This is a genomic window from Candidatus Limimorpha avicola (assembly GCF_056978975.1).
In genome coordinates this window covers 1-57671 of record NZ_DBMCYK010000008.1, presented here as the reverse complement: position 1 = coordinate 57671, position 57671 = coordinate 1, and the positions used below count along the sequence as shown (strand labels likewise).

Below are 57671 nucleotides of genomic sequence, written 5' to 3'. Positions count from 1 at the left end.
AAGATACATTATAAAAGAAAAAGCCACCGGAAGAACAAGTTTTACAAGGTGGCTTTTAAATTGACATTCAATCAGTATAATTCGCTTCTTAATTATTGCAGGGCGCGTAAGACTACACCTGTAAAACTTATCAAGAGAAGTATTGAACGTTTTACTTCCTGTTATACTTATGAGGTGCCGGATGAGTTGTATCTGTCTGAAAAACAGTTGGAACTGTTTGATGAAGATGAAGTCAAGAATATTTGAGATTATTTGCTGTCGAAAGGCAAACGATTCATTATCGACCTTCCTAATGTTATCTCATCGGCATATTCCAAAGCGTCGCCTACAGAGATGCCTTTGGCAATTACAGTAATCTCTCCTTTGAAATCTTTCAACATCCTATATATATAGAAATTGGTGGTGTCGCCTTCGATAGTGGCAGGCAATGCAAGAATAATCTCTTTTATCTCTTCATTGTGAGTCCGTTCTATCAGTTCTTCTATTTTCAAGTCAGAAGGACTTATGCCTTCCACTGGGTTGATGATACCTCCCAAAACATGATATATTCCGTTGAATGAGTTGGTTCTTTCTATTGCCATGACATCGCGCATGTCTGCCACGACACACAAAATGCTGTTGTCACGTCTCGTGTTGGAACAGATGGAACATATCTCTTCGTCGCTGATGTTGTGGCATCTTTTACATAATACAATGTTGCTTCTCATGTCGATGATGGATTTTGCCAGCATCTCCGAAACGGAGACATCTTCGTTGAGCAGATGTATCGCTAATCGCAATGCCGTTTTTCGTCCTATGCCGGGCAATTTCGACAGTTCTTCAACAGCTTTTTCCAATAAAATCGAGGAGTATTCTGCCATTGGATAATTTTTCTGCAAAAATACGTTATTTTACAAAAGCATAGTATCTTTGCATAAAATATTTGATGATGAAAACTGATGGCTTGAAAATAATTATTTTGTCTGTTTTTTTGACGTTTTCTTGTATCAATGTTATGGGGCAGAAATATAATAATATTGATAAACAAGGACCTAGGCAGGGAAAATGGATTGAATATTTTGATAATGGAAAAGTGAGATTTGAAGGACAGTTCAAAGATGATTTTCCTATCGGTGAGTTTGTCTATTATAATGAGTCCGGTGCCGTTAAGGTGAGAAATAATTATTCTTCCGATGGCAGTGTCGCAGAGAGTGTTATGTATTCTGATTCAGGTGTTGTGGTGGCTCAAGGTAATTACAAGAATAAGAGGAAAGATGGTCTGTGGCGTTTCTTTTCTGAAAAGGACGGTTCTTTGATACTCGAGGAGAATTATTTGAACGGACTGCAAAACGGTAAGTCATTGGCTTATTCCAACGGCATGGTGATAGAAGAAGTTAACTACCGGAATGGCGTTAAACATGGTTTTTATAATAAATATTATGACAATGGCGTGCCAATGATGAAGGCATGTTATAAAAACGGATTCCTCGACGGTGCTTTTGTTTCGTATTATCCTAATGGCGTGCCGAAGTTTGAAGGAATGTACACTGAGGGAGAAAAGGTGGGCGAATGGAAGACATACGATGCAGAAGGCAATGTCGTTTCGGTAGATGTACACCATATCGAGAATTATGACGACCCTGCCTTGAAAGAAGTGGAATTGGAATAAAAACCCTGTCTCAAAGACAGACTGTCATCATATCTGTAGAATCTGTCCGTAATAAACAACTTCGTTTTTTCAGAGTGTTTCTGTGTATAAGAAAAAGAGATACATTAAAAATGCTATAACATCGTTGTTACAAGATTCTTTTCAATTCCTCTATTTTGTCTATTATTGGTAATGCAGTCTTTTCCAATCTCTGTTTTGAGATATGTCCCTGGCTGAATAAGATACACCTGAACCCGCATTCTTCCGATACTTCTGCATCATGGAGTGTGTCGCCTATCATAAGGCATTGTTTTGGTTCTATACAAAGTTCTTCGATCATCTTTTTGCCTATGGAGACTTTTTCTTTGGCAAAGTCGTCTTTTATACCGTAAATGCTGTCGAAATATTCGTTGATGCCAAAGTCTTTCACCATCTTTTTCAGGAGGCTGTCTTCCATGGCAGACAAAATGATTTGTCTGTAGCCTTTCTCTTGCAGATATGACAATGTGGGTTTAACATCCGGAAACAGATTTACTTCGTTCTGTCTCGATTTGTACAGATTGATAAATTGCATGGCAGGACCTTCAAAAGGCTCGTTCTTAAAATCAAAGCCGGATTTCTCGTAATACTTTCTCACGGGAAAATCGAAGATGTCTCGGTATTTTTCTATTGTCAACTCCGGCAAACTTCTGTCTCTCAACAGTATGTTTATGGAGTCAATACTGGTGTTGATATCGTCTAACAGAGTGCCGTTCCAATCCCAGATGATTGTCGTTATGCTGTCTTCTGACATTATTTGCAGTGTTTCGTATAATCTACCATGTTGGGACGACCGAGTTCTTCAGCCTTTTTGAAATAATAACATGCCATGTCCATGTCGTTTATTCGTCTGTACATCAAGCCTATGTTAAAATAAGGTTGATAGTAGTCCGGTTTTATCTCAATGGATTTCATGAAGTCGGCAAGAGCTTCTTCCCTCATGAAGTTGTTTTCCTTGGCACAACCTCTGTAATAATAAGCTTCATAATTGTTGGGGTCGTATTCTATTGCTTTGTCTAACGATACTATAGACTCTTCAAATTGTGAATGATAAAGATAATCTATGCCTTTGTCCAAATACAAACGCGATTTTTCGGGATTGGGACCACAACTTTGCAATGATAATAATGCTGCTACAGCGAATACTGACAAAAATTTGTAAAATTTCATATATTTAATAATTAAAAATAAATCCAATGCCATACAAAATTGCCGTTGGAGTTGTATTCCAATGCAGGTAACGGAATTTTGATGAAATTCAAGATTTTTAACGTGGTTTTTAAAAATTTATTGTTTGTTGGGATACGTGTCAGGTCGATATCCGGTGAAATATAGAATTGTCGGCATCGTTGATATTCAGGTACAGGTATTCCGTTGTGCGATGATACATTTTCAAAAGCTCCTGTCATTCCGTCGGCTCCAAGACCTATTGCAACATTGATCCAGGAGGGGAATTTGCTGTCTTTTTTGAGTATCAACGATTTAATATTGAATGACAACCATATCGTCATACCGTTGTAATCTTTTATTGAATTTTCTATTATGTTACTTCCTAGCAAATCCGGACGATATTGTGAATATTTAGTTTGATGGAACGAATATTTCATTGTGATTTTTTGTTCATGCCAAAGTAGTTGTTGTGACATGAACAATGCCGTTCCGAAGGTGTTGGCTGCCATGTCTCCCCATGAGAAGCCCCAGCCGGAGGACATTCCGTCGAATACTTCCACTATGCCGAGAAACACAAAACCCAACGAGCCGCCGCATATTATGGCAGGAGTTTCTTTCATGCCTACTGCTTTGAGCAGTTCATATCCATACAATCCGACAGTGTATGTGGAAAAAGCATGCCCGTATTTGTCCATCTGCAACCATTCCCCGTTGTCATTGTAGAAATGAAAAGGCTCTTGTTCATAGTCTGCATACCAAAGATAATATAAGCCTGTCATGGATGCTGTCAATGCTACCGCCTCCGAACCTAAAACTATTGCAATATTTCTCTTCGTTTTTTTCTCTTCGTTAGAAGGTATTTTTATCAAAGTCTCCTGTGCCTGACAACTGATTCTGCAGAAAACAGTGAGGATAATTGTTGCGTAAATTATTGATTTGAAACATTTTTTATTCATAATGTTCAATAATTGCTTTAACATTATTCAATATGTCGTCCAAAAGATTTTGACTTTTGGCTTCCGCAATGAATCTCAGATAAGGCTCGGTGTTAGAAGGTCTGATACTGAACCAGAAGTTTTCATAGTCAAGTCTGTAACCGTCGAAATCATAAAACTTAACAGGTTGTTTTTTTGCAAAGAAATAATTCTTTACATCTTCCATTGCATCTTTCTTGTTTTCGATTTTGAAGTTGATTTCTCCGGTATTGAAATAGTCTGAGATATTGCTTGTTAACTCCGACATTGTCATTCCTTTTTCTTTGAATCTCAACAATATGCGTAATACTATCAAGGCAGCCATTATTCCGGAATCGGAATAATAGAAGTCTCTGAAATAGTAATGACCGGCTAATTCGCCTCCATAGCAGCCATCCAATTCTCTGAGTTTCAAGGCTGCGTATGCTCTTCCTACTTTCCATGTCACGACTTCTGCGTTGAATCTTTTCAGGTATTCCTGTACGGCACGCGATGACCTGATGTCTTGCAGTACAATGCCTTTCTGTTTTTTTTCTTCGAGAAAATAATGTCCTAAAAGGGCAATGATAAGGTCAGGAGAGACAAAACTGCCTTTTTCGTCTATGAAAGTAATACGGTCGGCATCGCCATCGAAAAGAAGTCCGATATCGCAAGCGTGTGACACAACAGTGCCGGTCAGTTGTTTGCGATTTTCCGCTTCGAGAGGATTGGGCTCATGTCCCGGAAACCTTCCGTCAGGTTTGTCATTGATATATACAGGAGTGTCGCCAAGCAGTTGTTTTATGAATAATGATGACATGCCGTTACTGCAATCGACGGCTATTTTCAAATTTGAAATATCGACTTTGTATTGGCTGAGAAAGTTGATATATTGTTCGTAAATGTCTATCTTGTTGATGATTCCGCGTTTTTCAGCTATAGTGGTGATTTTATCTGATTCCACCAAACTCTCCAATTTGTCGAGTCCCGAATCATATCCAATTGGTGTGGCATTTAATCCGCTTATCTTCAATCCGTTATGATTGGAAGGGTTGTGCGATGCCGTAATCATTACAGAAGCATGGTATCCCATCTTGGCAGTAGTCCAATATATTAATGGTGTTGTTGACAATCCTACGAAATCGACAGAAACGCCTCTGTCATTGAGTCCTTTCGCAAGGTTGTACATGACAGTGTCAGACGACAGCCTGATGTCCTGTCCGACAAGAATATTATTGAACCCAACTATGTCAGGCAGGAAATAACCTATCCTGTAAACTGTCTCTTCGTTCAGGTCTTTGCCCCAAACTCCTCTTATGTCGTATGCTTTAAAACAATTCATTTCCAAATTTTTCTGTTGTCAAGTGCTTTTCTGTATTTTTCTGCATTTCTGTTATGTTCCGAGATGGTTTTAGCAAAGTTGTGGTATCCCGATAAATCTTCTTTGGCACAGAAATACAGATATTTATGATTTTCCGCATTAAGTACTGCGTCTATGGCTGATATTGAAGGTATGCAGATAGGACCCGGCGGCAATCCTCTGTATTTATAGGTGTTGTATGGAGATTCCACTTTTTTATGCACGTCGAGTACACGTGTTATGCTGAAATCTCCAACGGCAAAAACCAGAGTGGGGTCTGCCTGCAATGCCCAGTTTCTTTTCAATCTGTTAAGATATACTCCCGCTATGCGTGGCATCTCCTCAATTTTGAGTGTCTCTTTGTCAACTATGGAAGCCAGTATGCTCACTTCAATGGGAGTGAGGTCGAGATTTTCAGCTTTCTTCAGGCGCTCGTTGTTCCAAAAGATGTCGTATTCTGTTTTCATACGGTCGATAAACTCTGTCGCATCGGTATTCCAGTAAAATTCGTATGTATTTGGTATGAAAAGACATGCAATGTTGTTGTCGTTAAAACCTCGTGATATCAATTCTTCGTCATGTAATGCAGCCTCTATTATTGATGAAGAGTCTGCCTCAATCTGCTCGCTTATTCTTGCTGCAAATTGTTCTTTGGTCCTGATATTGTTGAAAACCACCTGTACCGGTGTCTGATGTCCGAGATTCAACATATTAATCAATTCGTGGGTAGTCATGCCGTCAGACAAGACATAATGTCCTGGTTTCACATACTGACAATAGTTTCTTTTTTTTGCATACCATTCAAAATCATTTTTATGTATAATCAGATCTTTGGAATAAAGACTGTCCTTTACTGTGGAGAAATCGGCATTTGTAGGAATATAAAGAGATATCTCTTCTTTGCCGTTGGTAAAAATGTTGGACATCATCAGTATTCTGTATAACCTGAACAATATCAGAATGGCGATTGTCAGCAAAACTATATTAAATGACATGACAATCAGACATATTTTTTTGTTTTTTATTTTTTTCGATTTTCTGTTTATTTTAAACTCAGTCATTTGTAATTTTTGTTAATATATTGATATTCTATCTCATCTATAAAACCTTCAGGAGTCTTTATCCATTCTTTTCTATGACCACATTTTTTAAAACCCAAAGTCTCGAAAAGATTAATGCTGTCGATATTGTCAATACTTGTCAGAATATACAATTGTTTAAGTATTAAGATATTAAAACAGTAATTGATAATCTTTTTCAAAGCAGAAAGTGCATAACCTTGTTTTCGATATTTTTTCTGTATCAGAATGCCTATTCCGGCTCTTGAGTTGACCGGGTCATAGTCGTAAATATCTATGCAACCAATGCTTGTTCCATCTTTGTTGTCGATCATCAGCCGCAGTTGTTTCATCGAGAACAGGTCATTGTTGTTCATTAAAAACTGTTCTATCTGAAACAAGGAATAAGGAGTGTAGGTCTCGCTTACTCTCCATATCTCGGTATTGTTTTCCCACGCATAGATGGTATCGGCGTCGTTCGGTTCAGCAGCTCTTATATTGACAAAAGGGTTGTTTTCAGACATTTTGATGTATTTTAGTTTGCAAAGATATAAAATCCGTCGAAAACAAAAGTTGCAGGACCTGTCAATACGATATCTTTGAATTTATCACCTTCACGTTTGAATTTGACATTAAGTTTGCACAGTACGGTGTTGATATCTATATCGTTGCCTCCGAACCACAAAGATGCGGCTATGGCAGCAGCTGTCGTTCCGGTGCCACATGCCAATGTTTCATTTTCCACACCACGTTCGTATGTCCTGATATTGTATTTATTGTCAATGACTTCCATGAAATCGACATTGACACCGTCAGTAGAGATGTTTTTGTCGTAACGTATTTTTGCACCTTCGTTGAAGACATCGAAGTTTTTCAGGTCGTGCACCATTGTTACATAATGCGGAGAACCGGTGTCAACAATTAGAGTGTTGTCATCTGATTTATATGAATCGACATCTTTCATGCTTATTGATGCCATAAACTCTTTTTCCGACATTTTTTTTACATTATAATGATGTATTCCGTCAACAGCCTCGAAAGTATGTGTATGGCATTGTATTCCGCAGTTGTTGGCAAAAGCGGTAATGCAACGGCCGCCGTTGCCGCAGAAACTGCCTTCTCTGCCGTCGCTGTTGTAATATGTCATTTTAAAGTCATGTTCTGATGAAGGCAATAATAATATCAGTCCATCGGCGCCGATGCCGGTGCGTCTGTCACATAACAGGCAAATCTGACTTTCTGTCATGAGAAAATGTTTTTTTAAACAGTTTACCATGATGAAATCGTTCCCTGCACCATGAAATTTGCTGAATGCAAGATATTTATAATCAATATTTTCCATTAAATAGAATTTTGCATAATGTTTATATAATTTGGCAAGAAATTTGATGTAAAGATACATCGAAATAAAACATAAAACCAATTTTTTGCAAAAAACATGATGAAAAAATTGAGGTCGTTGTATAATAAGATATACCGATGTTATGTTATATTTAAGAAACAACAATAAACTAACTAATTTTTATAACAATGAAAAGAGTAAATTTTTTAATCGGGGTTTTGGGTGCGGCAGTGATTGCATTGTCGGTTTTGGTAGCGCGAATTTATCTCAAAGAAGACAATACTGAAAAAACTGTCGTCTCCAATGTCGCTGTGTCAGGACAATCGACGGCTGAAGATATACTGACACCTCAGTTTCATAAAGTGAAATATTCGCCTGCTGCTACTGACAACAATTTCGTCAAGGCAGCGGAAAGGACCGTCAATACAGTAGTGCATATACGTACAGAGATAGTACGTAAGGGCAACAGTTATTATGATTTCTTCGGACCTCTTTTGGAACAGCTTTACGGAGGACGTATTGAGGTGCCGGACAATGTATCTGTAGGTTATGGCTCCGGTGTCGTATTGTCGCCTGACGGTTATATCGTCACAAACAACCATGTCGTCGATGGTGCTAGTAAAATAGAGGTGACATTCAACGACAAACATAAGAGAGAGGCGGTCGTTATTGGTAAAGACCCGAGCACAGATCTGGCTTTGATTAAGGTTGAGGCAGAAGGACTTGAATATCTTACCTTTGGCAATTCTGACGATGTGCATGTGGGCGAATGGGTGCTGGCTGTCGGTAATCCTTTCAATCTCACTTCTACGGTGACTGCCGGCATTGTCAGTGCTAAGGCACGTAATATCAATATTCTTGGTGACGGCAGTACGATAGAGTCGTTTATTCAGACCGATGCAGCCATAAATCCTGGAAACAGTGGTGGCGCTTTGGTGGATATTGACGGCAACCTTATTGGTATCAATGCGGCAATAGCTTCGCGTACAGGTAGTTATGAGGGATATTCTTTTGCCATACCGTCTAATATTGTACGTAAGGTGGTGGAAGATTTCTTACAGTATGGCTCGTTACAACGTGCTTATATCGGTGTTGCTGTGGCTGAGATAACACAGGAACTTGCTGAAGAAGAGAACCTTGATGTGTTGTCGGGTGTTTATGTCATGAATGTGGAAGATGGCAGCGGCGCTCAGGAGGCGGGATTGAAAAAAGGTGATGTCATATTGAGTGTCAATGATATTACTGTGGATTCTCATCCTCAACTTGTTGGCGTCATAGGTCAGTATCGTCCGGGAGATAAGGTGTCTTTGAAAGTGAAACGTGGCAAGAATACCGAGATTATCAGTGTGGTGCTTAAAAACAAATTCGGAACAGAAGAGATGACAAAGGCAAGCGAATCATTTTATAACAAGGAATTGGGTGTTACTGTACAGCCTATTCCGGATTATCTGAAGGCTGAACTCGGTGTGAATTATGGACTTAAAATTGTCGATGTTAAAGATAGCGTTTTCAAGATGAGAGGTGTGGATGAAAACTTTATCATATTGTCGGTGAATAATATGAAAGTAAGCAATGCTGAAGACCTTGACAAGGCATTGAAACTCAGTAAGAATGGCAAGACACGTGTGGAAGGCGTCAATATTGACGGAAGTTGGAGAACGACATTCGAGTTTTATAGATAATAAATTATGGTTTCTGTGGTTTTTATATCCCATGGGCAAGGCAATTGTTGAATATACGCTTTGCCCATGGCATGACACAGACATCGACATGATAACAAGAACGGCATTTGCGCTTTAAAGGTTTTTCGTAAATGTTAATTTAGATAAAACCATTTTCATAAATTTTTGTTATCAAAATAAGAAAGTGAATTATAATGAGACAATTAAAGATATCAAAGTCAATAACAAATCGTGAACAAGGAGCATTGGACAAATATCTTGCCGATATCGCCAAAGAAGAAATGGTGACACCGGATGAGGAGGTCCTCCTTGCTCAAAGGATAAGAAATGGCGATCAGGAGGCTGCCGACCGTTTGGTGCGTGCCAACTTGCGCTTCGTGGTTTCAGTGGCTAAACAATACCAGAATCAGGGACTCGGATTGTCGGATTTGATAAATGAAGGTAATGTCGGTCTTATCAAGGCTGCAAAACGTTTCGATGAGACAAAAGGTTTCAAATTCATTTCATACGCTGTGTGGTGGATAAGACAGTCTATTCTGCAGGCTATTGCCGAACAGTCACGCTTGGTGCGTCTGCCTCTGAATCAGACCGGCTGGCTTAGCAGAGTGAAAAAAGTGTCTTCTGCCTTGGAACAGAAATATCAGAGAAAACCTACTATCAGCGAGATAGCTGAAGAACTCGACATACCGGAATATAAGGTGGAGGCTATCCTGAAAATGAATTCGAAAGAATTGTCAATGGATGCCACCTTGTCTGATGATGAAGATGTTACCCTCCTCGAGACAATAGTGCCCGATGATGAGGTGGCTACTGATGAGGAACTTACCAATGAATCTGATGGTGCCGCAATTCAACGTTCCATGATGATATTGTCTGAAAAAGAAAGACAAATAGTCAATCTTTATTTCGGCATAGGTACCAATCACAGTTATACTTTGGAAGAGATTGGCTATATGTTTGACTTGACAAGGGAACGTGTGAGACAGATAAAAGAAAAAGCCATTAAAAAACTGAAGAAACGTTCTCACGGCAGTCTGTTGCAGGTTTATCTTAATCAATGACAGATGATGAAACATTGGCGGCGTGTGGCTTTGAAGGCTTGAGACGCCGCCTTTTATTATGAAGTGTCGTTACCTATCACATTTACATGTCATCTTCATCATATCTTGTAAATCATCTGTAACTTGCCGTCGATTTTCTTGTTGCCTTCTATGGATTCCAATCCGCTACCTATAATGTCAACATTGTCGTATATTGTCATTCCCAACTTGGCTAAAATCTGTAATCTCTTGAATGGTCTTATGTTATAACATAGATATATTCTTATTCCTTTGTTGTATAATGAACTGACGGAAAATGAATATAATACGTCGTTCTCATAAATGTATAACCCTCCTTTTGAACTGTTGAAAACGGCATATCTGAAATATAATTTCATGATTTCATTATAAGGCCGGAAAACTATGTCTTGATATATAAGATATGACATGTTTCGTTCGCCGTCAAAGTTTTTGAAGTGATATTCAATTAAGTTTTTGAAAGTGAAACGTTTAATGGAATATGAAATGTCAAAACGCAGCATGTTGCCATGTTCTTCGTCTGTATATCTTTGATAAACATCCGTATCGGCAGTGTTTTTGATTCTTTTTTTGTATCTGTATTGAATAAAGAAACTGCTTTTTTCGTTTATTGAGTTTTCGATTTTAATGTTTAATGTATTGCCGTAGGTCGGAGAATAAGCGGTGTTTTTCAGCCAATCACTGTTGAACATGTCGGCACTGAAACATAATTTCCATTTGGGAGTCAGGGAAACACTCCCGCCAAGATAAAAGCCTTTTTCGTTCCTTGTATTGCTTGATGAACTGAAAGCATTGTTATACAGATTGTTGTATCGTTTGTCATAATTTCTGTAAAGTAAGGTCAAAGTAATATAACTTCTCGGTTGTACAGTGACACCTGATAACAGGGCGAAATATTTGCAGTACAGTGACACTTCTCCGAACAAAGCAATTTTATTCATGATATGGTAAAAGTCTATGCCTTGATTTACAATGGTTTTTCCTCTGAAATAGAAAATGTTGTATATTCTTTCATCGGGATAAAGAGTTGCGCTCATGTCTGTCTTGTGAACTGTATATCCGATTTGTGTATCTTCATTTTTATATGACAGGTTGAAGCCGTAAAATTGTTGTTTGAAGGCTTTTCTGTCGAGAATGTCGCCTGCTGTTCTGTGCAGACCGCTTTGTTGTATGCTTGTTATTTCTTCTGCATCGCCCTTGTCGTCTGTAATGCTGATATTGCCGTCGGCACGTTTGAAAGAATAAAAAATGCTTAAATCCATGTTTTTGTATGACACTGTCGTTGCAACGCCTCTGAAATAACGTCCTTCGTTGGCAGATTTGCTAGCACGTATCTTTTTGCCTTTGCGCATGATATTGCTGTCGCTGCCGAAGAACGACATCCCTGACCCCAATGTCAGCCCCTGACCGAATGACAGTTGATAATCTCCTACGGCAAAGTCTTTTATCCATTTTGTTTCATGCAGGTATATGTGGAAAGAGAAGAAATCGAAGCCTTTGTATGCCTTGTCGCCTAGCGTTTTTCTTATACTGTCGTTTATTTTGTTAAGAAAAAAATATTCTCCTGCATCTTTCTCCAAGACGAAACCAAATTCCAATCTGTTGACAAAATTGAAATTATATCTGAGAAACAGCCTTTCGGGACTTCCTAAATATACAGAATTGGGCTTGTCGCATAACACTGAGTCCGAAACATTTTTATAACCTTCCTTTTTATTGAAACAGCGGTCTGCCTGTAGCACTAAACGATGACTGCCGCGGATGAATATGTCTTTGAATCTTGTTTTGTTTTCTGTTTCCTTTTGAAATGTAATTATCGGCTTTAATAACCGTTTTGTGTTGTCGTCTATACTGTCTATCGCAAGCAATTCTTCGTAAAACATTATGTCCCCGTAATTCTTTCTGTATTCTTTTATTTTATGTAGTTGAAAAACATTGATAATGTTGTAATTCACAAGTTGTTCCATATCTTCACTATTGATATTTATCGGATTGTCGAATAATGATTGGTAAATCTCCATAATTTCCGAATAATCTTCGTTGTCGCTGTCCGTCGATTCAGCCATTTGTTGAATATGTTGCATTAAAATGTCTATTTCGTGCTCTTCCTGTGAAAATAATATCAATGGCATGAAAACGCATATCGTTGTCAGTATTTTTTTCATGATGATTTCATTTTGGTGTTTTGGTAAGTCGATTTTTGATTATTGAAATGATTGTCAAGACCTTGACTTGATATTGAAAATTATGCTGCTTTGCAGGGAAACTCCTAATTGACAGTGCATGTTTGATGAGATGTCTATTGTAATGTTTTTGAACGAATAACCTGTTCCGAAGCATATAATCCATGGGTTGGACTGTATTCCGCATCGCAGGTACAGATTCTTGTAAGCCTTGTATTCGATGCCGAACCTCAACTTGAAATTGGCTTCAAAATCTTCTTCTATCTCAGTTGACATGCTGAAATCGTCTGTCAGATTATATAGCAATCCGGCTCTCATTATTATCGGGAGTTTGTCTTTGTTGAGGGATTTGATTTTTGTCAAGACAGGATTGAACAGGTAAGCCGCCACACAAAGTTTTTCGGTAATGTCGTATGACAATCCTGCTTCGAAGGTGGCGATATGGTATTTTTTATAGTCTTTGGAAAATGCAAACAAAAGATAATCTAACTGTATGCCGATTCTCAATGATTTGCCGAATGAACGAGCAAAGGCGATGCCTATTTTATTTTCATTATAATGAGTGAATCCGAATTGTCTTACGCTTAAACCAATGACCCCGATGTCGAGAGGAATGAGAAATGCAGCGTTTTTATAGCCAAGTTCTTTCATGAGGAATCTGTTTTCATAATAAAAACCCGCACTTATGTGTCTCCACTCTGCCATGCCGGCAGGATTGTTGTGTATGCTCCAGAAATCCGACATCGCTACTGAGGTATAACCCATACCGGAGCATCTGCCTCCGACGGGCGAGGTGAAATCCCATGCCATGACATGCTCTGACAACAGGATTGTCACCATGATGGTGATAATACTATGTTTCATAAATTTATTGTTTTGGTTTCTGCTACGAAAGTATGTATTTTTATTTTATTTGTAAATAAATTATTATATTTGCAATGTTAATTTTTATTAAGAATATGGAATATCTAATTTACTTATTATCAATAATTTTGATTATAGTTGGTCTTATTGGAGATATTTTGCCAGGAATTCCCGGCGTTCCTCTCTCTTATTTGGCATTAATTTTATTACATTTTACCGACAAAATCAGCTATACTCCTCAAATGTTGATTATAACAGGCGTTTTATGTGTTGTCATTACGGTGCTGGATTATGTGGTGCCGATATGGGGCACCAAGAAATTCGGCGGTACTAAAGCCGGGGTGCGCGGCAGCACCATAGGATTGATTATCGGTGTGTTGGTGTTGCCTCTTTTAGGTATAGTCATTGGTCCTTTCGGTATTGTCGGACTGTTGGGCGGTCCTTTCTTAGGGGCTTATATTGGAGAGAAAATTGCCGGAGTGGACGACCATAAGGCTTGGCGTTCTGCTGTAGGCTCTTTCATAGGCTTCGTAGCCGGCACATTTATGAAAGTCGCATATAGCCTGGTGCTCGGCTTTATCGCGATAAAAGATATTGTAATGTCTTTCTTTTAATTGTTGATATGCTATGGATACAAAGGAAAAAGCATTGAATATTAGACTGTCGATTCTGAAAATGTTGACAAAAGCAGGCTCAGGACATACCGGAGGCTCAATGGACCTGGCTGATATCTTTGCAGTGCTGTATTTTAAACATCTTAATTATAATATTGATAACCAATATGATGAAGATAGAGACAGAGTGGTCTTGTCTATTGGTCATACTGTTCCGGTGTTATATGCCACATTGGCAGAGGCTGGTTTTTTCCCTAAGGAAGAGTTGTTGACATTGCGTGATTTCGGAAGCCGTTTGCAGGGGCATCCGAGTAAAGATTTCAATCTTCCGGGTGTGGAGACCTCGGCAGGTTCTCTCGGACAGGGTCTTTCCATTGCTTTGGGCATGGCATTGGCTGCTAAGATGGACAATAAAAAGCATAGGATATATTGTATCATGGGCGATGGAGAATTGCAGGAGGGTAGCGTATGGGAGGCTGCCATGGCTGCGGCTCACCATAAACTGGATAATCTTTGTGCTGTGGTGGATAGAAACAGACTGCAGATAGACGGTGATACCGAAAATGTAATGTCTTTGGAACCTTTGAATGCCAAATGGAAATCCTTCGGCTGGTATGTTATTGATATAGACGGACATAATCATAATCAGATTGCTGCTGCTTTCTCTAAAGCCAAGTTGATAAAGGATAAACCTGTACTTGTTATTGCCAACACAGTGATGGGTAAAGGTGTCAAAAGTATAGAAAATAACTGTAAATGGCATGGCAAGGTGCCTGACAAACAGCAGTTGTATTCTTTTATTGAAGAATTGTATAAACAATATTGCGTATCATGAGCGAATTTATTAATAGAGGCAACAAAGCTACTAAAACGGGTTTTGGTGAAGGTGTCAGAAATGCGGCAGCCGTCAATGATAAAGTTATAGGCATAGGGGCCGACATCACTGCTTCTGTGGGTATGAATATTTTCTCCGAGGCATTTCCTGAAAGATTCGTTTCGCTCGGTATTGCGGAACAGAATTGTGTCGCTGTTGCTGCCGGAATGGCTCTGTCAAACAAGATACCTGTCTTTAGTACCTATGGCGTCTTTGCAGCGCACCGTGCCTGCGACCAGATACGTATCTCGGTGTGTTATAATAATTTGCATGTCATTATAGGTGGCGCTCATGCCGGTGTCTCTGTCGGTCCCGATGGTGCCACTCATCAGGCTCTCGAGGATATTGCCATGATGCGTGTCCTGCCGCGAATGACGGTGATATCTCCTTGCGATGCCACTCAGACCATGATAGCAACGGAAAAGGCTATTCTCGAATGTGTCGGTCCGGTTTATCTGCGCTTCGGCCGTGAACCGCGACCGGATTTTACTGATGTGAATCAGGATTTTGTTATTGGAAAAGGCCAGATATTGAAGGAAGGAAAGGACATTTGTATCATTGCGACAGGTCATGAGGTCTGGGAGAGCATCCTTGCAGCGCAACGTCTCGAGAATGAGGGCAGATCTGTTATGGTCGTCAATATTCATACTATAAAACCTTTGGACGAACAACTTCTTCTCGAGATAGCTGACCGTTTCTCTACTGTTTTTACTGTAGAGGAACATCAGATTATCGGTGGACTCGGTGGCGCTGTCGCTGAGTTCTTTTCTGAAAATCATCCTGTCAGAGTCGTTAGAATAGGTATGAACGACACCTTTGGTGAATCCGGACAACCGGAGGAGTTGATGCATCATTTTAAACTCGATGCCGACGGAATATATGAGAAAATTGTTTCTTCTCTCATATAATATTTGCTTGAACAGATGATTCCTTTAAAAATATACGTATAATTACGCGGCATCCGTTTATACCTCAAAAACTACATAGAAAAAATATTCATTGTTTTTATGAATTAATAAGATTATTTCCTACATTTGCGGGCAAATAAATGTAAACCATGAAGAAAATACTTATATCCGTTTTGTTTTTGTTTGTAACAATGGTTTCATATTCTCAGATAAAGGTATTGTCCATAGAACCTGACGAGGCAGACCTTACGGCGAGGATAAATCCCAAGCAGGACCGTAACGGATTCAATTGTGCCATGTTGAGGATTACCACAATGGGAGTGAACGGAGAACAGAGACGCAAGTTTCGTTTTTCAGGAGATATGGCAACGCAGATTGTTGATGTCAGTTTTCCTGAAGGAGAGATATGGGTGTATCTGTCACCGGGACGCAGCTCGTTGATTATTGTTCATGATGATTACGGAAGAGAGATTTATGACATGCCGTATGAATTAAAGGAGAAGACCTGCTACAGAATGGTAATAACCGTCGATAAGGAGGATATAGTGAAGAATTATCTGATAATAAAAGCGGACCAGCCTAATGCATTGATATATGTGGATGATGTTTTCATGGGAGAGAAAGAGGTCGCCCTGTTGTACAGCGCAGGTGATACGCATAAATGGAGGATAGAATGCGACATGTATCATTCGGAAAGTGGAGAGGCAAAGATAAGCTATACGGGAAATACAGTGGTGGAAAAGACTTTGCGACCTGCATTCGGATATTTTAACCTGACGACAAAGCCTGAAACGGGTGCCACAGTGTATGTGGACGGTAAGAAAACGGGAGAGACCCCGTATTTCAGGGATAAGATGAAAAGCGGAGAGTATAAGGTGAAGGTGATGAAGGAGATGTATTATCCGGAGGAAAGGAGTTTTGTGGTGAGAGACGGAGATACTACGAATATGGTAATAGAGATGAGGGGAAATTATGCAAATGTTACGGTGGAGACGGAAGCCGGAGCGGATATATATGTTGACAATGAATATAAGGGTAAGGGCAGATGGAGCGGTAGATTGGTAGTGGGAGAACATTTGTTTGAGGCAAAGAAGGAACTGCACAGGACAACGCAGCAAAATGTGACTCTGACAGCCGGTATGGATAAGAAGATACAAATACCGAACCCGGAACCTGTTTGTGGTAAGTTGAATGTTATTACAATACCTTTGGGAGCAAAGATTTATATTGATGGAAAAATGGTGGGAAGTACGCCTAAATACATAACGGATGTGATTATAGGCAGCCATGAATTGGTGTTGGAGAAGAGCGGATACGTCACCGTGAAAAAGACATTGATGTTGGAAGAAGGGAAGGAAGTGAGTGTGAACGAGAAGATGAGGTCAGTAGGAGGAGAAATATCGAGTGGGGATGATAAAACTCATGTTGAAGAAAAAGAAGAGTATGTACAGACTGAGAGTGAGAATACGGAAGTTTTAAGTGAGAATACGGATAAAAAACAAGACAAACCTGTTGATGTTGAAAAGAGGAAAACGGATAAGGTTTTTGATTTCGGTTGCGGTCCTGTGGTGGGAGTACAGATGACCTCCATGGCGGACAAGATTGCCAACATAGAATGGAAAACGGGTATCACCTTTGGATTGTTTACCCGTTTTGCAATAAAAAATTTCGTTGTACAACCGGAGGTGACATATAATAACTCCGTATTTGATTTTGTCTCCAAGGATTCTGAGCCAATTGGCAGTGTCAGCCGTACATATTTGTATATTCCACTGTTGTTGGGATACCAAACGAAAGGAGAATCGTTTAAGATGAGATTTGCAGCCGGACCCTCATATCAACTGCTGATTGGTCGGAAGATAGTGTTTGAAGGCAATACGGACACTGATGCCTTCAAAAACGGAATGGGCATAACATTCAATGTAGGAGCAGACTGGAAAAGGGTGGTGATAGATGTAAAGTATGACATTGGGTTGACGCATTTCTATAAAGAACAGGGAACATACGATGTTTTGGGATATTATAAAGGAGAAGAATTCGTATGTTTGAGCAATTTGAAACAGAATGTTTTATCCCTGACAATCGGATTTAGATTGTTTTAACAAAAATAACGATGTGATATTATGAAAAGGAAAGTTATTTATAAGGTTAATATAATGGCATTATTTGTATTTTTGCCGGTAATGCTGTTCATGTGTAAGAACAGCAAGTATTCTGATTTTATAATAAATGATTCATTTGAACAAATTGACGGACAAATCAACGGTTATGATTATGTTGATTTGGGATTGCCGAGCGGGTTGAAATGGGCGACATGCAATGTTGGGGCAAGTTCTCCATCAGAATATGGTAATTATTATGCATGGGGAGAAGTTGAACCCAAATCAAGTTATGAATGGGGAAACAATGTGACACATGGGAAAGAAATAGGAGATATAAGTGGAAATCCTCAATATGATGCAGCGAGAGCCAACTGGGGTGGTACGTGGCGATTGCCGACTATTGTAGAATTCGCTGAATTGATAGATAATTGTATTTGGATATGGACAAGTGAAGATGGAAATTATGGCTGTAAGGTGATCGGCCCAACCGGGAACAGTATCTTTCTTCCTGCTGCAGGTTATTGTGATGGAGCGTCTGTTCTCAATGCAGGTTCGTATGGTGGATACTGGAGTTCTACACCGGACAGCAATACTCGATACTCATATCGACTCAACTTTTACAGTAGTACTTACAACACGAATTGTTATTATCGCTACTATGGTCGTTCCGTGCGCCCTGTTTCAGAATAGAAGCGAAGCGCGTTGTATTTATTTGATTTATTTATCGTGCGGCTTTTAAATGCCGCACGATGCAGATATTGCCTTTGGGCTGTCGAAAAATTTTTCAAAAATAGTGACTCGATTCAGTTTTGAATAATGTAATTCCAACCAAACCATTTTTTAATTGAGATATTATTAACGATTTCAAGATACTGTTTTACCTCATTATAATATTTATTTTTGATTTTTAAGCAATTACAAGTGTTTAAACATCAATTTGATTTTTCAAACACTTTTTTGATAATGAAAAAACTTGCCTACATCTGCTTGGGCGAGTTTTTCTGTTGGTGTAATGCGGAATATAAAGTGACATGCAATTGCTGTCCTGTAATAATAATTATCTACTATTAGATAGATATCTGTTTAAGATGGCGTGTATTGAATTTGTCAAGTTTTTTGATTTGTGGAGGATTTATAACGAAAAATGTAAAAATCAATATCAATTTTGTTTAGAGGTTAAAAGTAAATTCATCGTAAAAACAGTGAATTATTGATATTTGAAAGTTTTGTTACCCGAAAATAAATTTTTTGTTAAAAAAGTTTGTTTTAAAAGAATATATATTTTAAATTTGTCCTGTTTCAAACGATGTTGTTGTAATGCAGATAGATGAGTGAGAAAATAAGAATAATGAATGCAACCGGAACAATAGAAATATATAGAATAAGTAAAAAGTAATAACCATAAAAACGAAAAGAATATGAAGAAGAAAGTAATGATTATGTTAAGTATTCTTATGACATTCACAATGTGTAAGAAGAAAGAAGTTGAAGAAATAACGACACAAGGTCTGCCTGTAGTAACGACGCAGGAAGTTACAGGGATTACCGAAACGACAGCGATATGTGGAGGGGAGGTTAAGGATGACGGAGGAACAACGGTAACGGCGAGAGGAGTGTGTTGGAGCAGGAGCGAAAATCCAACGATAACGGATTGCCATACTACAGACGGAAGCGGAACGGGGAGTTATACGAGTAACATGACGGGACTTACAGAAAACACCGTATATTATGTAAGGGCGTATGCGACAAACAGCAAAGGGACGGTGTATGGCAGCCAAAAGAGTTTCACAACTGATGGGAATGTTCATGAATATGTGGATTTAGGCCTGCCGAGCGGGTTGAAGTGGGCTACATGCAATGTAGGGGCAAGTTCACCATCAGAATGTGGAGAATATTACGCTTGGGGAGAAGTTGCCCCCAAAGAAAGTCACACTGAAGAAAACAGTCTTACATGGGGACAAGAAATGGGAGACATAAGTGGAAATCCGCAATACGATGCGGCGAGGGCCAACTGGGGAGGAACATGGAGAATGCCGACAAGAGAGGAGTTTGAAGAATTGATAGAAGAATGTGAATGGGAATGGACGAGTGAAGAAGGAAATATGGGATATATAGATGGCTACAGGGTAACCGGAGCAAACGGGAACAGTATTTTTCTACCGGCAGCAGGAACTCGGGAGGGGACATCGATCAACAACGGAGGAGAGAGGGGAAGCTATTGGAGTTCATCGCCGCGTGCGTTCAATACCCGGAACGCGTGCAGCCTGGACTTTTACAGTGGCAATTGTAACACTACTTGGAATACCAGTCGTTATTACGGTCAGAGTGTGCGTCCTGTTACAGGTAATCAACTGATAGTAACGACGCAGGAAGTTAGGGAAATAGGGGCAACATCAGCGATATGCGGAGGAGAGGTTGCGGATGACGGAGGTACTGAAGTAACGGCGAGAGGAGTGTGTTGGAGCAGGAGCGAAAATCCAACGATAACGGATTATCATACGACGGACGGAAGCGGAACGGGGAGTTATACGAGTAACATGACGGGACTTGATGCAGGAACCGTATATTATGTAAGGGCGTATGCGACAAACAGCAAAAGGACGGTGTATGGAGAAGAGAAAACGTTTACGACACAAGGTCTGCCTGTAGTAACGACGCAGGAAGTTACAGGGATTACCAAAACGACAGCGATATGCGGAGGAGAGGTTACGTATGACGGAGGAACTGAAGTAACGGCGAGGGGAGTATGTTGGAGCAGGAGCGAAAATCCAACGATAACGGATTGCCATACTACAGACGGAAGCGGAACGGGGAGTTATATGAGTAACATGACAGGACTTAGTGCAGGAACCGTATATTATGTAAGGGCGTATGCGACAAATGAAGTAGGAACGGTATATGGAGAAGAGAAAACGTTTACGACACAAGGTCTGCCTGTAGTAACGACGCGGGAAGTTACAGGGATTACCGAAACGACAGCGATATGCGGAGGGATTGTAACAGATGACGGAGGTGCTGAAGTAACGGCGAGAGGAGTATGTTGGAGCACGAGCGAAAATCCAACGATAGCGGGTTCCCATACGACGGACGGAAGCGGAACGGGGAGTTATACAAGTAACATGACAGGACTTAGTGCAGGAACCACGTATTATGTAAGGGCGTATGCGACAAACAGCGAAGGGACGTCGTATGGCAGCCGGAAGAGTCTCACCACCAATGGTCAAATAAATGGACATGATTTTGTGGATTTAGGCTTGCCGAGCGGATTGAAATGGGCAACATGCAATGTAGGGGCATGGTCGCCGTTTGAATATGGTTATTATTACGCATGGGGAGAAGTTAAACCTAAGGGAAGTTACACTCAACAAAATTGTGTAACATTGGGACAGGTAATAGGAGACATAAGTGGGAATCCTCAATACGATGCAGTGAGAGCCAACTGGGGCAGTACGTGGAGAATGCCGACAATAGCGGAGTTTAGAGAATTAATAAACAACTGCACATGGACATGGACGAGTGAAGGAGGAAATAATGGTTATAGGGTAACCGGAGCAAACGGGAACAGTATTTTTCTTCCTGCTGCGGGTTACCGTTACGGGACGTCGCTTTTCAACGCAGGTTCGAGCGGGGACTATTGGAGTTCTACGCCGGACGAGAGCTTTACTCAGCATGCGTACTACCTTTACTTCTACAGTGACAATCACGACACATATTGGTACTACCGCTACTACGGTTATTCCGTGCGCCCTGTTTCAGAATAGAAGCGTAGCGTGTTGTATTTATTTGGTTCATTTGATTTATTTATCGTGCGGCTTTCAGATGCCGCACGATACAGATATCGCCTTTCGGCGGTCGAAAAATTTTTTCAAAAATAGCTACATCAAAGAAATGGTAAAAACTTTTACCGTACGATATTAAGAAATTGAAGTAACTGCAAAAATTAAATTTATGATTTTCACAGTTACTTCATAATGATAATATAAAAATTGTCAATATCTCATTTTAATAAAAATCTGTCGCCTGTGTCTTCAATGACTTTCTTTTTCCAGGAGTCGGGATAACCGTTTTGTTTCGGTGAGACCGGATAACCCCACGGGTTGCGGATGAAATTGCCGTCCTGTTCTTGTTTTATATTGCTGTCCAAATACTTCACCAACAGGAAATTATCCAGTTCTTTCCATCGTTCGACAGTGTTTTTTCCGGCATTGCATGAATATTCCGTAAGTAAAACTCTCGCTTCTTCGGGATTTATATCATAAAGTCTTAAAGCCTCTTTATCTATGGTTTCAACTTCTTTTTGATATGTGTTTTCCAACTCGTTCTGCACTTTAATGATATCATCGATTACACGGTTGTAGAAGAGGTATTTGAAATGAGCGAGACGGTTGAAGACCCAAAAAGCGGCATTGTCGGAGTAAGTAAGCATGTCGCCATTGCCTTGTCGGAACTCTACCGGAACTTCGTCTATGGAGCAATAAAATGGTGTGTAAACTGTTGAGTTGGTATCATCGACACCAAACCAGATGATGCCACCTATCTCATCGGGCAACCAATTACGTGACTGTGCTATAAAGGAGAATCCTGTCTGTTGTGTGACAGTGGTACGCTCATGAAAGTATTGTTTCCCTTCGTATTCCCAATACAATGGAGTCCAACGGTAGGGTGAGCCGAATGGGTCTCCGCCAATATCCTGCGATTTGTCGTATTCCGTGCCTTGAAAATAATTGCGCATGAAACTCATCATGTCACTCAATGATATTTTACGGTTAGGTTTGACATACAAAGGCAGACGTTCAGCTGTGAGGTCTTTACCTGTGACGTAATCCAAATATTGGTCCATGTCGTCGTTAATCTCGTTGAACATAGCCCACACTCTCATATCGCATATACGTGCAGCGGAGAAATCGACAGGAGCAAAGGCGGCACTGAAATCGAAGGCTTGGTCTTTGCCTGTAAAATAGCCCTTACGACGGGCGAAGTCAATAATGTCGTGCTTGTAAATCACTTCTACATCATCGTTATAAAGTCTTTTCCAGTCCTTGTCGGTGATGGATTTCTTACCGTCACGCAAAGGGAAAGTCGTTATTCGCGCCGCATTGGCATGCCCGGAGACGTAACCGTCAGGGATACGGATGGCTACCCATACGGCACCTCTGTCGGCATTGACGGTATCACCAGTCTTTTTGTCATATACAGGAGTATATCCTTTGCCTGTTATCTCCATATACCATACCTCGTTGGCATCAGAAATGGAGAATGTCTCTCCGTCGCTGCCATAACCGTACTCTTCCACCAAGTCGGCCATTATCTTTATCGCTTCGCGTGCCGAGGTGCTGCGTTCCAAGGCTAAAAACATAAGACTGCCGTAATCGATAATCCCTGTAGGGTCGATGAGTTCAGTCCTGCCTCCGAAGGTGGTCTCTCCCAAAGCTACTTGATGTTCATTGATATATCCTATTACTTTATATGTATGTCCCGGTTGTGGCACTTCACCTCTCGGCTGATTGGTACTTCTGTCGTAAATCACTCTCATGCTGCCTTCCTGCCAGTCGGCTGCCGGGGTGAAATATAACTCTCCATATCTTATATGCGAATCGGCTGCGTATGTGATGAAATTGGACCCATCGACCGACGCTCCTCTCGTGACGAGAAAATTGGTACATGCCTTGCCTACTGTACTTGCAATCAACAGTATAAATGATAATGTGACAACTTTTTTCATTGGTAATGTTTTGATTATAATTAATATTTGTTGTTCGATGTAGTTGAATTTGTTTTGCAAAGTTAATCAAAATAAGGAATAATAATTCAAATTGACAGTATCTTGTTTTAAAATGGCGAACAATATCTTAAAAAATAGTATTTTTGTAAAAAAATAATATGAAAAAGACATCTGTACCATTGGCGGAAAGGTTGCGTCCTACATCACTCGACGACTATATAGGACAACGTCATCTTGTGGGCGATGGAGCTGTGTTGAGACGTGTCATCGAAAGCGGACGAGTACCGTCCATGATATTCTGGGGACCTCCCGGGGTGGGTAAAACTACTTTGGCATATATTATTTCCAAACAGGTGAAACGTCAGTTTTATGTCTTGAGTGCCGTGACAAGCGGAGTGAAAGATGTTAGAGATGTCTTTGCAAAAGCTCGTATGGCTCCGGATACTCCGGTGCTTTTTATCGATGAGATACATCGTTTCAGTAAATCACAACAGGACTCACTGCTCGGTGCTGTGGAGAAAGGGCTTGTAATATTAATAGGTGCTACGACAGAGAATCCGAGTTTTGAGGTCATTTCACCCCTTCTTTCACGCTGTCAGGTGTTCATTTTGAAGTCTTTGGAGAAAGAAGACCTTGAACAGCTTTTGTCTAAGGCAATAGAGACTTTGGAACAGGATTATGAAAGAAAGATAATACTCGAAGAAAGTGAGGCTCTGATGCACATTAGCGGAGGCGATGCCCGTAAACTGCTGAATGCCGTCGAATTGGTGGTTTCCATGATTTACGAGTCAGACCCTGATGTGGAAGCTGTAGTGATAAATAATGAAGTTACAAACCGTTATGTCCAAAACAATCTGCTGAAATATGACAGGTTGGGGGAGATGCATTATGACATAATATCTGCCTTTATCAAATCCATACGGGGAAGCGACCCTAATGCAGCAGTGTATTATCTCGCCCGTATGATAGATGCGGGCGAAGATCCTTTGTTTATTGCAAGACGTATGCTTATTCTGTCTTCGGAAGATATCGGCAATGCCAATCCCAATGCTTTGCTGCTTGCCAACGCCTGCTTCGACGCAGTCAATAAGATAGGCTTCCCGGAAAGCAGGATAATACTCTCACAGACCGCCATTTATCTTGCATCCTCCTTGAAAAGCAATGCTTCGTATCTTGCTATTGATAATGCACAGGAGATGGTGCGTAAGACAGGTGATTTGAGCGTGCCATTACACCTCCGCAATGCTCCAACGAAACTTATGAAAGATATCGGCTATAGTGACGGATATAAATATGCTCACGATTATGCCGGCAATTTCGTGGAACAGGAGTTCCTGCCCAAGGAAATAGCAGGCACCAAGTTTTATGAGCCTCAGAATAATCCTAAAGAAAATGAGTTGCGTAATATCCTGAGATACAGATGGAAGTCCAAATATAATTATTGAATGCTGTTCTTGAATCTTTTACATTGATTTAATTAAGTTCGGGCATAATCCAAAATTTGTTCCCTAAAAATATGTCTGGATTTTAAAATTTTTTGGTAATCGATAAACAGGTGTAAGACCTTTCTGATGCATTTACGCTCCCTTTTTCATAATATTTGTCATTTCATTGGTACTCTTAAAGGCATAAATTATTTGGTTAATTGCGTTCAGCCACGCATTATGCCCTTTCTACAATATGTTGATAATATGATATTGGTGTCTAAAGTGATTATCTTTTATATATATTCCAAATAACGATTTTTTATCGGACAGCGTGGTGTTTGTAAAGTTTGTTGTTTTCGACCACGCGAATATACAAGTTTTAAAGCATTGAAAAAATCGGTGATCAGTCTGTAACTATCTTAATAATACAAGCTAATGTTATAAGAATGATAGCGATAGAGTTGATTGTTATCCCGAGTGTTCTACTGCGAGAATCATTCTCCTTATTGGCACGAATGAGGTTTGTTGTTGCTATGCATAATAATAATAAATTGATGATATAAAAACTAATCATACTAAAAATGGTTTTTAAGTTGAATTAGATGACAAAAATACGGAAAATGTTATATATGCTGAAAGTTTTAACCGTTGAAACAAAAACTAATCACAATGTTCGATAAAAACAGTTTCAAGAGATTCGAAATGAGTTGTCGTCTGTTTTCGACAATTATTTGTCATTGAACTTCATATTTTTATTATCGACATTTTGAGGATAGTCATATTTGATGTTTTTGATACGTGTTTTATGTTTTTGTTTTTAATGTATGTCGTTTGACATGGATTTATATAAAATATGGTGAGAATTTTAATAATTCAATACTTTGATTTTGATAAAAATATCTTTAAAAATGTTTTAGAAATTAAGAAAAATCTTCATAATTTTGTGGCGCGGTGTTAAAAATCATTAGTGTATGGAACTCCCTGATACGTATTCTTTGGAAGAGAAAACAGAATTGAAGAAAAGGTTTGATGAGATTATAAACCTTTGGCATACAAGAAAAAATTCTCAGGATGTGGAGATGGTTACAAAGGCATTTTATCTTGCTGCTGATGCTCATAAAGACGCCCGTCGCAGGTCCGGAGAACCTTATATGTATCATCCTCTCGCTGTCGCCAAAATTATAGCAGGCGACATGAGTATGGGACGTACATCGATAATTTGTGCATTGTTGCATGATGTTGTGGAAGATACAAATTATACACTCGATGATATTAGAGAACTTTTTGGCGATAAAGTGGCAGAGATTATTGACGGTGTCACCAAGTTGGAGATGAAAGACTTTAACAGTGATGTGGAAAGTATTCAGGCTGAGAACTTTAGAAAGATTGTCATTTCCATGTCGGATGAGATACGTGTCATACTGGTGAAAATAGCCGACCGTCTGCACAATATGAGAACTCTTGATTCCATGCCTCATTATAAACAGTTGAAAATAGCATCGGAAACTATAAGTATTTATGCTCCTTTGGCATACAGATTAGGTCTTTATGCCATAAAGTCTGAACTTGAAGACCTTTCACTTAAATATATCAATCCTCAGGTTTTCGAATCGGTGAGTAAACAGATGAGTGCAAGAAGAGAGGATAAGATTAAGGAGTTGCAAGAGTTTGTGGAACCTGTGGAGAAAGACCTCCGTGATATGGGTATTAGTTTGAGAGTCAAGATTCTGGAACGACCTGTCAGTGCAGTTTGGGAACGTATGCAGAAGTACGGACAGTCACTCGACGATGTATATGATGTTTTTGTTGTCCGTCTGATATTAGATTGTCCCAAGGAGTTGGAGAAGATAAAATGTTGGGAGGCTTATGCTGTGTTTACCATGCATTATAGACCTAATAGTTCCAAACTTCGAGACTGGGTTTCATTTCCTAAAACTAATGGCTATGAATCTATTCACGGTGTGTTTATGAATCATCAAGGTAACTGGGTCGAGGTGCAATTGCGTACGGAAAGAATGGAAGACATTGCGGAACACGGTTTTTCGGCGTATTGGAAATATAACAATACCGACAATTTCAACGACGAGAGTGGTTTTGAACTCTGGCTCGGAAAAGTGCGCGAAATGGTGGCTTCAGGTTCCGACTCGGCAATAGAGTTCTTTAACAATTTTAAATTAGACCTCTTTAAAGATGAAATATCGGTGTTTACCCCGCAAGGTGACATCATTACCATGCCAAAGGACTCTACTGTCCTCGATTTTGCCTATACTATTCACAGCGAACTCGGTAACCATTGTATCGGCGCCAATGTCAACAAAAATCTTGTCTCTTTGGAATATGTCCTTAAAATGGGCGACCAGGTGGAGGTTATCACTTCCGCATACCAGTATCCACGTGAAGAGTGGTTCGGATTTCTCGTTACCTCAGTCGCAAAATCACGTCTGAAAGCCGGTATCAAAGATTACAGGAAAAGTTTTAAAGAGACAGGTAAAAAAATAATGTCCGATATCTTTGCCAAACTGAAAATAGAGTTTAGCAAACACAACAGAAACCTGATGGTGGAAAGAAAACATCTTCCGGGCAGAATAGACTTGTATTATTATTTTGCAATAAAGAAGTTTACACAACGTGATGTTGAGGATGTCTTCTGTGTGAAAGACGGTATTCTTACAGGTATTACAAAATATTTTACATTTAAATGGAGTCCAAAAAATGAAAATCAAGAACAGTTGCCTAAGGAAATATTGGAAAATAATGTTGACTATATTATCTCAACATGTTGCAATCCTATACCCGGCGACGACGTAGTGGCTATCAGATTTCCTAATGAACCTTTAAGAGTGCATCGTTCGGATTGCCCTGTAGCCATAGAACTTATGGCAAAACATGGCAAGAATATTTTGAAAGCGAAGATGAAATTGGAAGAGAACTATAGATTTATTGCTACTTTGCGAATCATAGGAGTGGATAAGATGGGCTTGTGTACCAAGATATTGCAGATTATAACAGATAAGAAAAAACTCAATATGCACAGTTTCGAAATGCATTCCGAAGGAGGTCTTGCCAAAGCTACAGTGAGTCTTTTCGTGGATAATGTGAAAAGTCTTGACGACCTTGTTAAAGATCTGAAGTCTATAGAACTCGTAAAGAAAGTCGAAAGAGTAAAATAGACTTTTTCTTGAAAAATGTGATGCGTTTTTTATTTGTTATAAAAAATTTTATAACTTTGACAAGTTGAAAATTATGTTTGCCAAGAAAGCAAAGTGGCTATGAATGAGTTGAATGATGATGATATTCCTGCTAAAGTGAAGGTTATATTTACAGAATATCTCAAGAAGCATAACCTTAGAAAGACTCCGGAACGCTATGTGATTCTGGATACTGTTTATTCCATAGACGGACATTTCGATGTTGAAACACTGTACAACAAGGTCAACGGCTTTAAGTATAGGATATGTCGTGCCACATTGTATAATACTATAGAGTTGCTTTTAGACTGCAACTTGATAATAGAACATACATTCGGCAAACGTAAGTCTCAGTATGAACATTCTTACAAATGTAAACAACATGGTCATTTTGTGGATTTGGATTCCGGAGAGGTGACAGAGTATTCAGACTCGCGTATCCAACAGATACAAAAGTCGGTGGAAGAGGCACTCGGTGTGGAAATCTCTTATCATTCATTGACATTTTACGGTTATAAAAAAAGAAATAATATATAAATTAAATTGATAGTTATGGCAAAGTTGGATCTGCTCCTCGGGCTTCAATGGGGCGACGAAGGCAAAGGTAAAGTCGTTGATGTGTTGACACCTAATTATGATATCGTTGCTCGTTTTCAAGGCGGCCCTAATGCCGGTCATACCATAGAATTCGATGGTAAAAAATTTGTTCTTCATACCATACCTTCCGGCGTGTTTAACAAAGGTTGTACTAATATTATAGGCAATGGCGTGATAATAGATGCCAAAATATTGAAAGATGAGATAGATGACCTCCAAAATGCCGGCGTGAACGTTAAGGCTAACTTAATGATATCTGACAAGGCCCATCTGATATTCCCTTCTCATCGCGCCTTGGATGCCGCCAATGAAAATGCTCTCGGCAAATTGAAAATAGGTTCTACCCTCAAAGGTATAGGTCCTACTTATACTGACAAAACCGCTCGCCGTGGAGTCCGTGTAGGCGATATTCTGTCTCCTGACTTCTTGAGTCGGTACAATAAGTTGAAAGAAACTCATCTTGCCATGATTCGTAACCTCAATTTAGACATAGACACTCTTAAACTCGATAATATGTCGTTCGAGGAATATGAAAAGACGTGGTTCGATGCTGTCGATTTTCTTAAACAGTTCAGATTTATCGAGAGCGAATATTATATCAATGATGCTCTCGACAAAGGCAAGAGAGTACTTGCTGAAGGAGCACAAGGCTCTATGCTCGATGTGGATTTCGGGAGTTATCCTTATGTCACCTCGTCTTCAGTAGTTGCTGCCGGTGCTTGCATAGGTCTCGGCGTCGCTCCTGTAAGGGTCGGTAAAGTATATGGTATCTTTAAGGCTTATTGCACTCGTGTTGGCATGGGACCTTTCCATACTGAATTGTTCGATGAGGTGGGAGAGACGCTGCGTGCCAAAGGGCATGAGTTCGGCGCTACTACAGGCCGCCCGCGTCGTACCGGCTGGCTCGACTTGCCGGCTCTTAAATATGCCTGCATCATCAATGGCGTTACCAATCTCATGATGATGAAATCCGACGTGATGAATGATTTTGAAGAGATAAAGGTGGCTACAGCATACGAATACGACGGCAAAGTGATAGATTATCTGCCTTATGAGGCTGCCAAAATAAATCTTAAACCTGTTTATACTACCCTCAAAGGCTGGAATTGTAACATTACTGATATTATTCCCAATGAACTTGAACAATATATCGGGTTTATAGAGAATTATCTCGGTGTGCCGGTTTCTTTCGTCTCTTATGGTCCGGATAGAACGGAAAATATTGTCAGAGACCCGGAATTATTGAAATGATTAATTTTTGTTCATGATATGACTGACTTGCTCAGCCTTTCGAAAGTTGACAGTAATTTGTTACGGCTTGATATAATGCTGATTCTGAGACTTTATAACAGGCAAAACTTATAGTCAACTTTTTTATGTTAATGATAATCAATATTATATACGTTATGAGAAAATTGTCAATTCTGCTTTTCAGCTTGTTGTTTGTGGTGTCGTGCGACACTGAAGAACATTTTATCTCTGATGAGAAACAACGTGCCGATGTACATGATGACTTTATTAAAAAAATGAATGATTTGCCTGAAGGTGACTTGTTCTCTGTTTTCTCGCAAGACCTCAGCACTAAACAGCGTGAGGCATTGGAATTTTTGTATGCCTATATGCCTATAGGTGACATTACTGATTATTCAGGCGATTATTACAAGAGAAATGTCGATGCTGCTTTCATGGCGCGAGAGACAATGCCATGGGGTAAAAATGTGCCTGAACGTGAGTTTAATCATTTTGTGCTTCCTGTGCGTGTAAATAATGAAAACCTTGATGATGCCCGGTTTGTATTTTATGAGGAACTGAAAGACAGGGTAAAGGATATGTCTATGTACGATGCTGTTCTCGAAGTCAACCACTGGTGTCATGAAAAAGCTAACTACAAAGGGTCTGATATAAGGACAAGTTCGCCTTTGGCGACGGTGAAGACCTCATGGGGACGTTGCGGTGAAGAGTCAACTTTTCTCGTCGCTGCCTTACGTTCCGTTTGTATCCCGGCCCGTCAGGTCTATACCCCGCGTTGGGCTCATTGTGACGACAATCATGCCTGGGTGGAGGCTTATGTCGATGGTACTTGGTATTTCCTTGGAGCCTGCGAACCGGAACCGGTACTCAACCTCGGCTGGTTCAACGCCCCTTCTTCTCGCTGTCTGTTGCTTCATACTCGCGTGTTCGGACGTTACTTCGGGCCGGAAGAGGTGATAGAACATACTGCTAATCATACTGAGATAAATGTGGTGGACAATTATGCGGATACCGGCAAACTGACGGTAAAAGTATTGTCTCATGATGGCAAGCCTTTGCAAAATGTACCTGTCAATTTTAAGATTTATAACTATGCCGAGTTTAATACTGTGGCAACTAAACTTACTGACAATAACGGATTGTCATGGCTGACTGCCGGTAAAGGCGACATGATGGTTTATGCCGCTTCTGACGGAAAATTCGATTTCGAGGTCGTCTCTATAGGGGATGCAGATACCGTTACTCTTGTACTCGATAAACAGGAAGGTTCAGAGTTTTTATGTGAATTTGATATTGTCCCTCCTGTGGAGAAAGCTCGTATTCCGGAGGTGTCGAAGGCTATGCGCGATGAGAATGACAGACGCTTTAGATATGAGGACTCTATACGTAATGCTTATATTGCTACTTTCGAAGAGGGTCGTAAAAATGTTTATGATCCTGACCTCGACGATGATGAGTCGCTTATTAATGGCATAATGGAGAAATCATGGGGTAACTATCAGACTATTAAGGATTTTCTTGACTATGCTACGAAGAAGGACATGCGCGGCAAAGCTGTTTCTATTTTATCTAATATTTCTGATAAGGATTTGAGAGATGTGACAATGGACGTGTTGGTGGATAATCTTGACAATACTGTCGTTGTGGATACACCTTTGTATGAGGCTTATATCCTGAATCCTCGTGTGTCTGACGAAATGATACGTCCTTATAAGAAAATTCTTGCCGATGAGTTTGCCTCTGTGGCAGTGTCGTTCAAAGACAATCCACAGAACCTCGTGGCTTGGGTGAGAGATAATATTGAGATACGTAATGACTTGAATGTTAGAAATATACCTATTTATCCTACCGGTGTGATGAGAGCTTTGACAGCTGATTCACATTCCCGTGACATCTTTTTCGTCGCAGTGGCTCGCTCACTTGGAATACCTGCCCGCATTGACAAGGTTACCGGTAAGGTCCAATATTATGACAATGATAATTGGATCGATGTGGATTTTGATAATGTGGCTACCGTGACTAATACTGAGAAAGGTACTTTGGTGGCTTCCTATATTACTAATGGTCTTGTCGATGACCCTCGTTATTACACACATTTCACCATAAAGAAATTTAATGGCAATACATTTGATCTTTTGTCTTATGATGCCAAAGACCCGGGTATGGACGTCGGTGCCTTATATTCCGATATCTTGAAAAATGGTCTTGTCCTCGACCCGGGCTATTATGTCCTGACAACAGGCACTCGTCTTTTCGATGGCTCGGTACTTTGTAAAATGTCTTCTTTTACAATTACTTCAGGAAAAAAGACTTTGATAGACTTGGAAATGCGTAAACCTTCCGAGAATTTAAAAGTATTGGGAAAGTTTGATGCTGACAGTAAGGTGAAACTTCTTGATAAAGAAAGTATTGTTACGCTTGCTGACTTGTGTGGCAAGGGATATTATGTGATTGGTTTGCTCGATGGAGGCAGCGAGCCTACAACTCATGCCATGCATGATATCGGTGTCTTGAAAGAAGATTTTGAAGAATGGGGAGGCATAATGGTGTTTGTCTTTTCCGATAAAAAATATTATGACAGTTTTATATTGAAAGACTTTAAAGACCTTCCTGTAAATGTGGTTTATGCTTTTGACGAAAATAATCTGTTTGAAAAAGCAGTGTCCAATATGAAATTGAATGACAAGGATTTACCTGTGTTCATGATAGCGAATGCCGATGATGAGGTGATATTTGTATCCCAAGGTTATACTATTGGTCTCGGTGAACAGCTTGTGAAGACTATTGGAATGACTGGAAAATAATTGTATGTCACAAATGTTGTTGTATTGATATCGTTTTCTTAAAAACTGCCTAAACTTGTTAGATGGCCTCTAATATGTTGATGGAATGACATTTGTGTCTTCAGTAATTATCTCATATTCGGATATGTTAATAATGATTTTTATTGGACAAATAAAAATGTATATATTTGCCCGGCAAAATTAATCAGCAGTATATGAAATGGCAATACATATACTGCTGAATAGTCTTATTGTCAAGATGTTAAATTGTTTTATCTGACAATTTAATGTTTTTTGTTGGTTGAGTTTTTTTGTCTGTTTCTTTATTCGGGATTATTTTTTCGTGTAATGATTGTGTTATCTGGAAGAAGTTGGGAATGTAAAGAATGCCCAGGACAGTATTTGCAAGCATTCCGAATACAACGGCTGTACCGAGAGCTATACGGGAATTTGCTCCGGCACCTGTGGCGAAGATAAGAGGTATAATGCCTATTATGAACGTCAATGATGTCATGAGTATGGGACGTAGCCTTATGCGTCCGGCTTCTATTGCCGCATCTCTTATACTCATGCCTTTGGCACGAAAATCTACTGCATATTCCACTATCAGTATGGCGTTCTTTGCAGACAAGGCTATCAATAGAATTATACCTATTTGTGTATAGATGCTTATGGGAAGGTTCATTATGAAACAACCTATAACAGTACCTAACAATGCCAAAGGAATACCCAGAATGACTGCAAAAGGATTTGTCCAACTTTCATACATGGCAGCGAGAACAAGGATGACTAAAATTACAGCTAAGGTGAAAATCAATACTATTGTATTTCCGGATTGCTCTTGTTGATAGGCTATGGATGTCCATTCGTGACCGAAAGTGTTGTTGAACAGACGTTCTGTCAGTTGTTCCATGGCACTCATGCCTTCTTTGGTACTATATCCCGGTGTAGTGATGGCAGTGATTCCTGCAGCAGTGTATAAATTGTATCTGTTAATTTGTGACTGTCCCATTTTTTCTTCTATAGAGGAAAATGATGAGAACGGTACCATCTCGCCTTGACTGTTGGTGACACTCAGTCGCAAGACATCGTTGATGATACTGCGGTTCTCTGCATTTGCCATCAAGATGACTTGATAAATATTGTTGAATTTAATGAAGTCGTTGACATACCTTGACCCCATGAAAGAAGATAAGGTGCTGAAAACGTCGTTGAGTTGAATCCCCATCATGGCTATCTTGTTGCGGTCCATGTTTAGCAAGTATTGTGGACTGTTGCCTTGAAACTGCGATTGCAATAACATCAAAGCAGGTTCTTGATGATAATTTGTCATAATGCTGTTGACGGCATTTTGCAGTTCTGTGGTGCCTAAGTTGTTACGGTCTTCTATCATGAAAGTGAGACCGCCTGACTGTCCTAATCCCGGTATTGCCGGAGGGTCTATGGCAAAAACGGTGGCTTCCTGAATGTCAAGTGCCGCTTGCCTGTTCAGTCTGTCGATGATTGCGGAAGCTGTCTCATCCTTGCCTTTGCGGTCTTTCCAGTTCTTCAACATGACAAATATGGTGGCTCCGTTTGACAAATTGCCGCTCTGCAACATGGAATAACCGTTGATTACAATATAAGTCTTTACTTCCGGATAAGTGTCAAGGTATCCGGTGATTTTTGCCGTAGTCTCCTGTGTGCGTTCCAAACTCGCTGCATTGGGCAGTTGGACTCCTACTATGAAATATCCGAGGTCTTCCGACGGAATGAATTCCGATGGCCATTTGGCAAAGGTAAATAATGTTATTCCGGAAATAAGAAGAAATGAACTCATTACGAGTACAGGTTTCCTGAGAAACCGTCCTACCAGGCCTGCATAACGCGTTACCAATTTGTCGTAAGACTTGTTGAACCATCTGAAAAAGAAAAATTTTGGCGTTGAACTGACAGGTTTCAATATTATGGCACACATGGCAGGAGTGAATACAATCGAAGTAAATCCGCTGAGTACAGTGGATGCCGCTATTGTCAGGGCAAATTGTTTGTATAACTGCCCCGTGACACCTCCTATGAATGCTGTCGGAATAAAAACGGCAAGCAGTACAAGGACTATGCTGATGATGGGACTTTGGATCTCTTTCATCGCTATGGTGACGGCTTCTTTTTTGGAATATTTTCCCGTATTCAACAGTCGTGAGACATTCTCCACAACGACTATGGCATCATCGACAACTATCGCAATGGCAAGTACTAATCCGAACAATGTCAATAGGTTGATGGAAAATCCGAATAGCTTCATTATGGCAAAGGTGCCAATAAGTGAGATGGGTATCGTCATAGTCGGTATTATCACGGCACGGAAATTTTGAAGGAAAATGAACATTACCAGAACAACGAGTAATGTTGTCTCTATCAATGTTTTCAATACCTCTTCTATTGAGGCGCCGACATAGTCTGTAGTATTCATTACAGTTTGGAAACTGACGCCTTCAGGAAGAGAAGCCTGCATTTTTTCAACACTTTTATTTACTTCTTTAGCCACCTGCAAAGCATTGGATTCAGGCAGTTGGTTTATTGCAATGGCGGCTATCTGTATATTTTTCTCTGTCGTTACTACGGAATATGTCTTGGCACCTAATTCTATGGTGGCTATATCTTTGAGACGCAGATATTTGCCGTTGTCCAATGTCTTTATGACAATATTGCCGAACTCTTCAGTATCGGTTAGTCTGCCTTTGACATTGATGGTATATTGAAAAGGAGTATTGCCCGATGTAGGCGGTGCTCCTGTAGCACCGGCAGACACTTCTATGTTTTGTGCCTGTATCATGCTGTAAACTTCCGACGGTGTTATGTTGCGTATCCTCATCAATTCAGGGTCAAGCCATACACGCATGGCGTATTCGGCAGCTCCGAAAATTTGTACGTTGCCAACACCTGGCAATTTAGATAATTCGTTGACAATATTTATGTTAGCATAATTAGACAGATATAAACCGTCGTACTCGGGCTTCTCGCTTGTCAATGATAACAACATCAACATGTTAGTACTTTGTTCTTTAACCGAGACACCTTGTTGTTGTACTACGGAAGGCAGACCTGAAAGTGCAATGTTGACCCTGTTTTGTACCAATATGGCGGCTTGACTGATATCTGTCCCTAATTCAAAAGTGACAGTCAAAGTGTATTGTCCGTTGCTTGATGAAGTGGAGTTCATGTACATCATGCCTTCAACACCATTTACTTGTTGTTCTATGGGGACACCTACGGTTTGAGCTACTGTTTCCGCACTTGCACCAGGATAAATGGCAGATACCATAACTGTAGGTGGTGTGATGTCGGGATATTGCGCTATCGGTAATGTCCTTAGTGTCACAAGTCCTGATATTACAAGAACTATTGCAATAACAGAAGCAAAAATGGGTCTTTCTATGAAAAATTTGGAAATCATGGCATTTTCATTTTATCGGTTCTATTTTAATGCCGTTTCTTACTTTTAACAGGGCTTTAGTGACATAGCGTTCTCCTTTGCTAAGACCAGAAGTGACCTGTATTAAACTGTCGTTTATAATCTGTCCTACTTCTATATGTCTGTATTCTACTGTGTTATCATCGTTGACGACATAAATGTAACGTCCGAGTTGGTCGGTACCGGTAGAAGCATCATTGATAAGTATGGCATTTTTTTCTTCGCTGTAAGGCAACTCTATTGTACAGTACATGCCGCTTCTCAGTCCCCAATTGTTGTCTTTTATCACGGCACGGAGGTTCAGCGTACCTGTCGTTAATGTCACGTTGGGCGACAAATAATCGACAGAAGCTCTTATAGTCGGCATTAGTTCGTTCATCATGCGAATGTTGACGCTGTCACCTAAAAGGCTCTTCCCATTGTGCATCCTGTTTGATACTGCCATGTTGAGATATTGATTGTCTTCTATGTTGAAATATATATATATTGGATTGTTATTATATAAGGTGGCAAGTTTTACAGGTTGTACTGAACCGGACACATAATTACCGACATCTATGTTGTTGACGGATACATAACCTGATACAGGAGCTTTTATGTAACAATATTCTAAGTTTTTTTCTGCTGTTTGCAGTGCAGCTTTCGCATTTGTCACTGCAGCTTCTGAGGTGCATACTTTGGTATTTGCTTGTATTAGTTCTATCTGACTGATGGCATCGCTTTGAGAGGCTTCGAGCATTCTTTCATAGTTGTTTTTTGCATATTCCAAAGTTGCTGTCGCTGAGTTCAACTCTGCTTCTGCCTGTTGTACCGCATTGAGATATAACTCCGGTTCTATTACGAAAAGAACATCACCTTTGTTAACCATCTGTCCGGGTTTGTAATTCTGCTTGATAAGATATCCGTTAACTCTTGCTACTATGTCTATTGTACTGTTGGACTGCAGATATCCGGGATATTCTTTTGTCAACACTATATCTTTGACAAGTGGCGTCGCTACAGATATTTTTGGTGGAGACGATGCCATGGTAGCTGACGTTTTTTTTTCTTTGCATGATAATAATAATGTGATGCAAATGACTGTTGTTACTACAACAGAATAGAGATATTCTAAAAAAGTTTTCATCGTTTGATATATTAATTTTTACCAACCGCCTCCAAGTGCTTGATAGAGACGGACTAATGAAATTAAAGCTGAATTTTGTGCTGAAATGAGATTGTTCTGATATGACAATAACGACCTTTGTGCATCAAGGACATTTGTAAAAGTTCCAAGTCCCTGCTTGTATATATCGACAGACAAGTTTAATGTCTTTATTCCTTCATTGACTACATGTTGATATTCTTGTATGGCTTGTATTGCATTGGCATAAATGTTCATGATGCTTTCTACTTCCTGTACGGCATTTAGTATAGTTTCATTATATTCTTCAATACTTTCTGTTAAAGTCATTTTAGCTTTTCTTGTGGCATTACGTACCTGAAAACCGGAAAATATGTTCCATGTCAGAGTAGGGGTAAACTGATAAGTCATACTGTTGGCGTCTGCGAGATTTTCAATATTATGAGATAATAATCCAAAACTACCTGATAGATAGAGTTTTGGATAATAATCTGCTTTTGTGGCACCTAAAGCGGCACTGTTGGCTTCAATGGCAAGTTCTGCCTGTCGTACATCCATCCTCCTTCTTATGCTGTTTGCCGGTATCCCTGCATCTATTATCCTCACTACATTGGGCAATGGTCGGTGATTTTCCAACATAGGTGCTATGTCTGACGGATATACACCTATTAATAATGCGATGTTGTTGATATATCTCGTGATATATGATTGTATTTCAGGTAATGCGGCTGTACTGCTGTAATATACTGATTTGGCTTGTGATACATCCAATTGAGACCCTAATCCGGTATTGTATCTTGCCAAGGTGATATTCAAAATGGCTTTTGAGGAGGCTATGGTTTCTTTCAAAAGATCATACTGCTGCTGATAACTCCTTAAATTGAAATATGCCATCCCCACTTCTGCACATATATTCAATATGGTGTTGTAATAATTTGCTTCGACAGACATATATTCTTTCTTCATTGCCTTGACATTGTTCCTTACAGAGCCGAAAATATCAATTGCCCATTTGCTGCTCATCGAGACTTGCATGTAGTCCGTATAACGGTTGGGATTTTCAATGGTGTTGTCATACATGTTGAGGCTGCTGCCGCTATTATAATATCCCATATCTAACGATATGTTGGGAAAATATTCGTTCTCGGATTCCTTGTAATTGTAATATGCTTTGTTAAGACTTGCTTCCGCAGATTTTAAACTGTAATTGTTGCTTATGGCTATTCTTATCAGAGAATCCAAAAGCATGTCATCGAAACTTGTCCACCAATTAGTGTCAATTTTATATTCTATATTAAATAAGGTGTCGTTACTCCATTGAGCCGGTAGTTCCCGGTCAAGATAGTTCATGTTCTGTGTCAAACTTGATAATGGGATTATTAACATGATAATAACTGAATATACGGAGTATTTCTTTGTCATGATATGGCTGTTGTTCTTTTCAGTTATCTAACAATGACGATTCTGATTTGTTTGTAAAACATAATATTTATTGTTATGATTGCAATTTATTTACAATTACAAGATTTTTTTACTATGCAGTGGTTATGGATTCGTAATAATATTAAATAATGACGATATAGTTTGATGTTTTAAGGGAAATGATTATCTTTGCAGGAAAATATGGAAATATGAATAACATAAAAATATTTTTTGTTTTGACAATTTTGTTGCAGTTATTTGTTACGACAGTTGCACAGGAACGTGAAGATTTACAATTTGAAAATAGAGGTTTTGAAGATTGGGTAAATGAAGGTACAAATAAGGTGGAGCCGGTTCAATGGCATTCATTTAAGACAGCTACCGGTGCATTCAGCGGACTTATGGCACAACAGATAGAGCCTTCTTTTATTGTAAGACCGGGTAGTAAAGGTACCCGCAGTGTCAGAATTTATCCACGCAATGTAGTAGGTATTACCGCTAATGGTAATTTTACCAACGGAAGAATTAATGCCGGTAGCATGACACCTTCAGGTTCAAGTAATTATAACTATACTCAACGTACCAACAATGATTTCAATACGCCTTTAAACACGGTGCCTGACTCGCTTACCGTATGGGCATGTTTCAGAGCTGTCGATGCTTCGTCTGAAGCAAGTATCTCCGCTGTAGTGCATGGCAATGCCGACTTCCAGTGTCTTGGCGACGGCAGTATGTCTCCTCCTGATATGTTGTGTGCCTACGCCGATATTAATATGACATCTACTTCTGCAGTCGGTTCTTCTGAATATAAATGGGTTCGTCTTTCAGTTCCTTTTACACGTTATCCGGAGATATGTTCCGACCCGCGTTATATCCTTGCTACTATTACTACTAATGCCATACCGGGTGCCGGCAATTCATCTGATGAACTTTTTATTGATGATATTTTGTTGATTTATAATCCGGAAGTAAAAGTCGGTAAGTTGAATGATCTTAATATCTTTAAACCTTCCGATGGCTCAGATGCCCGTTTCGATGTCCCTTTCGAACTTTATGGTACCATGTCGCCTGACAATCTTAATCTCGACCCTAATGAGGTTATTGCTCAGTTGTCTGATGCGGATGGCTCTTTCGATAACCCCTTGGAGATAGGAAGAGTAACTGCTGATATAAGCGGCATTATTCAGTGTCACGTCCCTGCTTCTGTAGAGAATGGCACAGGCTATAGAGTGAGGGTGGTGACAACAAATTATTATATGGTGTCAGAAGATAATGGTGATGATATTACTGTTAGAGAGCAAGATGAGAATGAATGTTTTATCGATGTGATGATGAATTTGCATGCTGCCGGTTTCATCAGTGGGACAGGCTGGTATCAGCGCGGTGAATCGGTAACTCTGCGGGCTGAGAATAACGAAGGTTTTTCTTTTATTCAATGGGAAGAAAACGATATTGTGTTGAGTAAAGAACCCGTATTGTCTTTTGTGGTGGATGGCAACCGAAGTTTGAAAGCTGTCTTTCAGTCTTCTTTTGGTATTGAAGAGACTTCATTGGTCGATTTGCAATTATATCCCAATCCTGTCAAGGATATGTTGTTTTTGAAATCAGGGTCTGAAATACGGAAGGTGGCTATTTATTCATCAACAGGCAGCAAGGTATATGAAAAAAACTTGAACGATAGAGAATTACATATAAGTGTTAATGACATGACAAGCGGTAAGTATATTCTTAAAATATACAATGCTCACGGTGTTATTTGTAGAAATGTTGTGGTGTTATAGATTAAGATATGAAGTCAGATAATTATCCTTTTTTGAAAAATTTGAAGAGTGGAAGATTTTTTCTTCTTGCCGGTCCTTGTGTCATTGAGGACGAGGTATCTCCTTATTATATAGCTGAAACATTGAAAAAGATAACAACAGCATTGGATATACCGTTTGTCTTTAAAGCATCATATCGTAAAGCCAATCGTTCTCGTTACGATTCATTTACAGGAATAGGTGACGAGAAAGCCTTGAATGTGCTTAGAGATATAAGTCGGGAATTTGATGTGCCCGTAGTTACCGATATTCATGCTGTAGAGGAGGCTCGCATGGCTGCTGATTTTGATGTCGATATCTTACAGATACCGGCATTTCTATGCCGTCAGACTGAATTGCTCGTTGCTGCGGCTACAACAGGTAAAGTTGTCAATATCAAAAAAGGACAGTTCCTTTCGGGTGCTTCAATGCGTTTTGCAGTCGAGAAGGTTCAACAATCAGGAAATGAATCTGTGATGCTCACGGAAAGAGGTAACTTCTTCGGCTACCGGGATCTCGTGGTAGATTATCGCAATATTTATGATATGAAAAAATGTGATGTCCCTGTAATTATGGATGTGACACATTCTTTGCAACAGCCAAATCAAACGGAAGGTGTCACTGGTGGTAAACCGGAATTGATAGGTCTTGTGTCTAAAGCCGCTATCGCTGCCGGTGCTGACGGCATATTTATGGAGACTCACCCTGAACCGGGAATGGCTAAATCCGATGGTGCCAATATGTTGCGTCTCGACCTTGTACAGCCACTTCTCGAACATCTCGTCAGAATTAAAGAGGTTATAGATCTCGTATGACGCCGCTGACTCTATGTTGCCTTATCTCAGTAATGAAATATATGATTTGCATGGTTCTTTACCAAATATTTAATCGAGAGATTGTGTAATTATTGTGTTCCTATTCTGTTTGTTGATTTTATATAACATTGTTTGCTGTTTTGATCTTGTTATTGCCTGCTATTGTATAGTGCTGTGATTATGAGATGATTTTATCTGTATTGATGATTTGTTATTTAAAAATTTATGTAAAATATTAAAATTTTTTTTAAAAAAATGTTGCAAATAGAAAAAAATTGTATTTTTGCAGTCCAAATTTAACATAATGATAGTAATGGATGGCATATTAGTAACTTCAGGCAATAGGTCTTCAATTGCCATATCAACCATTACCCCCCCTGCACGATAGTTATGTAATTGATAATCAATATTATAAGTATATATTGAATTGCTGTTCCCTCGGAGCGGCATATTGTATTGGCTTGTTGTCCGAAAAAGGACAGCAGGCTTTTTTTATGTCTGATGTTAAATTAAATTATAATTGAAATGATTAAATCAAAAAAACTGAAAGCTGTATTGATGGCAGTGCTGTTATGTGCATGTACAGGATTGTATGCCCAGAGGGCGGATGGGTTCTTTAATTATTCCCAACATGATGAAAGAGAAAATGATTCACCGTTTGGTACCAACCCTACCACAAGTAATTATGGACCTGTTGGAAGCGGATTGTTGGTGTTGGCCGCAATGGGAACATGTTATGCAATAATAAACATTAGAAAGAAAGGAGAGAAGAAATGAGAGTAAAAGCTGTTTTGGTACTTCTTGTATCGGTGTTGTTTTTTGTACAATGTAAGAAAAAAGAAGAAGTAGCTCCTGCTGACACGGGCGAGAAAGTAAGATTGGAGATAAAGGCATCATGGGGAGGCGAGAAAGTCGGAATAACAGATGGGGGTCTTATAGGAGTGGTGAAATGGGAAGAAGGAGATAAGATATATGTAGGACATGAAAGCGGATGGCTTGGAGAATTGGTGGCATCAGGAGTAAGTGAAGACGGAAAGACTGCTTCATTTTCAGGAGCTATTACAACACCGCAAGGTTCAACGAAATTACATCTGTTTTATCTTGGAAACAATGTTTCTGCAACAAATAGTAAGGAATCGGTCGTAATAGATTTTAGCGATCAAAAGACAGGAACGTTAGATGACATAGCGGATAGATTTCATATAGCATACGCGGAGACAGAATACGATGTAAGAGGCGTAGCTCAAAGTGTGATAATGAAGAATAAAATATCTATTATTAAGTTTGACTTGAGTAACTTTGTATATACAGATAATTTGGGAATAATGGTAGGAGAGCCTGTTTATATGCATGGCGAAGATTTGTCCTCGGAGTTGGTGATAAACTGTGATGGCACTATTGCAAGAAAAGGCAATAAAGTGATACAACTCGGATGGTCGGCAAATAAACTTATAGGAGAGACGGGAGAGACATTAACCGGTGCGACTAAATATGTGGCATTGATACCTAATGACTTGCCGATGGACAATAATCTCTCCAAGGCTGCTAAATCCGGAAAAATGACTCTCAGATTCGACAGTAATCATTTTCTGTCACAGCATGTTATGAATAACGGTATTGTTGCCAATGCTTTTTATGGTTCAGGCGATGCCAAGGCGTCAGAAGATCCTGTGAAACTGCTGACATTGGATGTTACGGGTACGGATAATAACTATAGGGTGACACCCGGGTTGTTTTTCGTGGATGAGGCAAAAACACAGATGGTGAGATTCTCAAGACAGAATTTGAGTGTTAGATTGTATTCAGATTATGTAGTTAATACACCAGTTCCTCCTACTCAATGGTATTGGTATTTTGGAGATAATGATAACTTTATTCAATATAAAATTATTGGTAGTCTCAATAATACAATTGATGATGTGTTACCTAGTGATAGTGGTTGGTATGATATGTTCGGTTTTGGTACTACCGGATATAATAATTGTTCGCCGTTTAATTATCAGGATAATTTTGGTCTTTATTGGCAGTCTGATTTGCACCAAAGCACTCCTTCAGGTACTGGTACAGGTCCGAGTGACTGGGGCAGTGTTGCAGGGATGGCAGAATATGGAGAGGAATTAGATAAATTTATTAAGTGCAATGGCTGGAGAACACTTTCCGAATCTGAATGGAATGGATTGTATAGAGTACATGGAAATAGTAATTTAAGTAAGGAGGTTCTTGTGAAATGGTTTGCAAGACATCCTGTAACATATATACCTTCTTATGGAAAAGCTTTGTTGCCGATAGAATTTAATGATGTGTTGACCTCTATTGAAGGAAGTTATACACTTTCTTCCTTATCGCCTACATCTTCACCTGAAATGACAAGTCTTACACATAGAGGTCTGATATTCCTTCCGTATTCAGGGTTTAGGAAAATTGAAAATGATAATGTACAGATGTATCTTTATGCTGATGAAGTTTCCTCATATTTTAGTCAGCCAACAGCTTATACAGATAGAGTGGACGCGACAAAATATTGGACTTCAACTTATGGTTCATTCTCGTGTGGCAGAGCATTCTCGGTGAGAGATGGAGTGGCTTCCGATGTCTCGATTACGACAGGCCTTGCCGTAAGATTGGTCAGAAATATTGAGGAGTTCCATAAAGATGAATTGTCATTAACACCTACTTTTTCAAACTGACCGTTTTTAATCTGAAATTATAAATGAAGTTAGTTGATATAATAAAAACAAAAGGAAAAATCGAGTTCAGAAAATTAAGCGACATGAATTTGTTTTTTCCTTTTTTATAATAAGTTGAAAGATGTTGTAATTTACCGATATATGTTGATGACAAATATCTTATCGTTTATGGTTATAATTCAAATATACATATAAACGCATCTTTTATGTCATGATGGTTCTATGTATAGCTGAGTTGTCCTAAGTAAGTTTTCAAGTTAAACATTTTAAAGATTAATTTTTAAGTTTTTTTTATTTTCATGGTTTGTATTGTATAGCCGGACTTAATGTTTGGCTATGCTTTTTTCTTTAGTTGATATTGAAAAGCCGGTTAATAAATTTTCATGTTGCATATCATTATACAAGGAATGAATATTATTTTCTTATAAAATTTATATGTTTTTGATTAATTAATAACAAGATTTATGATTTGTGGAATATTTGAAAGTTTGACAAACTGTTTGTTGTATTATTGAAACAACAGTATATTTAGAACCATTTTATTTTCCTGAAAATGACAAATGCCATAGCTGACAATATGACAGAGAAACCAACAATGAGAGAAAATGCATGAGGCAATTCTTCTATATGAATATCTACATTCATTCCATAAAAACTGGCAATTAATGTAGGTACCATAAGTACTATGGAAAGACTTGTCATACGTTTCATGATGATATTCACATTGTTTGATATTATGGAAGCAAAAGCATCCATGGTGCCTGTGAGAATGTCACTGTAAATGTTTACCTGATTGTGAGCCTGTTTCAATTCTATTAGTACATCTTCGGTAAGTTCTTCATTCTGATAATCTTTTTCACTGAAGATGTTCTGGAGTTTTCCTATCAATACCTCGTTGCCGCGTATAGAAGTGTTGAAATAGACCAGGCTTTTTTGCAGATTCATCATTCTGAGCAGGTCCTCATTACGGATACTTTGTTCTAATTCCTTTTCTGCATTGTTGACTTCGTTGTTTATTTGTTTCAAATACTTAAGAAACCATACGGCAGAGGAATAGATGAGTCGTAGAATAAGCTCGTATTTATTGTGAATGTCAATATTTTTACGTTGTGTATGTTCGATAAAGTCGGGTAACATCTCAGTGTGATGATAGCAAATAGAAATGACAAGTTCGTTATTTGTAATAACGCCGATTGGGACTGTAGTATATGGGATCTTTGAGTTGTTTACCTGTATAGGAATGCGAATGATTGTAAGTAACCAGTTGCCTTCTGTTTCAGTGCGCGGACGCTCGTCGGTATCGGCAATATCGTTTAAAAAAGATTTTGGAACTTTCAATTCATTTTCCAAGTAATGGAAATCTGTTTTATCGGGGCATTCTACATAAATCCAGCAGTTGGGCTGCCATAATGTTTTTTCTACAAAACCTGACTTGCAAAAAAGATACTTTCTCATTTTATTGCTCCTTTCTTCATTTTATTCCAAAGGAGCAAGCACAGAATAGACGACTCTACTCACTATACTCCTTCAGAGAGTGATTAGAATAATTGTAATATGTTCGCGAGTTGGGATCGTCCATATATTGAAAATTTAATAACTTATTTTAATGCCTGTGTGATGAACAACAATAGCTTTATGCTTATGCATGTTGCAATACACACAAACATTAATTTAATGCAAAGATAGTGCTATATTTTGAATTATGCAAGATTTTTTAGTGATTTGGCAAGAATTTTAGGTTTGTTGTCTGTATATTTCACTTCAAATCGTCAAAATCAATATATAAAATATAGAAAATGTAAAGTTTTTATTTTACGTTTAATTTTTATCAAAATTTATATTAAAATATTAGCGATTAGAATGGTAAATCAGTATAAAATGTTTTATTTTCATTAGCAGAAAACAAGTCTTTATTATCTAAAAGTGCAATATCTTTAATTTTTTTTCTAAACTGTGCAAAAATTGATGTTTGTTCTATTTCCATTTTGCGATTTTGGCTGATATTCAAGAATATATCATCTTTATCGATTCCTAAAAAACGTCTTCCCAAAAGGTTTGCTGCAATGCCTGTCGTGCTACTGCCTGTGAAAGGGTCGAGAATCCAAGCTCCGGAGTCTGTTGAGGCTAATATTATACGTGTTAGGACCGTCAATGGTTTTTGTGTAGGATGTTTGCCATGTGATTTTTCCCATTTGGCAATGGCCGGGAGTTGCCAAACGTCTGTCATTTGCTTGTTGTTATTGATTTTTTTCATAATGTCATAGTTGTAGCGATGTGGAATTTTGGCAGAATAGCGAGCCCAAATGATGAACTCGGTAGAATAAGTAAAATAGCGGCAGGATATGTTTGGTGGCGGATTTGTTTTTACCCAAGTTACAATATTAAGTATTTTAAATCCAAGTTCCGTGAGAATGTTTGCTATGGAAAATATGTTGTGATATGTACCGCTAATCCATATTGTGCCGTTTTCTTTCAGTTTCTTGCGGCATTCGCTTATCCATGCCCGGTTAAATTTATCCATGTATTCCGGTGTCCCTCCTTTATCCCAATCCCCTTTATCAACGCAAACCACTTTTCCGCTTTGTACACTTATACCTCCATTGCTTAGAAAATAAGGCGGGTCGGCAAATATCATGTCAAATTTAAAGTTAAATTGTTTCAACAATTCAATACAATCGCCATGTAACAAAGTGAAAGCGCGGTCAGAGGATTTGAAATAGGGTAGCATTGTTGTTTTTATTTCATTATTTTATTGATGATTCCATTTTCCATATCATTAATATTATAGATATGTTCAAGTACATCAAAAGTTTCTTCCAAATTATGACGAGCGCTATTCCAGCCCTTCCCATCCGTAAACCAAACAAATGTAAAATTGCTAAGTTCCTTTGTTTCCAATGTAATTGTTTTATAACTTCTCGCTGTTTCGTTCAACTTGGATCCGTTACTACCATAGAAGTTTGTTTCTATTCCATATATCATGGTTGGAGTTTTTACTACAAAGTCAAATCGTTTTTCCGTTTTCCCTTGATTGGAAATGGATGATAAATCAATATCCCATTTTTCTTCTATTTCATGAATATACATTTCTTTGAAATATGTACTGTCTTTTATAAATCCTGCTTTTCGGATGAATGACTCAACAAGATTTTCCATCAGATGTCCACCTCTGTTTTTTCTTCCGTTAGAGTCAAGTCCTGTTTCAATGCCGGTAACATAATCGACTAAACTGCTTATAATGTGATTTTCCATCAAGTCGAAAATACCTGTTTTACGCATAAATGTTTTATACTGTTCAATGCTATAATTCATTTTTTTGAAATTATAACAAAAACTTCCGTCTTCATCTATGGCCTCGATTTCCATTTCCCGTTTTGCAATCAGTATAGGAATACATTTTAAAATGTTAGGATATTTGGTTAACAGATTATCAAAATCGGTTTCTATGTTTTTACTACCTATGAGGGAATTCATAATATTCAATTCTACCTTAATGGCATCAACACTTGTAAAAACTTTCTCGAAATCAGTGTAATATTGATAGTCGGCGATACTTGTGCGGAATTGAGCAAGCCACTCGTTGAAATTTCTTTTCATATTTTGTTATCTGCGATTTATTGTAATATTAGAAATCATAAGTTCCGATAATTTGCCTCGTTTATCAGGATTCGCGTTAACCATTCTTGTTGCCATTACTCGTTTAATACGATATTCCTTATATATATCGTCAAAGAAATTATCGTTTTCGTTTTTACCTTTTACATCTGAATTACTTAAAATGAAATTGGCTTTACATTTTGTTATTTTATGACAAAAGTTGCGTAATCGTACTTGTTCTTCATCATTAAATTCTTCTTTGGTATAGGAATTAAAGGAAGATGTTTTGCTCAATGGTTTGTAAGGAGGATCAAAATAGAATAAACTGTCTGAAGAGGCATAGCAATAAGTTTCTTCAAAATCTCCACATAATATTTCAACTTTTTGTAAGATGCGGGAGTCTGCACGAATAGTGTTTTCATCACAAATCTTTGGATTAAGGTATTTGCCATGAGGTACGTTGAATATTCCTTTGGAATTGACTCTATATAAACCGTTGAAACAAGTTCGGTTTAAAAAAATGAACAATGCAGCAGTTTCGACATCAGATAAATCCGAAAAGTTATATATGTCTCGTTTGTCTAAATAATAATTCTTTCTGTTTTTTTCTTCTAATGGAATATATTCATTATGATATTTTTTTAGAAGTGAAATTAATTCTTCCGGTTGCTCTTTAATTATTTTATATGTCGTTATCAAATAAGGATTTATGTCATTAATTACAGCCTTTTCAATATTGGGAAACTGTTGCATAATCCAAAACAGAACTGCACCTCCGCCGACAAAAGGTTCTACGTAAACAATATTTCTCTTTTCTGAAAGATTTGGCGGCAGTGTCCGTTCAATATCCATTAGCAATTGAGTCTTCCCGCCTGCCCATTTCACAAAAGGTTTTGCCGTTTCGCTTGTTTTTCTGTACATCTATATTGACACATATTTATTCGCAAAGATATGAAATCCTAACAAAAGTATGACGAGTTTTTTGTCTCTTTTATGGTCTTTATTCTTCTGATGTATTATCAAAATGATCAAGAAGTCCTCTTTTCTTCATTTCCTTGACAGTGAGTTTAGGCTCATAAATGACTTCCATGCCGCTTGACTCTTTTAACAACAGCACATATTCTTCTATGCTGCAGGTGTTTATTTCTTTACGAAGACGGTTCAACTTGCGAGGATTGCTGACCGGCCATATATAAATCATCTGTTTGCCATCTACATTTACTGTATATGATTGCGTTCCGTATTTCTGCGGTTTGCCTTCATACATCATTATTCTGTCAGTAAGTGTGGCAAGACCGTTGGCAGAGATCAGTCCCTTCTTTGAGGCTCGTTTCATAAGCGGCAGATATTGTTTCTGTTGTTTAATGCCGGCGTGATCTATTATTAGCCATATAGCCTCGTATGATTCAAGGTTGAGACCTTCCGGTAATCCGTTTGTTAGCAATGAGGAGACTAATTCGATGTTTTCTTCATCTATTTCTTTCATTTGCTCCGCAACTGTCATTAGAGAATCAATAATGTTGTCGGTATATCCTTCAATACTGCCTTTTTTGGTTAGATTCATAAGTTCTATTCTGATGTTTTGGTCTCTTTCGTATGCTTTCGCCAACAATGAGTCAATTTCATTGTGTTCTTGGGAATATGCAATGCAATTGCCAAGCATAAAAAATGCAACTGCCAATAATGATTTTATAAATAATGTACTTTTCATGTTTTAAGATTTAAAATTTTAAATTCAATAATTTTTTCTGCTCTTGAAATTGATATACATTTTCAAAATATTGCAGAATATATTTCCAAAACGGCTGTTCGGTATCAAGGGCATATTGTCCGCATTGATGGCAATACATTCCTTTCAATTCACAGCCGCAGTTCTGGCAGAATCTGTAACCGGGCACGGTTTTCTTTCTTATTCTTTTCAGCTTCTTGTATTCTATGCTGCGTAACAGTCGTTTTTTTCTTTCAGCTGTTTTAGATATGTTGTCAGTATCTTTTTTCATAGAATAGAATTATTGACCATTGTTATACCTTTTTTGATTATTGAAATTGTTTTTAAACAGTGCATTTATATAATGATATGACAGGTTTTTCATGCAAAGGTAAGTAAAAATCTTTGTTCAGGATATGTGAAATATAAAAAATGCGGATGTTTTTTATTATCTGCATTGGGGGGTAAATGATTGATTTTTAAATATTTAGTCATGTATGTGCAATGAGAGATATTCGTTGTTTTTTCAATGAAATGTTGATGTTTTTTCTTTCGAATGTTTATGTTGTATGATTTTGGATAGTAAAATTATTTAGTACATTTTTAGAAATGGTGTAATGTTTTTTCTGATAATATTTTGTCGTTTTTTAAGTGTAAAAGGAGATATTTGGTTATATTTGCATAAAATATTGTTATGAAAATACTCGATATTCCGGCAATAAAGGAATGTGACAGATATACTGTCGTGCATGAGCCGGTTGCATCTGTTGACTTGATGGAGCGCGCCGCCAATGCTCTAAAGTCATGGCTAATGGTACATGACATCGTTAAGGCAAAGAATATTAAGATATTTTGCGGTATGGGTAACAATGGAGGTGACGGTCTTGCTCTTGCCCGACTGTTGTCGTATTCAGATATTTCGTCTGAAGTGTATCTGTTAAGATTGTCAGAGCGGTTTTCTCCGGATTGTGAGACTAACTATTTGAGAATTAAAGATATAGAATGTGTTAAGATATTTGAGCTTTTTACTGAGGCGGATTTCCCGGTTATCGACACCGCTGATGTCGTCATAGACGCTGTCCTGGGTTCAGGATTGAATAAACCTTTACAAGGTGTGATGGCACAACTTGCTGAATATCTTAATGATATTGATGCTGTTAAAATAGCTGTCGATATACCTTCCGGTATGTTTGCCGATAGAGTTCAGCCTTGTGATGCTGCGGCTGTTAAGACTGACTATACTCTGACCTTTCAGTTTCCTAAATTGTCTTTTCTTTTTGCAGAAAATGATTCCATAGTAGGAGAGTGGCATGTTTTGGATATAGGTCTGCATCGTGATTTCATTGATGCTGTTGAGACAGATAATTTCTTTACTACAGAAGATGTGGTACGTCCGATTTTACGTTCGCGTCCCAAGTTCTCACACAAGGGGACATACGGTCATGCCTTGCTTGTTGCCGGGTCGGAAGGTATGAGTGGAGCATGTCTGCTGTCTGCAGAGTCATGTATGCGCTCCGGAACAGGACTGTTGACTGTTCATCTTCCTTCTTCAGTAGCGCTTCCTCTGATGTCGTATCTTCCGGAAGCAATGTCAGAAATAGATAGCTGTCAATCTCATAATACTGCTGTCGGAGATCTTTCACGTTATACAGCCATAGGCATGGGCCCGGGGCTTGGACGTCACAGCGATACTGCCGCTATGATTAAATCTGTTTTGAGAGATGCAGATGTGCCAATAGTTCTTGATGCCGACGCACTTAATATACTGTCAGATAACAAGACCTGGCTCGAATTTTTGCCGGCAGGTACTATACTGACACCGCACCCGAAGGAATTTGAACGTCTGTTCGGCACTTGTGCGGATTCTTTGCAACGTCTTGATTTACAACGTAAGATGGCAATGAGATATAATATAATCATCGTGTTGAAAGGTGCATATACTTCCGTTATGATGCCTAATGGGAAATGTTTCTTCAATTCCACAGGCAATCCCGGTATGGCAAAAGCCGGAAGCGGAGATGTGTTGACAGGTATAATATTGTCGTTGCTCGCTCAGCACTACAGTCCGGAAGAGGCCGCTGTGTTGGGTGTCTATGTCCATGGCCTTGCCGGCGACGTGGCGGCTTCTCGTCATGGAATGTACGGAATGTTGTCTTCCGACATATCAGAATGTTTAGGCGATGCCTTTCTTGAAATAGCCGGGCGTCAATAGATTTTGTCTATATTAGTATCGTCTTCAACTCTAAGATTTTCAATGATGAACTCTTGACGGTCTTCGGTATTCTTGCCCATATAATATAATAACATTTCCGGTATGGTGAGGTCGTTGCGTAAAATAATGGGCTCCAATCTCATGTTGGGACCTATGAAATAACTGAACTCGTCTGGCGATATCTCTCCTAAACCTTTGAATCTCGTTATCTCAGGATTTTTGCCCAATGATTTTATGGCGTTGATGCGTTCTTCATCGGTATAACAGTATATGGTCTGTTTTTTGTTGCGAACTCTGAAAAGAGGAGTCTGTAGGATATACAGATGTCCGCCTCTAATGACGTCGGGATAAAACTGCAGGAAAAATGTCAGCATCAGCAGGCGTATGTGCATGCCGTCCACATCAGCATCAGTGGCTATGACAATATTATTGTATCTCAGATTTTCTATGGACTCGTCAATATTGAGTGCAGCCTGCAACAGATTGAACTCTTCATTTTCATAAACTATTTTTTTTGACAGACCGAAACAGTTCAACGGCTTGCCTTTCAGGCTGAAAACAGCCTGTGTATTGGCGTTGCGGCTCTTGGTGATGCTTCCTGATGCTGAGTCACCTTCGGTGATGAACAGTGTGGACTCAAGTCTCTTCTCATGATTGGTATTGTAATGCACCCTGCATTCTCTTAGTTTCTTATTGTTGAGACTGACTTTCTTGGCGCTCTCCTTGGCAAGTTTCTTGATGTTGGCCATGCCTTTGCGTTCTTTCTCGTTCTGTATTATTTTACGCATGAGCGCTTCAGCGACATCGCTGTTGATATGCAGGAACTTGTCGAAATGACGTTTTATTATGTCAGTTACGTATGCTCTTATTGTCACATTTCCATCTTTATCCATCACAGTGGAACTGAACTTTGTTTTTGTCTGTCCTTCATATTCAGGATTCATGACTTTGATGCTTATAGCGGCAATAAAAGAACTGCGTATGTCGCTTGTTTCATAGTCTTTATTATAGAACTCTCTGATGGTTTTGGCTATAGCTTCCCGGAAAACATTGAGATGAGTACCGCCGAGCGGATTGTATTGTCCGTTGGCAAAAGAGAAATATTCTTCGTTAGAAGTGATGTTGGAATGTGTAAAGGCACATTCAAAATCCCCTTCCTTGATATGAATAATAGGATAAACACAGGTCTCCAACTTGCCGATACGTCTTTCCAAAAGGTCGAGAAGACCGTTCTTGGCTTGATATTTATGACCGTTGAAATTTATTGTCAACCCGCTGTTCAGGAATACATAATTCCAAATGAGGTCATCGACATATTCCATCAGAAAATGGTAATTGCCGAACAAAGTACTGTCCGGCTTGAAAGTGATGGCAGTGCCGTTGCGTTCTTCAGTCGCAAATTCTTCTGACTCGTATGTTAGTTCTCCTTTGGAAAACTCTATTATTTTGGTAACTCCGTCGCGATAAGCCTGAGCCTTGAAATAAGATGACATGGCATTGGTGGCTTTGGCGCCTACGCCGTTAAGACCTACCGACTTCTTGAAAACAGAAGTATTGTATTTGGCACCGGTGTTCATCTGACTCATACATACCTTGAGTTTTCCCAACGGTATGCCACGTCCGTAATCTCTCACTGTAACAGTCTCGTCTGCAATGGTTACTTCAATGACTTTGCCGTAGCCCATGACATACTCGTCAATGGCGTTGTCTATTATTTCTTTTAAAAGTATGTATATGCCGTCGTCATGAGCAGAGCCGTCGCCCATCTTGCCAATATACATTCCGGGTCTCGTCCTGATATGCTCCGCCCATTCCAAATGTAAGATACTGCTTTCATCGTATGTGTCAGACTCCTGGACAATGGGGAAATCCAATTCATCGTCATTGTAGCTGTTGTCTCCCTCAAATATTTCTGCCATCGTGTAATTATTTTCGCAAAAATAATAAATTTCCTTTTTATTGTTGTGCAAGAACTGTGTTTTTTCTTTTAAAAATAAATGGACATTATATACAGGATGTTATAATTATATTTGTAATGGATGAATTGTTTTTATAAATTAAATATAAAGAATGTTTTAAATGTTTGAATAGAAAATTTAGATTATTTGTTTTTTATTATGTCTTTGATAAATTACAGTTAAAATAATGTAATTTAATATTTTAATTTATTATAATTTAGTATAAAAGTAGTTAATTAAAATAATATTATGAATTGCTTTGGAAACTTTACTGACATTTGCATTGTTTTTAGAAAAAAATATTATGGCTGTATCAAATGTTAATGATTCTGAGTTCAACAAGGCTCTTAAAACACACGACGATGTTATTGTGAAATACTACGCCGACTGGTGTGGTGCTTGTCGTCTTTATGCTCCAATATTTAAAAGATTGTCGGAGGATAAACGTTTTAAAAAAGTTAAATTCTTGGAGGTCAATATTGACCATTGTCCGCGGGCAAAAGGTAAGGTGAAAATAGATTTCATTCCCTTTGTGGCTACCTTTAAAAATGGTGAGCTCCTCGATGCCATGCCTACTACTCAACAGACAAAAACTGTCATCATGCTTGAGGAACTTGTCAGATATGATGCTTTAATCGAGCATAATTACAGATGACGTTGCGAGGTGTCGTAATATGTGAAATGCATGACATTTGAATATTCGGCATTTTGTCATTACTGCACCTCGTTTTTTTCTTTTCTTAAACCGTTTTTTGTCATGAATGACATTATCTCTTTTTTTATCAGTGATATATCTTCAGCCGTAGGTAAAAGCTCTCTGCTTTTTGCTGATGAAAGTTTTTTGAAAACAATCCATTGATAAATTATTGTAGCCAAACTTGTCAATGTGAATGATATTCCGGCTCCGGCTATGCCGTACAATGGTACTAATGTGCTTACTGACGGTATGGTGACCACCAAACCGACAGCGGATGCCATAAGATTGTGTTTGGGTTTGTTGATACCTGAGAAATAATGGCTGAAGACCATGTTGGCTGCCATAAATGCCATGCCGAGCGATGTGGTGATTATCACTATGCGTATTCCGGAAAATGCATCTGTGAATATCCATGAATATACTTCAGTCGGTATGATACATAGTATTATATTGAAAAACAATGTTGCTGCAACTGCTATTTTTAAAAATAATATAGTCAGTTGTGCAGCCTTCTTTTCGTCTTTGAGATTGCTTATCTTGGAAAACTGAACGAGTGCGATGCTGTGTCCTATGAGTTTTGTGCATTCTGATACCTGTGTACCGGAATTGTAAATGCCAACGTCGCTGATATTGGAAAATGACTTGATGAAATAAAAACTCAGTCTCTTGTTGAGCAGACTCAATAAAGATGACAATTGGATGATGGTTCCAAAATGCAACATCTCTTTCATACAGGCTTTCAATGATTCATGACGGTCGTCGTTTATGTATTTTATGATGGTGAAAAAGCCGCATATACAGCCGGTGATATATCCTGTCAACAGTGAATACACAAAGGCTCTTGCATCTCTTATGTCTAAGATGAAAATATATCCTATCATAGACAACATCTGCGTCATGAATTGTATTATGAATATGATATTCTGGGTGTTGACTCTTTCTTTGCCGATTAATATGTTGAGATTGAAGTTGTGAAAACTATACACGAAAACCAATATCAACAAAATTACTTCATATCCTTCAGGTACAAAGACATTCAAGGCGGGTGTGAAGGATAAAATGTAAAACAATATTGAATATACGGATATTACTATAAATATCCAAAGAAATGATGTTTTCATGATGATGCGGAACGATTTACGTGGAGTAAAATAAATTAACCCGCTGCCGGCCATCAGTTCAACACCTATTAATAATAATGTGACATCGACTAACACTGTACCACCTATACCCCATGCTGTCGAACCAAGATACCTCGTGCCAATCCATAATGTGATGAATCCGCATAATGCATTTAAAACCCTCGTACTGAATGTCCCGAATATCTTTTCTAACATATTGCTTCCGTTGAATGATTATCAATATTTTCTTTTTCTTCTTTTTGTGATTTTTTGAGATAGTTGGTTTTTAAAGCCTTGCCATGTAAATACGAAACGTTTGCCGTCAAAGACGCATATCTCTTCATTGCCGTTGATGGTATGCATTCCTTGATTATACTCGCTTCCCATTATCGGACTGATCGTCTTTGTTTCTTTTTCTGAATATTTATTAACAGACAATTCAATTATTTCGTTTAGTATTATGGATTGTCCGTAATGCTTTGTGCAATTCTGCGACGGTCTGATGTTGATGTTGTTGTATCTTAATATCTTACCTGCCGGTCTTGCACTGTGGCAGTCTATTTTGACAGGATTGTTTCCCGCTTCTTTGTATGGCCCTCTGAGATTGTCAGCATGATATATCATCAGATGTGTATGTGAATATTCTTGCGGCACAGTAAAAAGATACCATTTTTTGTTGTCATAAAATAACGTGGCATCAACGATATTTTGTCCTTCAATCAAAGTGCTGTCTTCTTCAAGTGTTAGTTTCTCTTCGTTAAATCTGTACAATGTCAGTTTTCCTGTCTGATAAGCCTCTGGCAGGCAATATATTATTCCTTCATATTCAAATATATATGGATAGGAGCGATGTTCATGGAAATCGGTTATTCGATGATAAGTTTGGAATCGTTCTGACTGCAACGTCACTGCTATATCTCCTTTGCCGTTTTTATATGAATACCATTCAAAGAAAATATAAGTGTCTTTATCGGTTTTGATGATAAAGGGGTCGGCAAAGTATTCGTATTTTTGTTTTTTCTTAAACCATTGTATGTTAAGACTTTCTTTGTCTTTGCAGTCTATGAACTTTTGTGGCGATGTCATGCAGTAACCTACATTCCAGTCTTCCTGTCTCATCAGTTCATTTACATTATAAGTAATCCTTCTCCAAATAGAAAGCCAGAAATAATACAGCATCAAATAGTTACGCGGCGGATGCAATATGGGAGCCTTGGATTTGGAGCATTCTTCCTTAAGTTCCGAGTTGTTGACGAGGTCTTTGCATGCCAACAACGGCAGGACGGATGCACCATAATATATCTGGTCTAAATGTGCCTTGTAACTGTGTGTCAGGGTGTTGAACTGTACTCTTTTTATTATGTAACCTTTGTCTAATTCATCGGTAAGACGCTGCAATATCACTCCATTTGACGGCATTTTTTTTATGAACTCCCAAAAACCGGGAGGCCCGCCACGTATTATTCTCTCGTCATCATGATGAAAGGACCAGATGCCGTAATGTGCTGTCTTTAAAATATCTCCTCTTATGATGTTGAATCCGAAACGTAAAAGAAAATCCAAATGATACGAACTTATGATTTCTATGTCACCGTCGTTGAAAATTGTTGAAACTCCTTTTTTACGCGTCTTGCAGACTATACAGTCTTTATCTTTTATTATATCGCTGATGTCTGTAGCTGTTTTGCTGCTCGGATTGAAAATATATCTGTTCCATAAACGGAAAAACAGCCTTTTATATGGATATTTGCGTATCTTTTCTGTAATGGGAGTCTTCTCTTCTTGTTTATTGCCGTTTTTGACTACTAAAGCAAGCTCTATGTTGTTGTCAATCAATGTTTTGACAACATTGTACTGCCATTTCTCAACAATATTGCCGTTGAGCATGAGTCCAAAACGCAAATGTTTCATCAATCAATGATTTTAATGCAAAAGTAACTAATATTATCATAATTTATTTTTTTAATAGAAAAAATATTTGTCGAGGAAGTTTATTTGCTTGCCTGATGGTTGAATTTAATGTTGGTGATTTGCTTTTTTTATTTTGATTATTATTGTTTTTGCTATATTTCAATGAGGAATATTTTTTCGATTTTATATATTAAGGAGCTTTTTTTGCGTTATCTTTAAACAATATTGAGAGTTGAACAAGTTTATAGATTCAAGATAGAAGTGCAACCATCCTCCTCCGTCCTTGGAGCGTAGCGGAAAGGGAGGAGGAGGATGGCAAGCAACTCAGAAGGGTCATTCAGCAA

At 38.8% G+C, this 57671-nt stretch carries 45 protein-coding genes (1 of these 45 running past the window's edge); 21 read left to right on the top strand and 24 right to left on the bottom strand.

Going from position 1 to position 57671, the window contains the following annotated elements; translation table 11 throughout:
- Nucleotides 1-246, top strand: the 3' portion of a protein-coding gene (locus ACZOVS_RS05375; protein ID WP_483996206.1) for a hypothetical protein. The gene continues 3 nt to the left of window position 1, outside the view; 246 of the gene's 249 nt are visible here — the last part of the coding sequence; its start codon lies off the left edge, out of view; it ends in the stop codon at nt 244-246.
- A gap of 2 nt (nt 247-248) precedes the next feature.
- On the opposite strand, the gene recR is transcribed toward ACZOVS_RS05375, so the two are convergent.
- Nucleotides 249-860, bottom strand: a complete 612-nt coding sequence (recR, locus tag ACZOVS_RS05370; protein ID WP_483996205.1) for a recombination mediator RecR — start codon at nt 858-860, stop codon at nt 249-251.
- A gap of 65 nt (nt 861-925) precedes the next feature.
- Between recR and ACZOVS_RS05365 the strand changes: the two genes are divergently transcribed.
- A complete protein-coding gene (locus ACZOVS_RS05365; RefSeq protein WP_483996204.1) occupies nt 926-1648 on the top strand; it encodes a toxin-antitoxin system YwqK family antitoxin in 723 nt (240 codons plus the stop codon).
- 127 nt (nt 1649-1775) lie between these two features.
- Here the strand turns inward: ACZOVS_RS05365 and ACZOVS_RS05360 are convergent, their stop codons facing one another.
- Genes ACZOVS_RS05360 through dapF form a run of 7 tightly spaced genes read right to left on the bottom strand, consistent with a single transcriptional unit; the run spans nt 1776 to nt 7549 of the window.
- A complete protein-coding gene (locus tag ACZOVS_RS05360) occupies nt 1776-2420 on the bottom strand; it encodes an HAD family hydrolase (protein WP_483996203.1) in 645 nt (214 codons plus the stop codon).
- A complete protein-coding gene (locus ACZOVS_RS05355; protein ID WP_483996202.1) occupies nt 2420-2836 on the bottom strand; it encodes a tetratricopeptide repeat protein in 417 nt (138 codons plus the stop codon). Before ACZOVS_RS05355 ends, ACZOVS_RS05360 begins: the two co-directional genes overlap by 1 nt.
- A gap of 11 nt (nt 2837-2847) precedes the next feature.
- A complete protein-coding gene (locus tag ACZOVS_RS05350) occupies nt 2848-3792 on the bottom strand; it encodes a DUF2279 domain-containing protein (RefSeq protein ID WP_483996201.1) in 945 nt (314 codons plus the stop codon).
- Complete coding sequence (locus ACZOVS_RS05345) at nt 3785-5131, bottom strand: phosphomannomutase/phosphoglucomutase (RefSeq protein ID WP_483996200.1); 1347 nt, start codon at nt 5129-5131, stop codon at nt 3785-3787. Before ACZOVS_RS05345 ends, ACZOVS_RS05350 begins: the two co-directional genes overlap by 8 nt.
- Entirely contained in the window at nt 5128-6210 is a 1083-nt protein-coding gene (gene mltG / locus ACZOVS_RS05340; RefSeq protein ID WP_483996199.1) for an endolytic transglycosylase MltG, read from the bottom strand. The genes ACZOVS_RS05345 and mltG overlap by 4 nt, the downstream gene beginning before the upstream one ends.
- On the bottom strand, nt 6207-6731 hold the full coding sequence (locus ACZOVS_RS05335) for a GNAT family N-acetyltransferase (protein WP_483996198.1): 525 nt from the start codon (nt 6729-6731) through the stop codon (nt 6207-6209). The genes mltG and ACZOVS_RS05335 overlap by 4 nt, the downstream gene beginning before the upstream one ends.
- 11 nt (nt 6732-6742) lie before the next feature.
- Nucleotides 6743-7549 carry a diaminopimelate epimerase gene (gene dapF, locus ACZOVS_RS05330; protein WP_483996197.1) on the bottom strand — a complete coding sequence of 269 codons (807 nt, stop codon included), beginning with the start codon at nt 7547-7549 and terminating at the stop codon, nt 6743-6745.
- Between the two features lie 188 nt (nt 7550-7737).
- Here dapF and ACZOVS_RS05325 point away from each other — a divergent pair, with 188 nt between their 5' ends.
- Both ACZOVS_RS05325 and ACZOVS_RS05320 read left to right on the top strand, forming a co-directional pair.
- The gene (locus tag ACZOVS_RS05325) at nt 7738-9231 is read left to right on the top strand and encodes a trypsin-like peptidase domain-containing protein (RefSeq protein WP_483996196.1); all 1494 of its coding nucleotides are present in this window, start codon (nt 7738-7740) and stop codon (nt 9229-9231) included.
- Between the two features lie 194 nt (nt 9232-9425).
- A complete protein-coding gene (locus ACZOVS_RS05320; protein ID WP_483996195.1) occupies nt 9426-10292 on the top strand; it encodes a sigma-70 family RNA polymerase sigma factor in 867 nt (288 codons plus the stop codon).
- A 98-nt stretch (nt 10293-10390) separates the two neighbouring features.
- Here ACZOVS_RS05320 and ACZOVS_RS05315 read toward each other — a convergent pair whose 3' ends face one another.
- Together ACZOVS_RS05315 and ACZOVS_RS05310 are read right to left on the bottom strand one after the other, a co-directional pair.
- The gene (locus ACZOVS_RS05315; RefSeq protein ID WP_483996194.1) at nt 10391-12475 is read right to left on the bottom strand and encodes a ComEA family DNA-binding protein; all 2085 of its coding nucleotides are present in this window, start codon (nt 12473-12475) and stop codon (nt 10391-10393) included.
- Between the two features lie 54 nt (nt 12476-12529).
- Complete coding sequence (locus ACZOVS_RS05310) at nt 12530-13357, bottom strand: hypothetical protein (protein WP_483996193.1); 828 nt, start codon at nt 13355-13357, stop codon at nt 12530-12532.
- 128 nt (nt 13358-13485) lie between these two features.
- Between ACZOVS_RS05310 and ACZOVS_RS05305 the strand changes: the two genes are divergently transcribed.
- The 6 genes from ACZOVS_RS05305 (at nt 13486) to ACZOVS_RS05280 (ending at nt 21616) form a co-directional block, all read left to right on the top strand.
- Entirely contained in the window at nt 13486-13971 is a 486-nt protein-coding gene (locus ACZOVS_RS05305; RefSeq protein WP_483996192.1) for a DUF456 domain-containing protein, read from the top strand.
- Between the two features lie 13 nt (nt 13972-13984).
- Nucleotides 13985-14806: a transketolase gene (locus ACZOVS_RS05300; protein WP_483996191.1), complete on the top strand. Its 822-nt coding sequence runs from the start codon at nt 13985-13987 to the stop codon at nt 14804-14806.
- Complete coding sequence (locus ACZOVS_RS05295) at nt 14803-15753, top strand: transketolase family protein (protein ID WP_483996190.1); 951 nt, start codon at nt 14803-14805, stop codon at nt 15751-15753. The genes ACZOVS_RS05300 and ACZOVS_RS05295 overlap by 4 nt, the downstream gene beginning before the upstream one ends.
- A 149-nt stretch (nt 15754-15902) precedes the next feature.
- Nucleotides 15903-17855 (top strand): PEGA domain-containing protein, encoded by a 1953-nt coding sequence (locus ACZOVS_RS05290; RefSeq protein ID WP_483996189.1) that lies wholly within the window; start codon nt 15903-15905, stop codon nt 17853-17855.
- A 21-nt stretch (nt 17856-17876) separates the two neighbouring features.
- Nucleotides 17877-18545: an Lcl C-terminal domain-containing protein gene (locus ACZOVS_RS05285; RefSeq protein WP_483996188.1), complete on the top strand. Its 669-nt coding sequence runs from the start codon at nt 17877-17879 to the stop codon at nt 18543-18545.
- Nucleotides 18546-19273: 728 nt separating this feature from the next.
- A complete protein-coding gene (locus ACZOVS_RS05280; protein ID WP_483996187.1) occupies nt 19274-21616 on the top strand; it encodes an Lcl C-terminal domain-containing protein in 2343 nt (780 codons plus the stop codon).
- 236 nt (nt 21617-21852) lie between these two features.
- Here ACZOVS_RS05280 and ACZOVS_RS05275 read toward each other — a convergent pair whose 3' ends face one another.
- Nucleotides 21853-23577, bottom strand: a complete 1725-nt coding sequence (locus ACZOVS_RS05275) for a dipeptidase (protein ID WP_483996186.1) — start codon at nt 23575-23577, stop codon at nt 21853-21855.
- Between the two features lie 158 nt (nt 23578-23735).
- On the opposite strand from ACZOVS_RS05275, the gene ACZOVS_RS05270 reads away from it, so the two are divergent.
- On the top strand, nt 23736-25022 hold the full coding sequence (locus ACZOVS_RS05270) for a replication-associated recombination protein A (protein WP_483996185.1): 1287 nt from the start codon (nt 23736-23738) through the stop codon (nt 25020-25022).
- Nucleotides 25023-25407: 385 nt separating this feature from the next.
- On the opposite strand, the gene ACZOVS_RS05265 is transcribed toward ACZOVS_RS05270, so the two are convergent.
- Nucleotides 25408-25578 (bottom strand): hypothetical protein, encoded by a 171-nt coding sequence (locus ACZOVS_RS05265; protein ID WP_483996184.1) that lies wholly within the window; start codon nt 25576-25578, stop codon nt 25408-25410.
- A gap of 397 nt (nt 25579-25975) precedes the next feature.
- Between ACZOVS_RS05265 and ACZOVS_RS05260 the strand changes: the two genes are divergently transcribed.
- From ACZOVS_RS05260 to ACZOVS_RS05245, 4 genes are all read left to right on the top strand, one after another.
- Entirely contained in the window at nt 25976-28174 is a 2199-nt protein-coding gene (locus tag ACZOVS_RS05260) for a RelA/SpoT family protein (protein WP_483996183.1), read from the top strand.
- A 99-nt stretch (nt 28175-28273) separates the two neighbouring features.
- Nucleotides 28274-28729 (top strand): Fur family transcriptional regulator, encoded by a 456-nt coding sequence (locus ACZOVS_RS05255; protein ID WP_483996182.1) that lies wholly within the window; start codon nt 28274-28276, stop codon nt 28727-28729.
- Nucleotides 28730-28744: 15 nt separating this feature from the next.
- A complete protein-coding gene (locus tag ACZOVS_RS05250; protein ID WP_483996181.1) occupies nt 28745-30040 on the top strand; it encodes an adenylosuccinate synthase in 1296 nt (431 codons plus the stop codon).
- Between the two features lie 155 nt (nt 30041-30195).
- Nucleotides 30196-32844 (top strand): transglutaminase domain-containing protein, encoded by a 2649-nt coding sequence (locus ACZOVS_RS05245; protein WP_483996180.1) that lies wholly within the window; start codon nt 30196-30198, stop codon nt 32842-32844.
- 241 nt (nt 32845-33085) lie between these two features.
- Here the strand turns inward: ACZOVS_RS05245 and ACZOVS_RS05240 are convergent, their stop codons facing one another.
- From ACZOVS_RS05240 to ACZOVS_RS05230, 3 genes are read right to left on the bottom strand one after another with little or no spacing between them, the layout of a single operon-like run.
- Complete coding sequence (locus ACZOVS_RS05240) at nt 33086-36259, bottom strand: efflux RND transporter permease subunit (RefSeq protein ID WP_483996179.1); 3174 nt, start codon at nt 36257-36259, stop codon at nt 33086-33088.
- A gap of 7 nt (nt 36260-36266) precedes the next feature.
- Nucleotides 36267-37403 carry an efflux RND transporter periplasmic adaptor subunit gene (locus ACZOVS_RS05235; RefSeq protein WP_483996178.1) on the bottom strand — a complete coding sequence of 379 codons (1137 nt, stop codon included), beginning with the start codon at nt 37401-37403 and terminating at the stop codon, nt 36267-36269.
- Between the two features lie 18 nt (nt 37404-37421).
- Nucleotides 37422-38822 (bottom strand): efflux transporter outer membrane subunit, encoded by a 1401-nt coding sequence (locus ACZOVS_RS05230; protein WP_483996177.1) that lies wholly within the window; start codon nt 38820-38822, stop codon nt 37422-37424.
- Between the two features lie 209 nt (nt 38823-39031).
- On the opposite strand from ACZOVS_RS05230, the gene ACZOVS_RS05225 reads away from it, so the two are divergent.
- The 4 genes from ACZOVS_RS05225 to ACZOVS_RS05210 all read left to right on the top strand — a co-directional run bounded on the left by ACZOVS_RS05225 (nt 39032) and on the right by ACZOVS_RS05210 (nt 44123).
- A complete protein-coding gene (locus tag ACZOVS_RS05225; protein WP_483996176.1) occupies nt 39032-40603 on the top strand; it encodes a T9SS type A sorting domain-containing protein in 1572 nt (523 codons plus the stop codon).
- Between the two features lie 8 nt (nt 40604-40611).
- Nucleotides 40612-41436: a 3-deoxy-8-phosphooctulonate synthase gene (gene kdsA, locus ACZOVS_RS05220; protein ID WP_483996175.1), complete on the top strand. Its 825-nt coding sequence runs from the start codon at nt 40612-40614 to the stop codon at nt 41434-41436.
- 525 nt (nt 41437-41961) lie between these two features.
- On the top strand, nt 41962-42213 hold the full coding sequence (locus ACZOVS_RS05215) for a hypothetical protein (protein WP_483996174.1): 252 nt from the start codon (nt 41962-41964) through the stop codon (nt 42211-42213).
- On the top strand, nt 42210-44123 hold the full coding sequence (locus tag ACZOVS_RS05210; protein ID WP_483996173.1) for a hypothetical protein: 1914 nt from the start codon (nt 42210-42212) through the stop codon (nt 44121-44123). The genes ACZOVS_RS05215 and ACZOVS_RS05210 overlap by 4 nt, the downstream gene beginning before the upstream one ends.
- A gap of 528 nt (nt 44124-44651) precedes the next feature.
- On the opposite strand, the gene ACZOVS_RS05205 is transcribed toward ACZOVS_RS05210, so the two are convergent.
- The 6 genes from ACZOVS_RS05205 to ACZOVS_RS05180 form a co-directional block, all read right to left on the bottom strand.
- The gene (locus ACZOVS_RS05205; RefSeq protein WP_483996172.1) at nt 44652-45578 is read right to left on the bottom strand and encodes a magnesium transporter CorA family protein; all 927 of its coding nucleotides are present in this window, start codon (nt 45576-45578) and stop codon (nt 44652-44654) included.
- Between the two features lie 400 nt (nt 45579-45978).
- Complete coding sequence (locus tag ACZOVS_RS05200; RefSeq protein ID WP_483996171.1) at nt 45979-46851, bottom strand: DNA-methyltransferase; 873 nt, start codon at nt 46849-46851, stop codon at nt 45979-45981.
- An 8-nt stretch (nt 46852-46859) separates the two neighbouring features.
- The gene (locus ACZOVS_RS05195) at nt 46860-47720 is read right to left on the bottom strand and encodes a type II restriction endonuclease (protein WP_483996170.1); all 861 of its coding nucleotides are present in this window, start codon (nt 47718-47720) and stop codon (nt 46860-46862) included.
- Nucleotides 47721-47726: 6 nt separating this feature from the next.
- Nucleotides 47727-48641 (bottom strand): DNA adenine methylase, encoded by a 915-nt coding sequence (locus ACZOVS_RS05190; RefSeq protein WP_483996169.1) that lies wholly within the window; start codon nt 48639-48641, stop codon nt 47727-47729.
- A gap of 79 nt (nt 48642-48720) precedes the next feature.
- Complete coding sequence (locus tag ACZOVS_RS05185; protein ID WP_483996168.1) at nt 48721-49431, bottom strand: DUF6624 domain-containing protein; 711 nt, start codon at nt 49429-49431, stop codon at nt 48721-48723.
- 10 nt (nt 49432-49441) lie between these two features.
- A complete protein-coding gene (locus tag ACZOVS_RS05180) occupies nt 49442-49720 on the bottom strand; it encodes a hypothetical protein (RefSeq protein ID WP_483996167.1) in 279 nt (92 codons plus the stop codon).
- A gap of 402 nt (nt 49721-50122) precedes the next feature.
- Between ACZOVS_RS05180 and ACZOVS_RS05175 the strand changes: the two genes are divergently transcribed.
- On the top strand, nt 50123-51640 hold the full coding sequence (locus tag ACZOVS_RS05175) for an NAD(P)H-hydrate dehydratase (protein WP_483996166.1): 1518 nt from the start codon (nt 50123-50125) through the stop codon (nt 51638-51640).
- Here ACZOVS_RS05175 and ACZOVS_RS05170 read toward each other — a convergent pair.
- Nucleotides 51634-53559: a DNA topoisomerase IV subunit B gene (locus tag ACZOVS_RS05170; protein WP_483996165.1), complete on the bottom strand. Its 1926-nt coding sequence runs from the start codon at nt 53557-53559 to the stop codon at nt 51634-51636. The genes ACZOVS_RS05175 and ACZOVS_RS05170 overlap by 7 nt on opposite strands.
- Nucleotides 53560-53902: 343 nt before the next feature.
- Between ACZOVS_RS05170 and ACZOVS_RS05165 the strand changes: the two genes are divergently transcribed.
- On the top strand, nt 53903-54253 hold the full coding sequence (locus ACZOVS_RS05165) for a thioredoxin family protein (RefSeq protein ID WP_483996164.1): 351 nt from the start codon (nt 53903-53905) through the stop codon (nt 54251-54253).
- Nucleotides 54254-54312: 59 nt separating this feature from the next.
- Here the strand turns inward: ACZOVS_RS05165 and ACZOVS_RS05160 are convergent, their stop codons facing one another.
- Together ACZOVS_RS05160 and ACZOVS_RS05155 are read right to left on the bottom strand one after the other, a co-directional pair.
- Nucleotides 54313-55632, bottom strand: coding sequence for a lipopolysaccharide biosynthesis protein (locus ACZOVS_RS05160; protein WP_483996163.1), 1320 nt, complete (start codon nt 55630-55632; stop codon nt 54313-54315).
- Nucleotides 55633-55653: 21 nt separating this feature from the next.
- Nucleotides 55654-57327 carry a glucosamine inositolphosphorylceramide transferase family protein gene (locus ACZOVS_RS05155; RefSeq protein WP_483996162.1) on the bottom strand — a complete coding sequence of 558 codons (1674 nt, stop codon included), beginning with the start codon at nt 57325-57327 and terminating at the stop codon, nt 55654-55656.
- Between the last annotated feature and the right edge of the window lie 344 nt (nt 57328-57671).

Coding starts and splice junctions, on each gene's coding strand:
- ACZOVS_RS05275 (WP_483996186.1), bottom strand. CDS start 23,577: ATGAAAAAAGTTGTCACATTATCATTTATACTGTTGATTGCAAGTACA.
- ACZOVS_RS05355 (WP_483996202.1), bottom strand. CDS start 2,836: ATGAAATTTTACAAATTTTTGTCAGTATTCGCTGTAGCAGCATTATTA.
- ACZOVS_RS05245 (WP_483996180.1), top strand. CDS start 30,196: ATGAGAAAATTGTCAATTCTGCTTTTCAGCTTGTTGTTTGTGGTGTCG.
- ACZOVS_RS05170 (WP_483996165.1), bottom strand. CDS start 53,559: ATGGCAGAAATATTTGAGGGAGACAACAGCTACAATGACGATGAATTG.
- ACZOVS_RS05320 (WP_483996195.1), top strand. CDS start 9,426: ATGAGACAATTAAAGATATCAAAGTCAATAACAAATCGTGAACAAGGA.
- ACZOVS_RS05190 (WP_483996169.1), bottom strand. CDS start 48,641: ATGTACAGAAAAACAAGCGAAACGGCAAAACCTTTTGTGAAATGGGCA.
- ACZOVS_RS05215 (WP_483996174.1), top strand. CDS start 41,962: ATGATTAAATCAAAAAAACTGAAAGCTGTATTGATGGCAGTGCTGTTA.
- mltG (WP_483996199.1), bottom strand. CDS start 6,210: ATGACTGAGTTTAAAATAAACAGAAAATCGAAAAAAATAAAAAACAAA.
- ACZOVS_RS05365 (WP_483996204.1), top strand. CDS start 926: ATGATGAAAACTGATGGCTTGAAAATAATTATTTTGTCTGTTTTTTTG.
- ACZOVS_RS05180 (WP_483996167.1), bottom strand. CDS start 49,720: ATGAAAAAAGATACTGACAACATATCTAAAACAGCTGAAAGAAAAAAA.
- ACZOVS_RS05230 (WP_483996177.1), bottom strand. CDS start 38,822: ATGACAAAGAAATACTCCGTATATTCAGTTATTATCATGTTAATAATC.
- ACZOVS_RS05280 (WP_483996187.1), top strand. CDS start 19,274: ATGAAGAAGAAAGTAATGATTATGTTAAGTATTCTTATGACATTCACA.
- ACZOVS_RS05250 (WP_483996181.1), top strand. CDS start 28,745: ATGGCAAAGTTGGATCTGCTCCTCGGGCTTCAATGGGGCGACGAAGGC.
- ACZOVS_RS05200 (WP_483996171.1), bottom strand. CDS start 46,851: ATGCTACCCTATTTCAAATCCTCTGACCGCGCTTTCACTTTGTTACAT.
- ACZOVS_RS05235 (WP_483996178.1), bottom strand. CDS start 37,403: ATGAAAACTTTTTTAGAATATCTCTATTCTGTTGTAGTAACAACAGTC.
- ACZOVS_RS05255 (WP_483996182.1), top strand. CDS start 28,274: ATGAATGAGTTGAATGATGATGATATTCCTGCTAAAGTGAAGGTTATA.
- ACZOVS_RS05285 (WP_483996188.1), top strand. CDS start 17,877: ATGAAAAGGAAAGTTATTTATAAGGTTAATATAATGGCATTATTTGTA.
- ACZOVS_RS05210 (WP_483996173.1), top strand. CDS start 42,210: ATGAGAGTAAAAGCTGTTTTGGTACTTCTTGTATCGGTGTTGTTTTTT.
- ACZOVS_RS05270 (WP_483996185.1), top strand. CDS start 23,736: ATGAAAAAGACATCTGTACCATTGGCGGAAAGGTTGCGTCCTACATCA.
- ACZOVS_RS05260 (WP_483996183.1), top strand. CDS start 25,976: ATGGAACTCCCTGATACGTATTCTTTGGAAGAGAAAACAGAATTGAAG.
- ACZOVS_RS05300 (WP_483996191.1), top strand. CDS start 13,985: ATGGATACAAAGGAAAAAGCATTGAATATTAGACTGTCGATTCTGAAA.
- ACZOVS_RS05310 (WP_483996193.1), bottom strand. CDS start 13,357: ATGAAACATAGTATTATCACCATCATGGTGACAATCCTGTTGTCAGAG.
- ACZOVS_RS05335 (WP_483996198.1), bottom strand. CDS start 6,731: ATGTCTGAAAACAACCCTTTTGTCAATATAAGAGCTGCTGAACCGAAC.
- ACZOVS_RS05315 (WP_483996194.1), bottom strand. CDS start 12,475: ATGAAAAAAATACTGACAACGATATGCGTTTTCATGCCATTGATATTA.
- ACZOVS_RS05225 (WP_483996176.1), top strand. CDS start 39,032: ATGAATAACATAAAAATATTTTTTGTTTTGACAATTTTGTTGCAGTTA.
- ACZOVS_RS05345 (WP_483996200.1), bottom strand. CDS start 5,131: ATGAATTGTTTTAAAGCATACGACATAAGAGGAGTTTGGGGCAAAGAC.
- ACZOVS_RS05160 (WP_483996163.1), bottom strand. CDS start 55,632: ATGTTAGAAAAGATATTCGGGACATTCAGTACGAGGGTTTTAAATGCA.
- ACZOVS_RS05165 (WP_483996164.1), top strand. CDS start 53,903: ATGGCTGTATCAAATGTTAATGATTCTGAGTTCAACAAGGCTCTTAAA.
- ACZOVS_RS05185 (WP_483996168.1), bottom strand. CDS start 49,431: ATGAAAAGTACATTATTTATAAAATCATTATTGGCAGTTGCATTTTTT.
- ACZOVS_RS05295 (WP_483996190.1), top strand. CDS start 14,803: ATGAGCGAATTTATTAATAGAGGCAACAAAGCTACTAAAACGGGTTTT.
- ACZOVS_RS05195 (WP_483996170.1), bottom strand. CDS start 47,720: ATGAAAAGAAATTTCAACGAGTGGCTTGCTCAATTCCGCACAAGTATC.
- ACZOVS_RS05360 (WP_483996203.1), bottom strand. CDS start 2,420: ATGTCAGAAGACAGCATAACGACAATCATCTGGGATTGGAACGGCACT.
- ACZOVS_RS05175 (WP_483996166.1), top strand. CDS start 50,123: ATGAAAATACTCGATATTCCGGCAATAAAGGAATGTGACAGATATACT.
- ACZOVS_RS05155 (WP_483996162.1), bottom strand. CDS start 57,327: ATGAAACATTTGCGTTTTGGACTCATGCTCAACGGCAATATTGTTGAG.
- ACZOVS_RS05350 (WP_483996201.1), bottom strand. CDS start 3,792: ATGAATAAAAAATGTTTCAAATCAATAATTTACGCAACAATTATCCTC.
- ACZOVS_RS05205 (WP_483996172.1), bottom strand. CDS start 45,578: ATGAGAAAGTATCTTTTTTGCAAGTCAGGTTTTGTAGAAAAAACATTA.
- ACZOVS_RS05290 (WP_483996189.1), top strand. CDS start 15,903: ATGAAGAAAATACTTATATCCGTTTTGTTTTTGTTTGTAACAATGGTT.
- dapF (WP_483996197.1), bottom strand. CDS start 7,549: ATGGAAAATATTGATTATAAATATCTTGCATTCAGCAAATTTCATGGT.
- ACZOVS_RS05240 (WP_483996179.1), bottom strand. CDS start 36,259: ATGATTTCCAAATTTTTCATAGAAAGACCCATTTTTGCTTCTGTTATT.
- kdsA (WP_483996175.1), top strand. CDS start 40,612: ATGAAGTCAGATAATTATCCTTTTTTGAAAAATTTGAAGAGTGGAAGA.
- ACZOVS_RS05265 (WP_483996184.1), bottom strand. CDS start 25,578: ATGATTAGTTTTTATATCATCAATTTATTATTATTATGCATAGCAACA.
- ACZOVS_RS05325 (WP_483996196.1), top strand. CDS start 7,738: ATGAAAAGAGTAAATTTTTTAATCGGGGTTTTGGGTGCGGCAGTGATT.
- recR (WP_483996205.1), bottom strand. CDS start 860: ATGGCAGAATACTCCTCGATTTTATTGGAAAAAGCTGTTGAAGAACTG.